Origin of the sequence: Actinomadura fulvescens, assembly GCF_039533225.1 — a bacterium.
Classification (GTDB): domain Bacteria; phylum Actinomycetota; class Actinomycetes; order Streptosporangiales; family Streptosporangiaceae; genus Spirillospora; species Spirillospora fulvescens.
In genome coordinates, this window is the sequence record NZ_BAAATD010000008.1 from 169,530 (window position 1) to 224,772 (window position 55,243).

The following is a 55,243-nucleotide window of genomic DNA, read 5'->3' on the forward strand; positions in this document are numbered from 1 at the left end:
CCCGTCCGGGCGTGGGCGAGCAGATCAGGACGGGACGGTGGACGTGCCGGGGTATCCGTACCGGCGGCGTGGCGGCCGCTCCATGGGCGGGCCCGTCGGCCGCCCTTCGATCCGAACTCGACATCCCACCCCTCCGTGCCCTGACTTGTGATGGTCAAACGTGTGACCATTCCTGCGACGAGACGGTCCTTCTCCACAGATTGTGCCGCATGGACCGCGTCTCCAGAGAGTCCCCCTAGATTGTCCCCGTGGCAGGAATCGGGGCGGCGTCGCGGAAGCCGTGGTTGGTCGGTTTTGTGGTCTTCGCGCTGTCGGTGGCCGCCTACGCGGTGCTCACGTCCCAATGGCCGGGCGTGTGGAAGCACACCGACGCGAGCGTCTACCGTGCGGCGGGCGACCTGGTGATGCACCGCCCCGGTGCCCTCTACACCGACAAGCTGGGTGCGCCGAGGCTGCCGTTCACCTATCCGCCGTTCGCGGCCCTGCTGTTCGCGCTCCCGAGCCCGCTGCCGTTCGCGGTCTGGGAGTACGCGGTGGTCGCGGTGAACGTGGTCCTGCTGCCGGTGATCGCCTACGCGTGCCTCAGCCTGGCGGGCCTTGCCCGCCGCCCGAAGCTGACCGGGACCTTCCTGGTCGCGGCCGTGGCCCTCTGGCTCGAACCCGTCTACATGACCACGTTCTTCGGCCAGATCAACCTCATCCTGCTGGCCCTCATCGCGGTGGACCTCGCACTTCCGGAGAGGTCGCGCTTCAAGGGGATCGGGATCGGCCTCGCCGCCGGCATCAAGCTCACTCCGTTGATCTTCATCGTCTATCTGTGGTTCGCCGGATTCCGCCGCGCCGCCGTGACCGCCGTCGTCACCGTCGTCACCACCGTCATCGTCGGCTTCGCCTTCCTGCCGGCGGCGTCGGCCGACTTCTGGGGCGGGCGGATGATGCGTCCCGGCGACGGGCCAGAACGCCTGGTCAACCAGTCGCTCAACGGCGTCGTGTCCCGCCTCGCAGGCGAGGACGCCACCGCGTGGTGGCTGGCCGCGGCGCTGCCGGTCGGCCTGCTCGGCCTCGCGGTCGCGGTCACCGCCGGTCGTCGTGGGCTCGGACTGGTGGCGTTCTTGGCCTGCGGCGTCACCAGCCTCCTGGTTTCGCCGATCTCGTGGAGCCACCACTGGGTCTACACCGTTCCGGCCCTGGCTCTGGCCCTGTCCTTCACAGGGTCACGGGCCTTGCGATGGACGGCCGCGACCGCGGTGGCCGCCCTGTTCGTGATGTGGCCGTCATGGATGGCGGAGTTCCGCGGCATCCCCTCGTCCCTCACCGTGGCGCTGTCACCTCGCGGCTGGCTGCGCCACGTGGACCACGACGGAGGCAAGGAGTACGACTGGCAAGGCCTCCAGCTCATCGGGGGCAACTATTACGTTCTGGCAGGCCTGGCCTTCCTCATCGGTACGGCCGTCTACCTGCACCGAACACGCACCCGAGAAGCCGCATCGCCCATCGCCAGCGCCCCCGAACCAGCTGACCAGGTGCAGCAACCCCTCGACGTCCCCGCCCGCTGAGAGCTCGCGAGCCCCAGCAAGTCCACTGTCGGTAGGGGCTTTTAATGGCCCGCACCTGCTCGGCAGGTGCGGGCCGCCCCCGCATCAGGTGGTGGGACTGCCTGGAGGAAGGGCCAAGGGCTGCTTGGGAACGTGTGGCAGGCCCTGGGTCAACTGCCGGGCGTGGGGAATCCGGACCCCAGCTTGGACGCCCAGTCCTGGCGCTGGGACGGGTCGTTCCTGACGTACGACGAGGCCGAGCAGTCGGCGAGCAGGACCGTGACGGACTTCGGTGGCCGCTCCCCGGTCGGCGGGGCGAACACCTGCGCGCATCGTTCCTTCGGCGGCGTCGACTTACTCGCCTCAGGAGCGTTCGAGCCCATCAGCGCGTCGGCGCTGCAACCACCGAGCAGCGTCGTCACGAGCGCCGCCGTGAGGGTCGCCGTGGGGCCCTGCGAAATCTTTCTCATCAGGAACCGCCCTGCTCATCCGGCTTCGAGAACAGGGACGCGGCGCCGCTGTCCGGCTGAGCGATGCCGAGGAGTTCGTAGGTCTTGCTGAGCGCGCTGTCGGTGGCCAGGGCGAACTCCAGCAGGTCCATCCGTTCGTGCCCGTCGGCGATCTGGGCCACCCTCTCGACGAGCTTGTCGGCCTCCTCCTTGCGGTCCGCGCGCATCTGGAAGAGCGTGGCCGCGACCTGGTTCGGGTGCTGGGCCATGAGGATGGCGTACGGGGTCTCTCGCCGGCATGGCGAGCGGCCTCAAGCCGGTCGCCGACTACGTCGTTGAGGTGCGAGCTCCCGGCTGGGGCCCCACCCGCCAAAGAACGACCTGGGCGACGTTCAGGGCGGTCCTGAAAAGGAAGTCATAAACCAGAGAACCCGGCTGCGCGTCGAGATCGTTGATGACAAGTGGCCGAAGACAGTTAGGAGAACGTCCGACGGTCAGCAACGAGCTGTTGTGCCAAATGACAGAAAGGAACTCGCGCGGCTGCCCATGGTTAAGTTCGATTACCTCGCGGGGTGTCAGAAGCCTTCCGTGGCACGTATGTTGGATCTCGACTCCCGATCCGGGTGGCGCGGCCGAGGCCGGATGGGCCGACCGCGTCGTGATGGCGGAGTCGGCGCCCGCCGCTTTCCGCCCGGGGTCTTCGGAGAGGCCGGGCAGCTCCCGCCCGAGCGCCCCGTCCCTTGGACGTCCAAGCCCGTATGTATCTGACCTGCGGGTTCTTTTGTCCAGCGAGAGCTGTACATCTCCTGGACGAAGTTTCTCTTGGCGAGGGAACACGCCGCGTGCCAATGTTTGCCGCGCAGCAGCCAGTCGGCCGCTCCACCCGCTCAGGGCCCCCCTCCGTTCCCGCTCGGGCCCCGTGCGTTAGCATCGCGCAGTTTCACCCAAGCCCGGAAGGAATCGCGGTCCAAATGTGCCTATCACCATCTTTGACGACCGCGGTAGACGTGGGTCGCCCTCTCCAAGGGTGACTCGACGGCTTGGCGTGAGCTCGTCCCCGCTCTGCGACTGTCTTTCCTCGCTCAACTGAGCGCCGTGATTTCTGCTGGTCTGCGTGAGGCCCGATCGCACGCCGAAGCACCCGAATCCAAGTTCCGAAGGGAACGGAGACACCAGTGAATACGGTCAGCCGGATGCCCATCGCGGCGACCGCCGCGATGGCGGTCGGCGGAGTGATGCTCGCCACCGCGTCACCCGTCTCGGCGGCGAGCCGCAAGGGCAAGTGCGTCAAGAACAACGCGGCCTCGGTCTGGAACCGCAGCAACCTCAAGCCCGGCCAGAAGAACCAGAACGCCTCGCACCAGTTCTCGCCGTCATCGCGCACGAACATGTCGTACGGCCTGCACACGCCTAGCAGCGGCCGGATCACCTGCGGCTACGACGGCTACACCAGCACCCCCGGCCGGCATGAGGGCATCGACCTCCCCCGCGGCGGGCTGTCCACGATCTCCATTTACAGCGCCTCGCTGAACAAGACGGTGAGCTACCTGCACGCCGCTCCGCGAGGCACCCTGCGCGTGGGCCAGACGGTCAGCCGCGGCCAGATCATCGCCGATGAGTCGTGGCGCGGAGTGTCGTCCAGGAGAGGCGCGCACGCTCACGTCGAAATGCGCCTTGGACGGCAGGCCCGTGCCGCCAAGAGCGTCAACGACTGGCGCCTGGAGAACCCGAACCCCACCCCGTTCTGGAACTCCCAGGGCTACAACGTCCGATAGCGGAAAAGAGAAGGACAACTGTGTCGACACGAACTGTACGGCTGATCTCTCGGCTTACCGCGGCGACCGCCGCGATGGCGATCGGAGGGGCGGTCATCCTCCCGGCGCCGCCCGCCTCGGCGGCGGGCCGCAACGGCAAGTGTGAGAGCGGCGAGTTCTGCCTCTACTTCAACAGCAACACCAAGGGCTCGCTCTCGGACTTCACCGGCTCGGTCGCCGACTACGGAGCCAAGCAGCCCAAGTGCTTCGAGTTCAAGAGCCGCGGCGCCGGCAAGGGCAAGTGCGTGAAGAACCACGCCGCCTCGGTCTGGAACCGCAGCAAGAAGACCGTCCGGGTCTACTACAACAGCAACTACCGCGGCACCTACCAGGACATCAAGGCAGGCGCCAAGGCCAACCTCAAGCCCGGCCTGAAGAACCAGAACGCCTCGCACAGGATCGGCTCCCCGCCGCCGAACAAGTGCAAGACCGACGGCACGAACACCAAGCTGCCCACGTCCATCCTCGTGTACCGGGTGGGCCTCAAGCGCGTGGAGCGGGTGTCGTTCAAGTACTACGTCAAGAACGTCCTCCCCAACGAGTGGATCACGAGCTGGCCGAGGGAGTCCCTGCGGGCCGGAGCAATGGCCGTCAAGAGCTACGGCTGGTACTGGGCGCTGCACTCGAACCGCAAGACCCGATGGGGCCAGTGCTTCGACGTCTACGACAACACCAACAGCCAGGTGTACAGGCCCGGCTCCGCGAAGGCCTCGACGAGCGCCGCGGTCGACGCGACGTGGGGCAAGCGGATGACCCGCGGCGGCAAGATCTTCCAGGCCCAGTACTGCGCGAACACCACGGCGTGCGGCGCCTGGGTCCCCGGTAACTGGATGTCCCAGACCGGTTCCCGCGATAAGGCCCGAGCAGGCTGGGGCTACGTCCGAATCCTGAAGTCCTACTACAGGAACATCGTCATCTCGTAACCCCAAAGCGCAGTTCCCCGCCGTGCACCCACGGCGGGGAACTCGCCATTTCTCCAGCCTGCGGAATGCCCTCAATGCAAGGGAGCGGGGCGGCTGGTCACGGCTGGGTGACGAGCAGGGGGTGTGCGGGGCCGGCGGTGGTGGGGAACGTGTCATGACCGCTGGGGTTGTCGGCTGCGGCGTGCAGGTGCTGGGCGAACCAAAGTGTCTTTCCGGTGGTGGTCTGGTACCAGCCGCAGTTGCTGGACAGTTCGGCCAATAGGGTCAGGCCGCGGCCGCCTTCGTCGTCCAGACCGGGGCTGCTGGGCACCGGCGGCTCGGGGCTGGTGTCGCTCACTCCGCAGACCAGTTGCCGATGGTCCAGTACCAGCTGCACAGTGATCAGGCCGGGGCCTGCGTGACGGACGGCGTTCGTGACCAGTTCGCTGATCAGAATCAGGCAGACGTCGCCGTGGCCGTCCAGGCCCCGGCCGTTCAGCGCCGCGCGGATCAGTGCACGCGCACGGGAGGGCACCTGCTGTGGTGGGTGGGCAGGCGGGTGTTGGGGCAGCTCCCATCGCCAGGACGCCGCCGCCTGGCCGGCGGCCAGTGCCGCCGGGACGGCGGTCGCCGCGTCGGCCAGTGCTGCTGGCACGGCGGACGCCGCATCGGCCAGTGCCGCTGGCACGGCGGACGCCACGTCGGCCAGCCCTCGTTCTGGCGAATCCCCCGCTGTGTCCTGCGGCGCCGTCTCCTGAAGCTTTCTCTGGTCAGATGCGGCCTGGAAGTCGCGATGAGAGCGTGCCTCGATCGTCCGCTGTATATAGGTTTGCACGCTCATCCCGCGCAACGCCGCGGCTTGGGCCAACAGCACAAGGTGCGACCTGGGCACCGTGATCGAGGCAGCGGCTGCCAGTTCGTCCTCGTCCTCGTCGGCGGACGGGTCGGGAGCGCTGGGAATCGTGGGGCGGTGTCGGCGTCGCATTACGAACTGCCCGGTGGAGGGGCGCGGGTAGCCACCGGGGTCTGGGGAGACACCCACCACAGTGTCACGTCCGCCGGCCGATCGGTGCCGCCGGCGGGAGGGCACGCGTGATACTGCCTTGCTCCCGACGTTACGCCGCCTGGCGCGCTCCGGCTATGTACCTGTTCACCGGGTCACGTGAAAAATCCGCCGAAAATAACGCGTTCGTCATCTCCCCCGCTGGCCGGGCGCCGGGGGCGGATGTCGGCGGCCGATCGCTGTCATGGGCGTTTCATGCCCACCAGCCGCCACGACGGGCGTTCTTATGGCGGCTGCAAGCGTAGGTTGGAGGTGAGGTTCCTCGATGCAGGCAGGCGGTCGGTGGCATGGTGATCGGTGGTGATGAGAAGCGGGTGTGGGCGCTGATCGCCGCGTCCGCCCGCCAGCGGTCCGCTGTGATCTCGGCTCAGGAGGCGTGCGTGGCGTGTGCGCGGGCGCTGGCGTCGGGCGGGGTGGGGGTCTCGCTGGTCTCCGGTGGCCGGTTGGAGCCGGTGCACGTGGCCGGGGCGCTGGGCCGGGAGCTGCTCGAAGCGGAGCTGACCAGTGGTGACGGGCCATGTGTGGAGGCGGTGGTCACCGGCCGGCCGGTACTGGTGGCCGACCTCGCCGATGCGCCGTCCGGGCGACGATGGCCGATCTTCACCGCGACCTCACAGACCGCCGCGGTACGAGCGGTGTTCGCGTTTCCCCTGGTCAGCGGGGTCGCCAGACTGGGAGTGCTGGTGCTGTGCCGGGACCGCCCCGGCGGGCTGGAGGCCGGTGAGCACACCGATGCGCTGATCTTCGCTGACGCGATCCTGGCGTTGCTGCTCAACGAACAGGCCGGGCTGCACGGGCAGCCGCTGCCGCCCGAGGAGCTGGCGCTGGGCCCGGAGATCCATCAAGCCGCCGGGATGGTGTCGGTGCAACTGGACTGCGGGATCGAGGCGGCCCTCGTCCGGCTGCGCGCCCACGCCTTCGCCCATGACGTCGCGTTGACCGAGGTGGCCCGGCGGGTGGTGGAACGCAGGCTGCGGTTCACCCCCGATGTCTCTCCACAGGAGTGATTTCCCCGTGGGACGCCGATGTCGATCTACCACCGATCTGACTGGGTGCGCTGTGTATCCGCCTGGGAGCGGCAGCGGGCGTAGGCTGCGATTGTGAAAACGAATCCGGTGCCTGCCGCGCCGCAGGAGGTGGCGCGGGCGTTCGTCGCGCTGGCCGACACTCTGGTGTCGGGGTTTGATGTCATCGATTTCCTGCAGCATTTGTCGGAACGGTGCGTGGAGCTGCTGGAGGTGGACGCGGCCGGGATCCTTGTCACCGATCAGCGCGGTCATCTGCGGTTCATGGCGGCCTCCAGCGAGCAGACCCGGCTGCTGGAGCTGTTTCAGCTGCAGGACGAGCAGGGGCCGTGCCTGGACTGTTTCCATGACGGCGCCGCGGTGCACTGCGCGGACCTGGGGCACCAGGATGCGGTGCGGCGGTGGCCGCGGTTCGCCCCCGAGGCCCGCCACAGCGGGTTCGCCGCGGTGTCGGCGTTGCCGATGCGGCTGCGCACCGAGGTGATCGGCGCGATGAACCTGTTCCGCGCCCGGCCCGGTGCCATGGCCTCCGAGCAGGTCGAGTTGGGGCAGGCGATGGCCGACATCGCCACGATCGGGCTTCTGCAGGAACGCGCGATCCGCCAGAACCAGATCCTGTCGGAACAGCTTCAGGGCGCGCTCAACAGCAGGGTGGTGATCGAGCAGGCCAAGGGGGTCCTGGCCGAACGACACGACTGCTCGATGCAACAAGCCTTCACCGCACTGCGCGGCCACGCCCGCGACCACAACCTGCGGCTGACCGACCTCGCCCGCGCCTTGGTGTCCCGCTCCCTGGACCCGGCCGAGCTGGATCTGCTGGCCACCCGCTTGACCGGCGACCCTCCAGGCTGAGCACGGTCACCGGCCAGAATCGGTCTCGTGGTCGTCATCCAGGATCAAACGGCGTTCCAGCACCCGCCGGGCCAGTCCGGTGAGCGGCTGCTCGTGCAAGAACGCGTAGGCGCGCAGACGCACGAGCGCCTCGTCCGCGCTCACGTCCAGCTGCGCGGCGAGCATCCCAGTGGCCTGGTGCACCACCGCCGGAAAACCGTGCGGCGGCTCATCAGCCACGACGGCCTCCAGCACCGCCGGCGCCGGATGCGAGCGAAACGCCAGCCCGGCGGCCACCGTCGCGAACGCCTGCGCATCGGCCGCCTGGTCAGCGGTCAGGTCACCGGCCTTACAGCGATACAGATCCACCGCGCCGATCCGGACCCCGGCCACCTGCAACGGGAAGGCGAACACCGCCCGCACCCCCCGGCGTACCACCGGCGGCACAAACCCGGGCCAACGGTCCGCCGCGGTGTCCAGGTCCGGCACCCGCACAGCGGCCAGCTCCGCGTAGGCCTCGGTACACGGACCTTGCCCGCAGGTCAGCTGTACCTCTTCCAGCATCACGCCCACCGGATCCGAGGCGCACGCCAGCATCCGCATCCCCGGCGCCGACACCAGCGTCACCCCGTACCCGTCTACACCCGTGGCCGCCGTGGCCGCCGCACACACCGTCTCCAGCGACACAGGCCCGCCATCCATCGCGGCGCGTTCGGTCGCACGCCGCCACGCCCACTCTTGCCGGTCCATACCCGCACCGTAACCTGTGTGCCGACTCAGATACCGGGATGCGGCAGGAAGTGGTGTCGCATGCCGGTGACGGCGAGTACCCGTTGCACGGCGGCAGAGGGAGCGGCCAGACGCAACGAGATGCGGTGGTGGCGGGCCCGGTTGCACAACGCCACCAGCGTTCCCAGGCCGTGGGCGTCGATGAACGACACACTGCTGGTGTCGATCACGAGCCGGTCAACGGCCCCGCGTCGCTGGCGGATCAGCTGCTCGAACACGCTGTCCAGACACGCGACCAGTTGCTGTGAGGTGGAGATGTCCAGACCTCCGGTCACGGCGATGGTAAGCGTGCCGTCGGCGTAGTGGGTCGCGATGGTCAGGGCGACGTCCATATCGAAGATCCCGTACGCTCGTCAACAGTCAGGTCACCGACCGCCCCTCGCAGCCCGGCCCGCACCAGGAGCGCAGGCTGACGCACGGGACCGCCGGCAGTGTCTCTGACGTGGCGCAGGGTCTGGACGGCACGAAAGATCGATGTGGTTTCTGCGGCGAACACCCACAGGTATTCACTTTTCGTGTCCACTCTCGTACAGACTGCAATGTACCGAAGAGCCCGGTGCATCCACAGCAAAACCCACCACCCGCAGCGCTCGACTTCATCAGCACGGAGGCCGCGGTTGGGAGGCGTTTCCGGGGCTCACCGTCGAATCGGTGGCGACCTCGTCCGCAAGTACGGCTTCACCGCATGGCCACTGACGATCGCGAAACGCTGACAGCGACCGCGTGGGCGATGACGGGAGACCGGCACCGCCCGTGCACCCGTGTGGTGTGCAAGGCAGGGAGCCGCTGCTGCGCGGGCGAGCCGGTCAGCTCAGGGCCAGGCGTCGATCTATCCGGGACGGTGACCACGTGAGCGGGCGGCGGACGCCGTGGAGGTCGCTACGGGGACTCGATGCGCAGGCGGCGGCCGACGACGTCTGATGCGATGTCGTCGAGGTCGCGTCCCGATGAGCGAGCGTAGCTCTCCAACCGGTGGTAGGCGTCCTGGATGGTGGTGTCGAGATGGACGGCGACCATTCCCGCGGCCTGGTGGATCTGTGCCGGCAGCAGGGCCTGCTCGAAACCGGACTCAGCGCCGGCTTCAGGGTCGGCCTCGAACTGGCTCTCGGGCTCGGTGTTCATCAGAGCGTCCTCCCCATGCACTCTGGACCACTGTCGGCTGTCCCTAAGTTTTCCTGTACCACCGCGGCGTATCCGTCGCACGCGCCAAGGGGAAAAAGGCAACCCGAACCGGTCACACACCCAGCCCGTGCCCCGCATCGAGGGAAGGGGTCAGGCTCGTGAATCGCCCTGGTCATGGCGGGAATCGTCGCCGTCGTCGAGGTCCAGCGCGGAGACGCGGTCCACGACCTGGCGGGCCAGCCGGGAGAGGGGTTGTCGTGCAGATAGGAGTAGGCGCGCAGCCGGGAGATGGCTTCGGCGATGTTCAGGTCGAGCTGGGCTGCCAGCATTCCGGCGGCCTGGTGCACCACGGGAGGGTATCCGTGCGGTGGTCGGTCGGCGGCCAGAGCGGCCAGGGTCTTCGGGTCGGGGTGCTGGCGGAAGGCGACCTGAGCGGCGATGTCGGCGAACGCCCGGGCATCGGCCAGCTGGGCGGGCGTCAACGGTCCTGGCCGTCGCCGATAGAGATCGGCGGCTCCCACCCGCACGCCGCCCAGCTGCATGGGGAAGGCGAACAGCGCCCGTACCCCCACTGGGGCGACCGCCGGCACAAAACCCGGCCACCGGTCCGCGGCGGCCTGCACATCGGGAACGATCACTGGCGCCAGCCCGGTGTAGGCGTCGGTGCAGGGGCCCTCGCCGCTGCTGAGCTGCACATCCTCGATCAACTCGGCGATCCGATCGGACGCGGCTACCAGCGTCCGCATCCCCGGGCCGCTCACCAGCGCCACCGCATAGCCGTCGGCGCCCACCGTTTGTGCCGCCGCCGCGTACACCACGTCCACCGACACCTGGCGGCCGGCGGCGTGCTCCTGCACCCGCTGCCACGCCCGCTCGTGCCTGTCCACAACCTCCACCTTAGAAGGCCAGCGTCGGTTCTGCCCCGCCCAAGCCAGACGCGTGCGGTGCCTGTCCTCCTCAGGCACCGCCCGGCCGCGTCGGTGTCGTCCGGGAGTAATCAGGGCTGCGCCGGAAGGGGGGCGAAGTGGTGGTGCGTGCCGGTGATGGCCAGCAGCCGGTCCACGGCGGGTGAGGGCGCGGTCAGGTGCAGCGGGATGTGGTGGCGGCGGGCCCGGCCGTGCAGGGCGATCAGCACGCCCAGTCCGTGGGCGTCGATGAACGACACGTTGCTGGTGTCGATCGCCAGCCGGTTCACCCCTTGGTCGCCGTTGTGTTCGCTGCGGTGGTGGCTGAGTTGGGCGAACACGCTGTCCAGGCAGGCCAGCAGTTGCTGCGTGGTGGCGATGTCCAGTTCACCGGTCACGGTGATGGTGAGGATGCCGTCGGTGTGATGGGTCGCCAGATTCAATGCGACGTCCATATTTCAGGTCCGGTCCCGTGCGCTAGTCGGTCAGGTCACCGGCCGCCGTTGGCGCTCCTGGATCCGCGCGATGGGGCGCGGGTCGGGGCGGCGGCTGCCAGAGATGGGTTCTGACGTGGCGCAGGGTCTGGACGACACGAAAGATCGCGGATGCGGTTCTGGAACGAACCACAGAGATTCACTTCTCGTGTTCACTTTCGTACATAGAGCAATGTACGGGAGCGGCGGCGGATTCACTGTAAAACGCCAGCCTTCAGCAATAGAGGCAACCGCGACCCCTTTCATGGTCAGCCGGTGCGCGTGGTTGCCCGCTGACCTACGCGGCTGGCAAGACCCAGCAGCCCACCATGATCAACCTCTGGATTCGCGCAGGCGGATCCGTGATCGTTTGCCCGGGGGTGTCAGCGAGCAGGCACGGGGCGAATCCCCCCAAAGACAGCGGTGGGCAAACGCGGCATTTTCGCGTTTGCCCTGGTCAAGCCGCGTGGGTCGCGTGGGACTCGAACCCACAACCTACGGATTAAAAGTCCGGAGCTCTGCCAATTGAGCTAGCGACCCTGGGTCTTCGGTTGTTCAAGCGTGCACGATCGTACATGGGTGGTGCGGCTTAGGATTCTGGCCCGGGTGGGCCTGGACCGAGTCTAAGGGGCCACGCTGGCTCCCTGCACCTCAGTAATCCCCGGGGCGGAGCCGCTGTGGCTTAGGCAGTTGGAAGTTGACACTTATAGTAAGTTCTTCACTACTTTGGGTGAAGTTAGCTGATGGGAGGGTATGCAGCGGGTCACGGCCGCGACATCGGGCCGCGGCCACCATGGAAGGACTCACCATGCGTACCTCCCTCCGGCTGCTCGCTACGAGTGCGCTGGCCGCAGCAGTGTTCTCCGCCGCCATGCCGGCTGATCCACCGGACTCCGGTGGGGGCTTCCTCGGCGGCTTCGATTTCAATGGGAACGGCGGTAGCGGCTTCCTTGGGGGCCTCTACTTCAATCACGACCACAACGGGCAACAGCAGCAGCAGAACGGCAGCGGTGGCCTCTTCGGCGCGCTCTTCGGCAGCGGCGGTGGCCAAGCTTGACGATCCCTGCAGCCCGTCCTCCCTGAGGGAGGGCGGGCTGATGTTTTGGCTGGTCAGTCGAACGTTTGTTCTATGCTCCTCGGATGGACACGATCATTGCCGCTCGGCTGCTCGCGGTCGCCAAGCGGCGTGCGGGGTGGAGGCGTCCCGAGGGGCGGGAACGGGAGGACGCCGTCGCCGAGCTGCAGGGTGTCGCCACGGTCACCGAGCGGTCGCGCCGGGGTTCTCCGCATCCGCCGAAGAGCGTCGTCCGTTTCGATCTCATGGCGGAGGTGGCCGGGATTCTGCGTGGCGGGGCGGTCGGGGCTGATCGTGAACAGCGTCTGATCGCTGCTGAGCTGCTCATTGACGCGGGCGCGGATCCCGAGGAGGTCGAGAAGTGGGTTCCTGAGGGGCTGCGGAGGGCGCTGGGCGGGGGCGCTCCGTTCAGCCGGCCCGCCGGAAGGGGAGCACCTCGACCAGGTAGTCGAGCGTGAGGCCGGACTGGCCGAGCAGGCGAGTCAGTTCGTCGACCGAATAGCAGTAGCCCTGCAGATAGCCGTGCCGGCGGGCGCGTAGGCAGGGGCGGCCTTGGAGCACGATGTGCTCCACGTCCCAGCCCTGCGGGCCTACCCATCGCGCTCCCACGCGGTGGAGGTTATGGCCTGTTGCGGGGTGGTCTGACCTGCGTCGATGCGGAGCGGGAGGTGTTTGAGGCCGTTCTGGAAATTGGACGCGAGACGGGTGGCGGGGCCGGTCCGGCGGATGTCCAGGGGGAGCAGGTTCTTGAAGATCGCGTGCATCTGGGTACGGGCCAGATGGGCGCCCAGGCAGAAGTGCGGGCCGAAACCGAAGCTCACGTGGTCGTTCGGCGTACGGGTGATGTCGAACGTGTCGGGCGACGCGAAGACCGTCTCGTCGCGGTTCGCGGAGGCGTGGTAGACGACCACCTTGTCACCGGCCTTGATCCGTTGGCCGGAGAGCTCCAGGTCCTGGGTGGCGGTACGGCGGAAGTCCATGACCGGGGGCCAGAAGCGCAGCATCTCTTCGATGGCCGAGGGGAGGAGGGCGGGGTCATCGCGGAGCGCGTCCAGTTGGGCGGGGTGTTCGAGGAGGGTGAGAAGGCCTCCGGGGATGCCGTTGCGCAGCGTCTCGTTCCCGGCCACGGCGAAGAGGAAGAACATGTTCTCGAACTCGTCGCGCGTCAGGCCGCCCGTGAGCATCTGCGACATGACGGTGTTCGACTGTTCGGTCTCGGCCAAGGCGTGCGCGTAGGCGAACATGTCGGCCAGGGCCGCGCGGGAACGGGGATTCATCGGGCGCCCGTCCGGCCGTGTCAGGTCGGGCCGGTGGGCGACGGCCTCGCGGGCCATGGGCGAGAGGGCCGAGGCGTCGGTCGAGAGGCCGGCGTACTCGGCGTCCTGGTAACCGATCACGCGGGACGCCCAGTCGTAGAGGAGACGGCGGTCGGTGTCCGGGACGCCCATGACGTGGGCGAGCGTCCAGACGGGGAGATCGGCCGCTACCTCGACGAAGTCGATGTCGGCGCCGAGGGCGGACTCGACGAGGGTGCGGGCTCGTTCGTTGATCGTGGCTTCCAGTGCTCGTACGGCGCGCGGTGTGAACGCCGCAGCGACGATGCGGCGCAGACGGGAATGGTCAGGCGGGTCCTGGTTGAGCATCATCGACCGCACGAACTCCAGGTCGGCGGGCGTGTCGGGATCGCGGATCTGGGTGGCGCCAAGGTGGGAGGAGAAGAGGCCCGGCGAACGCAGGACATGCTTCACGTCGGCGTGCCGGAACACCGCCCAGTAGCCGGGACCGGCGGGCCACGCGCCGACGGCGGGCTCGGGGATCCAGCACACTGGGGACTCCGCTCGCAGGCGGCGGAACGTGTCGTAGGGAACGTCCGTGGCGTAGGTGCCGGGCAGGAAGATCTCCTCAAGCATTCTCCCAGCGTGCATCATGATGGGGTGACGATGAAGCCTGCGGACGGCGACAAGATCCTGAAGGACAACTTCGCGCCCTGGGTGCTCGACCTTGGGCTGAGCGTCGAGGCGCTCGGGGAACGCCAGGCCACGCTACGGCTGCCCTGGTCGGAACGGCTGGCGCGGGAGGGCGGCGCGCTGAGCGGCCAGGCCATGATGGCGGCGGCCGACACCGCCACGGTGATCGCGGTCTCGGTGGCGCGGGACGGGTTCGTGCCGATGACCACGGTGCAGCAGTCGACGACGTTCCAGCGGCCGATCCTGGCCAAGGATCTCCTGGTGACGGCCCGGCTCACCAAGCTCGGCCGGACGCTGGCGTTCGCCGACATCACCATGACCGGGGACGGCGACGCGGAGCTTGCGGCCCACGCCACCACCGTCTACGCGATCATGGGCTGAGCCTTCCTACAGGCTGAGCCTTCCTACAGGCTGAGCCTCCTACAGGCTGAGCCTTCCTACAGGTGGAGTTTGTGCAGCTCCTTGCGGGAGGCCACGCCCAGCTTCGGATAGGCCTTGTAGAGGTGGTACTCGACTGTGCGCGGGCTCAGGAAGAGCTGCGCGGCGATCTCGCGGCTGCTGATGCCGTCGGCCGCGAGCCGTACGACCTGGAGCTCCTGCGGTGTGAGCCGGTCGAGGAGGTCGGCGTGCCCGTACGAGGTGGACGGCGCGCCGGGCTCCCCGGTGGCGCGCAGCTCGGAGCGGGCGCGCTCGCTCCACGGCGCGGCCTTCAGCCGTTCGAAGATCTCCAGGGCGGAACGGAGCGGGACACGGGCGTCGGCGCGGCGGCGGGCGCGGCGCAGCCACTCGCCGTAGAGGAGTTCGGTGCGGGCTCGCTCGAACGGGCGGCCGCCGTCCTCCTCGTGCAGCCGGAGGGCCGTCTCGTACGCCTCGCCCGAGTCGGAGACCAAAGCCTCGCACCGGAAGGCCACCGCGCGGGCCCAGGCGAGGCCGCCGGCGTCGGCCCATGACCGGACGCGTCCGAGGGGTTCGCGGGCACGGGCGGGCTGCCCGGTCCGTACGGCCGCCTCGACCTGGTCGGCGGCGGCCAGGAGGTTGGCCGAGGTGTGGCGGCGGGGATCGCCCGCGATCTCGTCCAGGCGGCGGAGGGCCGTCTCGTACCGGCCGAGGCCGAGATCGAGCAGGCTCACCGCGACGTCGGCGAGGCCGCAGCCGGGCACGGCCGCCGCGTTCGCGGTGAGGATCCGCAGGCGATTCTCGTCGCCCTCGATGGCGGCGATGCGGGCGAGGACGACGTTGATCCGGCTCTTGCGGACGGCCATGCCGGTGTCGCGGGCGATGGTGATCGCTTCGGCGGCCGTGGCCTCGGCGTCGCGGTGGCGCCCGGCGGTGGTCTGGACCTGGGCGAGCGCCTGGAGGGCGTCCGGAAGCGACCCGATCAGACCCTCGCGGCGCAGGCGGCGGGCCTCGGTGAGGGCCAGGTCGAGGGTGGCCGCGTCGTCGCCGAGGATCAGCCCGCAGGTGATGACGTGGAGACGTTCCTCCGCGGTCTCGAACGGGGCGGAGCGGGCGGTCGCGATCAGCTCCGCGAGCAGGGGGAGCCCGCGGGCGTAGTCGCCGTCGACCACGTGCGCGAGGCCCCGGACGGCCTTGTCGTCGTGGCCGCCGGCTCGGAGCAGCTCGGCGCTGCGTTTGATCGTCGCCACGTCGCCGCAGCTCCAGGCGTACGTGGCGCCGGTACGGAGCATGCCGGGAACGTCCTCGGCGGCGGCGTGCCGGACGTTGTCGATCAGTAGCCGGGCGGCCCCGCTCTGCTCGCCGCGTTCGAACTCGACGGCCGCGCGGATCCGCGCTAGCCGGGCATGCTCTTCGGGGGCCTCGGCGTACTTCCCGGCCGCCGCGGCCAGTTCGTCGGCGGCGGCGAGCCGTCCGGCGCGGAGGTAGGCGTTGGCCGCCAAGCCCAGGCGCCGTGCGCGCGCGTCGATGTCCGGCGTCAGTTCGGCCGCCTGCTGGTAGAGCTCTGCCGCCGTGCTGTAGCCCGTTCGTCCGAGAGCACGGTCGGCGGCCCTCTCCAACTCGGCCGCGACGTCCTCGTCCGGAGCCATCGCCGCGGCGGCGCGGTGGCGGGCCCGGCAATCGGGGTCGGTGGCGCTCTCACCGAGCGCGCGGTGGACCTCAAGGCGGCGGGCGGCGGACGCGCCCTGGTAGGTCGCGGAACTGATCAACGGATGGCGGAACGCCACCGAGCTACCGGTGATCTGCACCAGCCGGGCCCGCTCGGCCTCTTCCAGATCGGCGAGGCCGGCCCCCAACAGCGCGCCCGCGGCGATCGTGGCGGGCAGATAGCCGCGTCCCTCGGCGGCGGCGATCAGCAGCATGAGGCGGGTCTTCTCCGGCAGCGCCGCGATCCGCGCCCGGAACGCGGCGGTCACCCGTTCGGCGACGGGAAGCGGCGAGGGGAGGTTGGTGCCCGCGTGCGGAGCCGAGCCGAACTCGATCAAGGCCAGCGGATTGCCGTGGGCCTGGTTGAGGACGCGATCGCGGGCCGTCGGGGTGAGGCCGTCGAGGTGCCGTCCGTTCAGGAGCCGCTCGGCCTCCTCGCGGCTCAGCCGGGACAACTGGAGCTCGGGGAGGCCGACGCCGGTGAAGCCGTCCTCACGCGTCGCGAACAACATCACCACGCCCTCGGCCGCGAGCCGCCGTGCGGCGAAGAGCAACGTTTCGGCGGAGGTGGTGTCGAGCCACTGCGCGTCATCGATGAGACAGAGCACCGGCCCTTCGTCGGCCATGCAGGACAGCAGGGTCAGGACGGCCAGGCCTCCGAGGAAACGATCCTGGGCACTGTCGCTCGGCGACACCGTGGATTCTGCTGGCGCGGACGAGGACTCGGCTGGGGCGGACGTGGACTCGGCTGGCGCGGACGTGGACTCGGCGGGGCGCGGGGGGCCCTCGCTGTAGTCCTGGCCGTAGGGACTGAACGAGCCAGACATGCCTAGCGAACGGCGCAGCGCCATAGCCTGCGCTGCCGGAAGGTCGTTGATCCGCTGTCGGACGGGCCACAGCAATTGGTGGAGTCCGGCAGACGCCAGGCGGCTCTCGCTCTCGAAACCCGTCGCACGAAGCACGGTCACCTCATGGCCGGGGGTACGCGCGGCCTCCGCGGCTACCCATTCGAGGAGCGCGGACTTGCCGATGCCCGCCTCGCCGCGCAGAACCAGAGCGCCACTGCGGCGGCTGGCCCGTGCCTCGCTCATCATCTCGGCGAGCTGTCCTTGCTCGGCCTCACGTCCGTAGAGCACGCCATCAAAACTACGGGGCCAACTACCGAAGCTTTACGGATTCGGTCCATATCCCGTGATTCGTACCTTCATCACCAGCGAGAACACCCCTGTAGATGGCTGGAGACTGTGATGAAGGACTTGTTCGAACCCGTGAGCCTCGGCGCGCTGACCCTGCGAAACCGGCTGGTGATGGCCCCCATGACGCGGAGCCGCGCGTCCGACGGGGGCAAGGTGACCGAGCTGACCGCCGAGTACTACGCACAGCGCGCCGAGGCCGGATTGATCATTACCGAGGGCACCCAGCCGAGCGAGATCGGCCAGGGCTACATCGACACGCCGGGACTGCACCACGACGAGCAGGTGGCGGCTTGGCGGCGGGTGACCGACGCGGTGCACGCCAAGGGCGGCCACATCTTCGCGCAGATCATGCACAGCGGGCGGGTGGGGCACCCCTACCTCTACTCCGACGACGCGTTGCCGCACGGCCCGTCGGCGATCCCGTCCGGTGAACAGCTCTACACCCCCGACGAGGGCATGCTGGAGCACCCCACGCCCCGCGAGATGTCGATCGAGGACATCGCGCGGACGGTCGACGACTTCGTGGCCGCGGCGCGCAACGCGATCGAGGCCGGCTTCGACGGGGTCGAGCTGCACGGCGCGAACGGCTACCTGATCCACCAGTTCCTGGCCGACGGGAGCAACCGGCGCACCGACGTGTACGGCGGCTCCATCGAGAACCGCATCCGATTCGCGGTCGAGGTCGCACGCGCGGTCAGCGATGCCATCGGCCCGGAGCGGACGGGTATCCGGGTGTCTCCGGGCAACTCCGCCAACGGCATCTCCGAGAGCGACACCGCGGAGCTGTACGTGGCGCTTACCCGGGCACTGGCGCCGCTTGGGCTGGCCTACGTGCACGTGATGGAGCTGGTAACGCGGGACATCACGAAGCTGATCCGGGCGGAGTGGCCGGGCACCCTGATCCTGAACGCGCACCCGACGCCCGACTCGTTCCCCTCGCGGCCCGAGTACGGCGTGGAGGCGTTGCGTGAAGGCGTCGCCGACGCCGTCTCGTTCGCCCAGCTGTGGCTGGCCAATCCGGACCTGCCCGCGCGCATCAAGGCCGGCGGGCCGTACAACGAGGCGGACAAGGACAGCTTCTACGGCGGCGACCACCGCGGCTACACCGACTACCCGACCCTGCAACACCACGGTGAGGACGAGACGGACGGTCGCGTCCCCGAAGGCCAACTCGCCTAGGAAGCCCGAGACAGACGGTCTGTGCTCTGGATGCCAACTCGCCTAAAGAGGCCCGAGACAGCTCCCTTGGGCTGGACGAAGGGATTCGGGTGGACATGCGGACGCCCCGACGGTGCGGACACCGTCGGGGCGTACCCGTTCAACTCAGGTCTCCTAAAACCCTTGAAGGTGGAGGCCTAGCCGTCTACAAGGCTCAGTAGCCAGGGCGTACGGCGCCGCTGAAGTTGCGCTTGTAGTAGCTGTTGAGCTTGACCTTCTTGATCCGCTTGCCGGAGCTCGGGGCGTGGATCATGTAGCCCTTGCCGACGTAGATGCCCATGTGGGTCTTGCCGGAGTAGAAGAAGAGGAGGTCACCCTTGACGGCGCCCCTCCACGAGACCTTCCACTTCACCGCGCGGTAGATCTGCTGGGTGGTCCGCGGGAGCTTCACGCCCGCCTTGCGCCACGATCCTCCGGCGAGGCCGGAGCAGTCCCAGGAGCTGGGGCCGGTGCCGCCGTAGCGGTAGCGGTCACCGATCTGCTTGTACGCGTACTTGACCGCGTACGCGGCGCGCTTCTTCTGCCTCTTGAGGCGCGCCTTGGAAAGCTTGGCCGTCACACTCGCCTCGGCCGCCGTCGGCTGGGCTGCCTGTGGTGCGGACGCGTTCACCGGACCGGCCGTCAGGAGCGATGCTCCGAGTGCGACCGCAGTGCTCAACGTGATGCCACCGGCGAACAGCTTGAGGGGGATTCGGGGGGTATGCAGGACGACTCCTGACCTAGCTGGTGGTGCCTACCGGGCAGCCCGTACCGCAGGTGGCGTTTCGGCCACCGAAGGGTTCGGATCGCTGCGCGTGTTCGGTTCCGCCGGTGCCATGGGAGGGCACGCGGAACGTGGACGCTTCCGGCTCCACGCTTCAGGTCTGCGTGGACGCGGCTGTCGACGGCGGTCTCTTGGGCGGCGGGAGGCTGGGGGCGCCGCTGCCGCTCGTCGGCGTGAATGTTCTGTTATCTGCTTTGGCGTCATCGCCGTACGGAACGGCAAGAACGTAGCCAGGACCGCGATATCCGGCAAATCACGAGACCGTGATTCAGGACGGCAGGTCGTCCGGGCATACCGGGTATTCAGGTCGCGGCCTGCGGGTCTTCGAACAGTTTTGCGGCGTTGTGATGTGAGTCACAGTTTGATCAGCGAGGGCCTCAGGCGTGGTTTTCGTGAGCCAGGCCACTGAACGCCCGGCACGGTCCGTACCGGGCGCACAGCGTTACGTGGCAGTGGTCTTTTATCGCTCAGAAAAGGCGCCCGATCGGGCTCACGCTCAGTAGCCGGGCCGGACCGCCCCACTGAAGTGACGCTTGTAGTGGCCCGCCAGCCTGACCTTCTTCACCCGCTTGCCGGAGCTGGGCGCGTGGATCATGTAGCCCCTGCCCACGTAGATGCCCACATGGCTCTTGCCGGAGTAGAAGAACAGCAGGTCACCCTTGGCCGCTCCCTTCCACGAGACCTTGCGCTTCACGGTCCGGTAGATCGCGTACGTCGTCCGTGGCAGCCTGACTCCGGCCTTGCGCCATGCCCCGCCGGCCAGACCGGAGCAGTCCCAGGCGCGCGGGCCGCTGCCGCCATAGCGGTAACGATCACCGATCTGCTGGTAGGCGTAGGCCACCGCGGTGGCCGCCCGGCGCTTCTGCCTGGACTTTTGTGATTTCGCCGCGAAAGCCGAGTGCGCACTCGAGGTCATCGAGGGGGTCGAGTGCGCGGCGGCCGGAACGTGGACGTGCACGGCCGTCGCGGATGTCCACATCCTGTCCGCGGTGACCGCCGTGACCGGAGTGGCGACTGCGATAGCGGACGTGCCCATGGCGCAGCCGCGTCGAAGCAGTGTGGAGGCGCGGGTCATAAAGGGGATTCCGAAGGTATACAGGATTGCTCCTTACCTCGCGGTTCTTGCCTACCGGGCAGCCCGAAAAAGCGGGGGTGGAAAGATTTGGGCTCTGCTTTTCGACGGCTGCCCGGGATGGCTTCCGGGCGAGCCGTGGAGGCCCGGTTCCATGCCTCTGGTCTGCATGGATTCGGCTGGCCGACCGCTCGCAGGCCGCTTGGTGCGTGCGGAACGAAGGCCATGTGAACGTGTCACATGGTCGCGACCGGCCCATTGTTCGGTTGTTGGCGACCCCTTTGCCGCTCGCCGGTACGTTAACCACGGCGGCTCGGGCCAGCAATATCCTGGACGCCACCAAAGTCTTTCAGATCAAGAAAACGCCGATTACGGATGGTGATCAACGCTGCACAACGCATCAGCCCGTTTATGGCCCTGTGATGCGGGCCACAAACGTTCCCCGGCATGCCGACCCGTGCCCCTCCTCTGCAATAAGGGGCGTATGTCCGTATTCACGGTGCGTACCGCGGCGAATTCAGGGGTTGCCGCATGAGAAAGGCGCCCGCCGAGCGGCGGGCGCCGGTGCCTTTCCGTCTCCTGACGGCATGTCCAGTGGCCCCATATGGCCAGAACACCATTGTGTGGTTCGAGGCGGGCGGCCTCACCAAGACCGGATCCGGTCAGCTCCAGGCCGCCGACGAAGGATCGACGTACGGCGCGTTCGGCGGCAGCATCTGAGGCGGGCCGTCCGGCCGCCCGGCCATGGCCGAGCCCGCCTCCTGCCGATCCCGGATGACCTTGGCCAGAGTGAAGGTCGAAGTGATCAGGTAGAGCCCGCCCAGTGCCAGGAACGCGCGGATCCAGACCGGGGCGGGCAGGTAGACGACGCCGAGCGCCATCGCGGTGACCGCGACGGCGAACGAGATGATCGCCTGGATGAAGAACGCGGTCGTCCCCTTGAGCTGCAGTAGAGCGTTCATGAGGCAACTGTGCGCCACCCCGCTCCGCCGCGCCTGAGTACGAACACGGGAATCCCTACTCACCCCACCCACATCCCCTTAAGTACCGCACCCCCACCCACCCGCGCCGCGCCCAGCCCGCGCCGTTCGCGTTGGTTTGCCGGATCTGGTCACTTTGCTGGCATTGACATGGGCTCCGTGCCGACCTGTCATCCGAAGCAGATCCATCTCCTCTTCTGGAGGGAGAGATCCAGTGCTGGGCCGGTCGCGCATCGCACACGTACTCTCCGCCATGGTCCTTTGCGCCGGAGTCGTCCTGGTCGATGTCGCCCAGGCGGACGGGGTGCGGCCGGTCGTGAGGTTCCCCAAGAGCTTCCTCTTCGGGGTGTCGACGTCCGGGTTCCAGTCGGAGGGCTCGTTCCCCGACAGCAACTGGACGCGGTACGTGGAGAGGAAGGCGTACGGCGTCAAGGATCCGTATGTCAGGGCGGCCGACTTCCGCCGCCGCTATGCCGAGGACATCGAGCGTGCTCGGCGACTGGGCGTGAAGGTCTTCCGGACCTCGGTCGACTGGGCGCGCGTCGAACCGCGTCGGGGTGTTCGGGACGCCCGCGAGCTGGCGTACTACGACGATCTGATCCGCCGGATACGTGCCGCCGGGATGCGCCCGATGATCACGCTCGACCACTGGGTGTATCCCGGCTGGGTGGCCGACCAGGGCGCCTGGGACAACCCCCGGACGAGCCGGGACTGGCTGCGGAACGCGGCGTTCGTCGCCCAGCGCTACCGGGGCATGGGCGTCATCTGGATCACTTTCAACGAGGCCAGCCAGTACCTCTACCACGAGCTGCTGTCCCGCCCGATGAACCTCGCCCAGCTGTCGACGATGCGGGACGCTCTCACCAGGACCCACCGCGCCGCGTACGACATGATCCACAAGGTCGATCCCGGCGCGCCCGTGTCGACCAACGTCGCCTACGGGACCATCCTCAACCCGCTCTTCGACGCGGCGCTCTTCAACCAGGTCACTGACAAGCTCGACTTCATCGGCGTCGACTACTACTACGGCGCGAACCTGCGGAACACCACGGCCGTCCACGCGCTGACCGGGGAGTTCTGGCGGATCGATCCCGAGCCGGAGGGCCTCTACTACGTCCTCAAGGACTACCAGCGGCGCCTACCGAAGCTCCCCGTCTACGTCGTCGAGAACGGCATGCCCACCGACAACGGCCGTCCACGTAGTGACGGCTATACGCGTACCGACCATCTGCGTGACCACCTCTACTGGGTGCAGCGTGCGCTGGCCGACGGCGTCAAGGTAATGGGCTACAACTACTGGAGCCTCACCGACAACTACGAATGGGGCAGTTACCGTCCGCGGTTCGGCCTCTACACCGTGGACGCCCTGACCGATCCGACGCTTGCCCGCCGGGCCACGGACGCCGTTCCCGCGTACCGTTCGATCATCGCCGGCCTGGGCGTGCCGTCCGGATACGTGCCCAAGCGCAAGCCGGGCTGGTGCTCGATCGAGGATCCCATCGCCACCTGCTTCGGCAAGATCCCGACGCCGCCCGCCCCGTACCGCGACCCGCCCTAGAGCCGTTCCGTTCATGGCGGAATCTCCCGACTCCGAGCTCTGGAATGATAATCGTTTCCATGTAAGTCTGAGGGCTTGGCACCAGAGAAGGGAGAACGGTCATGTCCCTGACCGTCGATGACCGGCTGCTCGAACAGGCTCGTAGGGGAGAGGTCGACGAGGCGGCGTTCCTCGCGTGCGTACGGACGTCCTTGCCGTACGCCTGGGAGGTGATCAGCGACGTCGTCGCCCGGATGCGGGACGGCTTCGCCGACAACCAGACGCCGCCGCCGGACGAGGAGGCGCGCGGCCAGTTGCTGCGCGCCCTGGCCAGCGACGCGATGCGCGGAGCCTTGGAACGCCACTTCGGCGTCCGCCTGGCCTTCCAGAACTGTCACAGGGTGGCCGCGTTCGCGCCCGCCGCCGCCGACCGCTACGCCGCGTTCACCTCACCCCGCGCGCAACTCCTGAACCAGTCACCGGACCTCGTCGACTGCTGATCCGGCCCGGCGGGGCCTGCGCCGCCCATAAACCGCGCAGGCCCCGCCAGCGTGCGGAAACCGGAAACCGGAGGGTGGCGGTGGACGTTGGCCGGGGTGTGGCGGAGATGGTTTTGGGTTTGGTGTTCCTGCTCACCATTCCCGGGGTGGTGATCGGCTTGGTGGCGGTCGCCGCGGTCGATCGGATGGGGTTGTGGGCTCACCGGCGGTGGCGGGTGCCGTGGCGGCGGGACGAGCAGGGACGGGGAGAACGACGGGGCGCCGCCGCGCAGTGAAGTGGACCTCGAACGGGGCAGCGCGGTGATTCGGAGGCGCACCTGAGATCTATCCGCCGGTCCTATAAAGGCACCTGTGAATGTGGGGTACCGGTCAAGGCAGGGGTCGGGCATTCCCCGTATTGTGACTTGTGGGTAACATCACCCGAACCACATTCGGTCCCTCACGTAAGGTGCTGCTTATGGACCTGAACGGAGTTTCCGCCGTTGTTTCCGGTGGTGCGAGCGGTCTCGGTGAGGCCACCGTCCGCGAGCTCGCCGCCAACGGCGCCAAGGTAGTCGTCGCCGACCTCAACGAGGAGAAGGGCAAGGCCCTCGCCGACGAGATCGGCGGCGTGTTCGTCAAGACGGACGTGTCGGACGAGGCCTCGGTGCAGGCCGCCGTCCAGGCCGCCGTCGACACCGGCGCCCCGCTGCGGGTGATCGTCAACAGCGCCGGCATCGGCTGGGCCTCCCGGACGGTCGGCCGCGACGGCAGCCCGCACGACCTGGCGACCTTCGAGAAGGTCATCCAGGTCAACCTGATCGGCACCTTCAACCTGATGCGCATCGGCGCCGCGGCGATCTCCAAGACCGAGCCCGCCGACGCCGACGGCCTGCGCGGCGTGGTCATCAACACCGCGTCGATCGCGGCCCTGGAGGGCCAGACCGGCCAGGTCGCCTACTCCGCCTCCAAGGGCGGCATCGTCGGCATGACCCTGCCGGCCGCGCGCGACCTCGCCGCGATCGGCGTCCGGGTCAACACCGTCTGCCCGGGCATCATCGACACCCCGATCTACGGCGAGGGCGAGGCCGCGGACGCGTTCAAGGCCAAGCTCGCCGCGCCGGTGCCCTTCCCCAAGCGCATGGGCAAGGCCTCGGAGTTCGCCCACCTGGTGAAGTCCCTCATCGAGAACGACTACATGAACGGCGAGACCATCCGTTTCGACGGCGGCATCCGTTTCCAGCCGAAGTGAGGCACTGAATGTCAGAAGCTGTTCTCACCGAGGAAGACGGCGCCGTCCTCATCATCACGATCAACCGTCCCGAGGCCAGGAACGCCGTCAACGGCGCCGTGGCCCAGGGCATCGCGGCCGCGCTCGACGAGCTCGACAGCCGCAAGGACCTGTCGATCGGCGTCCTCACGGGCGCGGGCGGCACGTTCTGCGCGGGCATGGACCTCAAGGGCTTCCTGACGGGTGACAACCCGATCGTGGAGGGCCGCGGGTTCGCGGGCATCGTCGAGAACCCGCCGGCCAAGCCGCTCATCGCCGCCGTCGAGGGCTACGCGCTGGCCGGCGGCTGCGAGATCGCGCTGTCCTGCGACATGATCGTGGCGTCCAGGGAGGCCCAGTTCGGGCTGCCCGAGCCCAAGCGCGGCCTGGTCGCGGCGGGCGGCGGCCTGCTGCGGCTGCCGCAGCGCATCCCGTACCACATCGCCATGGAGGTCGCTCTCACCGGCGACAAGTACCCGGCGGAGCGGATGGCCGAGCTCGGCTTCGTCAACCGGCTCGCCGAGCCGGGGCAGGCGCTGGCCGCGGCCAAGGAACTGGCGCTGAAGGTCGCCGAGAACGCCCCGCTGGCGCTCGCCGCCACCAAGAAGGTCATCGTCGAGTCGGCCGACTGGTCGGCCGACGAGGCCTTCAAGAAGCAGGGCGAGATCACCATCCCGGTGTTCGTCTCCAAGGACGCCCAGGAGGGCCCGGCCGCCTTCGCCGAGAAGCGCAAGCCTGTCTGGAAGGGCGAGTAGCCCGCCAGGCAGCACCTGAACGACGAGCGACGCCCGGAGCCGCGAGGCCCGGGCGTCTTCGTCGTGCAAGGGGACTTACCCGTAGGTAAGCGTTCCCGTACTCTTTTGTACCGCCTCGACCCGATCTTGGAGTGGACACATGCGTAGGAAAGCGATGCTCGCCACGGCCACGGCGGTCGTCTGCGGTACGGGGACGATCGCGGTCGCGACGCCGGCGGAGGCCGCCGCCTGGCGGAACGTCGGCACCAAGGCGCTGGCCTACAACGGCAGCCTCGACCGGGTCGACTTCGCGGACAAGGGCGCCGGCTGGGCGGTCGGCGCGCAGGGCTCGATGTTCAACCCCACGACCATGATCGTTCGATGGAACGGCAGGGCCTGGGTCAGGCAGGCCAGCCCGGTCGGCTTCGTGCCCACCGACGTGGCGGCCGCCGGCGCCAAGCGTGCCTGGATCGTCGGCTTCAGCCTGCGCGATCGCACGGTCGGGCTCTACTGGAACGGCACCAGGTGGAGCAAGGTCTCCTACCCGCTGGTCGGGATGCCGTTCCAGGTCTCCGCCTCCCGCGACGGCACGGCGTACTCCCTCGCCGGGATCGACTCCTCGGCCGGTGGCCTGAGCTCGGTGCTGCGCTGGAACGGCAAGGCATGGATCAAGGCGAACGTGCCGCTCCCGCCGAGCAGCAGCGTCACGGCGGTGGAGGTGCGCGGCAGGAACGACGTCTGGCTCGCGGGGACCACCACCGACGGCATCAAGGTGACCGCCTTCGTCCAGCGGTGGAACGGCAGGTCCTGGAAGCGGACCAACGTCCCCGGCCCGATGGGCACCCCCGCCTACCGCGGCGTCATCCACCGGATGGTCGTGCTGTCTCCCACCAACGTCTATCTCGACCGGGTCAGCCAGAACGCGCAGATGCCCAACGCGCTGCTGCGCTGGAACGGCAAGACCTGGAAGACCGTCAACACCCCCTGGAACGCCGCCGGGCTCGCCATGTCGTCGGACGGCCGGTCCGGAGTGGTCCTCATCCCGGTGACCAACGGCGACAGGAGCCGGTACCTGCACTACAACGGCTCGGCGTGGCGCACCCTGTACGGCCCGGTCCGCAAGAACGGCAAGGTCCAGGGCGGCGATCTCGACCACCGGCCCGGCACCCGCGGGATCGTCGGCGTCGGTGTCTCGTCCGCGCAGGGCAAGAACAGCCCGTTCATCGAGTACTTCGGCTGACCATCGAGCACTTCGGCTGACCAGAGACGCCTTCCGGCATCCGACGGACGGCGGGATCGTCCCAGGAAACTCCCGGCGAACGTTCAGGCTTCTTTCAGGTTCCTTTGAAAGCCTCTGAGATGATGGCGGAGGGGGAACGTGGCATTGGCTGAGCGGTCGCTGAACGCGGGGCTGAACGGCGAGAGGGGCGGCAAGGCGCCGGAGGCGCTGCTGCTCGTCGTCGAGGACGAGCCCAACATCCTGGAGCTTCTGGCCGGGAGCCTGCGTTTCACCGGCTTCGCGGTGGTCACGGCCACCAACGGCGCGGACGCGGTCCGGGCCGCCCAGCGCCACCGTCCCGACCTGATCGTGCTGGACGTGATGCTGCCCGACATCGACGGCTTCGACGTCGTCCGGCGGCTCCGTTCGGGCGGCACGCACACGCCGGTGCTCTTCCTCACCGCCCGCGACGCCGTCCAGGACCGGATCAAGGGCCTCACGATCGGCGGCGACGACTACGTCACCAAGCCGTTCAGCCTGGAAGAGGTCGTCGCCCGCATCCGCGCCGTGCTGCGCCGCGTCGGGGGCGGCGCGGCCGAGCCGTCGCCACGCATGGTCTTCGCCGACATCGAGCTCGACGAGGACAGCCACGAGGTCTGGCGGAACGGACGGCCGATCCAGCTCTCGCCCACCGAGTTCAAGCTGCTGCGCTACTTCATGGGGAACGCGGGCCGGGTGTTGTCCAAGGCCCAGATTCTCGACCACGTCTGGAACTACGACTTCCGCGGCGACGCCGGGATCGTCGAGTCCTACGTGTCGGCGCTGCGCCGTAAGGTCGACAACGTGGAGCCTCGGCTCATCCACACCTTGCGTGGGGTCGGCTACGTCCTCCGCCTGCCGCCGAATCCAACCTGATGGCGCGCACGGGGGAAACGAACGCGCCAGATCCGGAGCCCAGGAAACCGAGCGAGCCGAGCCAGGAACCCAGGAAAACGAACGCGCCGAGCCCGGAGCCCAGATGGGCGGACGCGCCAAGGCCGGAGCCGGGCACGCCTGAAGCACCGCAGCCGCCAACACAGGAGAACGACGCGCCCTCGCCGCGGCCTGGACCAATGGCCGGACTGCGGTCGATTCCAAGCCGCACGCCGATGAGCGTCAAGCTCATCGCCGGGACACTCGTGCTGGTCATCGTCGGGCTGACGGTGATGGGCGTGGCGGGCGTCTGGGTGCTGCGCGGCTACCTGCTCGACCGGGCGGACGAGCAGTTGCGGACGACGGCGAGCCGCGTGTCGGAGAACGCCGTCGAGCAGCTGAGCGCTCCGACGCCAGGGTTCGCCTTCCGGGTACCGAGCGAGATGTACGCGCAGGTCTACACCCCGAGCGGGCAGGCCCTCAAGCCGTATCCCGCGTTCGACCGGCCCGGCGTACCGAAGCTGCCCGCCGATGTGACGGCTCGTACCGACGCCCCGTTCACCGTAGGCGGCACCTCGAAGTCACGTGCCCAGTGGCGCGTTCTGGTCCTGCCGTTGCCGGGCGGCGCCAGCCTCGTCCTCGGGCTCAGCCTGGACGAGATGGAGCGGACGGTCGGCAGGCTGATCACCATCGACGTGATCGTGGGCTTGGCCGTGGTGGCCGGGCTGACCGTGCTGGGCGTCTGGGTCGTACGCGTCAGCCTGCGCCCCCTGAAGACGATCGAGGAGACGGCCGGGGCCATCGCCGCCGGAGACCTGTCCCGGCGGGTGCCCGAGGCGGATCCCGTCACCGAGGTGGGCCGGCTCGGCCGTTCGCTCAACAGCATGCTCGCCCAGATCGAGGCCGCGTTCGGGGCACGCGCGGAGTCCGAGGCGGCGGCGCGCTGGTCGGAGGAGAGCGCGCGGCGTTCCGAGGAACGGATGCGCCGGTTCGTCGCGGACGCGAGCCACGAGCTGCGAACGCCGCTGACCGCGATCCGCGGGTTCGCCGAGTTCTACCGGCAGGGTGCGGCACGTTCGCCCGAGGAACTCGACCGGCTGATCGGCCGCATCGAGGACGCCGCAGCCCGGATGGGCCTGCTGGTGGAGGATCTGCTGCTGCTCGCCAGGCTGGACCAGCAGCGTCCGATCGAGCGGCGCCCGGTGGACATGCTCGCCGTCGCGGCGGACGCGGTCCAGGAGGCCAAGGTGGTCGCCCCGGACCGCCCGATCGAGCTGTCCGTCCGGGACGGCATCGCCTACCAGGTGCTCGGGGACGAGCCGCGGCTGCGCCAGGTGCTCGGCAACCTGCTGGCCAACGCGCTCACCCACACCCCGGACGACGTCCCGGTCGAGGTGCGGCTGCTTTCGGGCAGCCTGCACGGGCGGCCCGCGGTGGTGTGCGAGGTCGCCGACGAGGGGCCCGGCCTGTCGCCGGAGCACGCCGAACGGGTCTTCGAGCGCTTCTACCGCGCCGACCCGGCCCGCGCCGCGATCGGCCGTACCGGCAAGGACGGCGGCACCGGGCTCGGCCTGGCCATCGTCGCCGCGCTCGTGGCCGCGCACGACGGGAAGGTGGACGTCGAGTCGGCTCCCGGTGAGGGCGCCGTCTTCCGGGTCCTGCTGCCCTTGGCCCCTGACTGAGACTTCCTTGGACAACCTTGGGGTTTCCTTAAGGGTGCGTTCAGGTAGGTGCGGTTATCTGTGAGGCACAGGGCGCCCCCGGAAGACCGCGACGGGGACCGGGGCGCGCGCCCTGGCCAACGTCCGAAAGGCCGTGACCGGAAGATCGGTCACGGCCTTTCGCTTGCCCGCACGGCGTTCAGCGGACTTTCAGGTTCGGTCCAGGGTGGCTGCAGGCCCGTTGGCCATTGTCGTTGTGACGGAACGACAGGGGGTCCGATGAGCACCGAAACGCCGAAGGGCGAGCACGACGGGCGGCACGAGCCACAAGACACCGGCTCCGGCCACGCCCCTGAAACCCAAAGCGCAGCATTCGTCCAACCAGCGACATACGACCAGCCAGGCATGCGCGCGGGTCAGTTTGGGCCGGCCGCGGCTTACACGGCGGCGGGGCCGGAGTCGCACGCGGCCTACGGGCAGATTGGGGCGCCCGGGCAGGAAGTGGGTCCGGGGGAGGTTCCTTACCTTTCTCCGGGGCAGCGGTTTGGAGCGGCGAGTTGGTGGACGTTGCGCCGCAAGATGATGGTGGCCGGGGCGGTGGTCGCGCTGGCGTTCGGTGCCGGTGGAATGGGCGCGGTCGGGGCGATGGCGGTCACGGGTAAGGAGACCGTCTACAGCAGCCCTACGGCGGTGTCGGGGGCGTCCACAAAGCTCGGTTCGACGGCCCAGGTGGCGGCCGCGGTGCAGCCGAGCGTCGTGTCCATCACCGCGCAGTCGGGCATGGGCAGCGGCACCGGGTCGGGGGTCGTGCTGCGTTCGGACGGCGTCATCATGACGAACGCGCACGTGGTGCAGGGCGCCGAGCAGGTGACGGTGAAGTTCAGCGACGGGAGGACCGCGCCGGCGCGGGTGCTCGGCCGCGACGCGTCCAGCGACATCGCGGTGGTCAAGGCTCAGGGCGTGTCCGGGCTGAAGCCCGCCACGCTCGGCGACAGCGGCGCGCTCGCGGTCGGCGATCCGGTGCTGGCGATCGGCAGCCCGCTCGGCCTCGACGGGTCGGTGACGTCCGGCATCGTCAGCGCGCTGGGCCGGGAGATCAAGGAAAGCTCGGACGAGGAGCGGCTGCCGCCGGGCCTGCGCGGTCAGCTGAGCCGGCAGGAGAGCGCGGTGATCAAGAACGCGATCCAGACCGACGCGGCGATCAACCCGGGCAACTCGGGCGGCGCGCTGGTCAACGGCGACGGGCAGCTGGTCGGCGTCAACACCGCGATCGCGACGTCCGGCAACGGTTCGGGCAACATCGGCGTCGGCTTCGCGATCCCGGTCGCCGACGCGAAGAAGGTCGCCGACAAGATCATCAAGAGTTCGTCGCTCTGACAGGGCTCATCGGAGGCCGCCGCGCGGACACGGCTCTGGGGGGAGCGGGCGGCCGGCGGCGGCCTCTGATGGACGGACGCGGCTGCGTGACCACGCCGAGGGGGGTTCGGTCACGCAGCCGTTTCCGTGTTTCCGGACTTGACGGTCAGGACGGGGTTCCGCTGCTTGGCGAGCTTGGCCAGCGTCCGGCGGGTGGTCATGAGGTAGTACTCGCGGGGCAGGGTGCGGACGCGCGACGGCAGCCGCGGATAGACGGTGGCGAGCGCGCCCATGAGCAGCCGGAAGCGCAGCTCGCGGCGCGCGTTCCACGTCCACCCGTACTGCTCGCGGATCGGCGCGGGCATCATGCCCGCCGTGATCAGCCGGATCATCGCCAGGCCGGGCGCGCCGAGCGGTCCGGCCGGCAGCCGCGGGTTGAGCACCTGTTCGGCGATCCGCCGCGAGGCGTCGGTGATCCGCAGGTTCTGGACCATGTCCGCGTAGTAGACGCGGAAGTCGGCGTACGTGGCGGGCATCCGTTCCTCGGGGCAGCCCAGGATCGTCGCGTACACCTTGGTCTGCTCGTAGAGTTCGGCCAGTTCCCGGTCGCCGAACCGCCGCCGGAAGATCGCCTGGTAGAACTGCGCGCCCACCGCGAACAGCGTCGCTGCGACCCAGACCTGCAGTTCGGGGTCGTTGGCCTCGTAGTCCGGACCGGTGACCTCCTCGTGTCCCTTGCGCACCAGCGCGCTGAACCGCTCGGCCTCGTCGCGCGTGCCGAACTGCACGACGTAGAGCCAGCCCATGGTGTTCTGGAGGCGCCGCAGCGGGTTGTCGGCGGTGTAGCTGTGGTCGTACACGCCCTGCGCGACCTTGGGGTGCGCGGTCTGGAGGAGCGAGGCGACCCCGCCCGCCGCGATGAGCACGCCCTCGCGCGTCACGACCCGGATGAGATCGTCGTCCCGGAACAGTCCGTCGGTCATGGCGGACCATTGTAAGTAAGTACTTGCTACCGCGCCAGCTGGCCCCCCGCCGGCACGCCCCCGGTCGGCTCGCGCCTCGCCGGCTCGCCCCCGGCCGGCTCGGGGCGGGGCTCGTGCAGCAGCGCCTCCACCAGGTCACGGATCACGCTGCGATGGTCGTCGGGACGCCACGCGAGGGCCAGTTCGCTCGGCGACAGGCCCGAGACCGGGATGGCCCGGACGCCCGGGCGCCGGTAGAGGGCCGCGTTGCCCGAGGCGAGCAGGACGATGCCCGTGCCCCCTTCGATGGCGGCGAACGTCTCCTCCGCGTTGGTGACGACGGCGCCGATCCGCGCCTCCTTGCCGCCGCGTTCGTCAAGGGCGAGCCAGTAGTCGCGCAGCGGTCCGGCACTCTCGGGCAGCGCCAGGAACGGCTCGTCCAGAAGCTCGGTGAAATCGACCTCCTCGCGGCCGGCGAGCCAGTGGTCCTCCGGGAACGCGACCCAGCGCGGCTCGCACGCGACCACGCACACCTTGAACGTCTCCTGGTTGGGGATCGGGAGCCAGATGAACGCGACGTCCACGTCTCCCTCCGCGAGCCCCGCGGACGCGTCGTCCCAGTTCACCTGCCGCATCTGGAGCTGCCAGGTGGGCCGCCGTTCGGTGAACCGAGCCCGCATCGTCGACAACAGGCCGCGGCCGACACCGGTCGACATGCCGACCGTGAGACGGGCGGCCTCGGTCGCCGCGGCGTCGCTCACCGCGCGCTGCGCCTCGTCCCACTTCAGCAGGATCTCGCGGGCCGCGGGCAGCAGCACCCGGCCCGGCGCGGTCAGTGTCACCGCCCGCTTGTCCCGGTCGAACAACTTCACCCGGAGCAGGTCTTCGAGCTGCCTGATCTGCTTGCTGAGCGCCGGCTGCGAGACGAACAGCCGCTCGGCCGCGCGGGTGAAGTTGAGCTCCTCGGCGACGGCCACGAAATAGCGCATATCACGCAGATGGGCATCCATAGCCGATAGCTATCACAGCATGTATTGGACCTGCCAAGCGCGACACTCCCACGATGTCGGCATGAGCACCCTTGAAGATCGTTTTGCTGTCATCGAGACCTGCACCCGGATGGCGTGGCACGCCGACCAGCGTGAATGGGACCTGCTGGCGGGCGTCTTCGCCGACTCGGTCACCCTGGACTACACGAGCCTGAACGGGGGCGAGCCCGCCGAGCTCACCCCCGAGCAGATCGTGGCGGCCTGGTCGGCGACGCTCGGCTCGTTCGACGCCACCCAGCACCTGGTCACCAACCACCTGGTCGACATCGACGGCGACACCGCCGTGTGCACCGCCTCGTTCCAGGCGACGCACCGGCTGGCCAACCCGCACGGCGCGCCGCTGTGGACGCTGGGCGGCACCTACCGCTTCGACCTCGTCCGCGGCGGCTCCGGTTGGAAGATCAGCGGCGTCGTCATGACCGCGACGTGGGCGGACGGCAACAAGGACCTGCTCTCACTCGCGGCGGAGGGCCCACGGTGATAGCGCTCGTCACCGGGGCCAACCGGGGCATCGGCCGGGAGGTGAGCCGCCGGCTCGCCGCCGACGGTCATACGGTTATCGTGACCGCCCGTTCGGCCGCGGCGGCGGACGAGACGGCGCGCGAGCTGGGGGAGGCGGCCGTTCCGCTGCGGCTCGATGTCACCGCCGCCGACCTGACCGGGGTGGCCGCCGAGATCGACCGGCGCTACGGACGGCTGGACGTCCTGGTCAACAACGCCGCCATCACCTACGACACCTGGCAGCGGGCCGTCGACGCCGACCTGGACGCCGTCCGCGAGGCGGCCGAGACCAACCTCTACGGCCCGTGGCGGCTGACCCAGACGCTGCTGCCGTTGCTGCGCCGCAGCGAGCACCCGCGGATCGTCAACGTCTCCAGCGAGGCCGCCTCGCTCACCAACATGGGCGGCGGCACCCCCGCCTACAACGCCTCCAAGGTGGGCCTGAACGCCCTGACCCGGATGCTGGCGGCCGAGCTGCGCGGCAACGGCATCCTCGTGAACGCGATCTGTCCCGGCTGGGTGGCGACCGACATGGGCGGCCCCGGCGGCCGTCCGGTCACCGACGGCGCGGCCGGGATCGTCTGGGCCGCGACGCTGCGCGACGGCGGCCCGACCGGCGGTTTCTTCCGCGACGGCCGTCCCCTCCCCTGGTAGAGAACCGACAAGAACGGACCAGTTCAATGATTTTGGTAACCGGAGCCACCGGCAATGTCGGCTCGGAGGTCGTCAAGGCCCTGGCCGCCGACGGCGAGCCGACCCGCGCGCTGGTGCGCAGGCCGGAGGCCGTCGCCCTGCCCGAGGGCGTGGAGGCGGTCGGCGGTGACCTCAACAAGCCGGGCAGCCTGGTGCAGGCGCTGACCGGGGTGCGCGCGGTCTTCCTGCTTCCGGGATACGAGGACATGCCCGGACTGCTGGGCGAGGTGAGGAAGGCGGGCGCCGAGAAGGTCGTGTTGCTGTCCGGGGGTTCGGCCGGACTCGGTGACCTGAGCAACGCGGTGACCCGCTACATGGCCGCCTCCGAGGCGGCGGTGCGGGCGTCCGGGTTGTCGTGGACGTTCCTGAGGCCGAGCGCGTTCATGTCGAACGCGCTGCGCTGGCTGCCGCAGCTCCAGGCGGGGGACGAGGTCCGTGTCTCGTTCCCGACCGTCCGGACGGCGAGCCTGGACCCGTTCGACCTCGGTGCCGTCGCCGCACGCGCGCTCCTCGGCGACGAGTACGACGGCGAGATCCTCTGGCCGACCGGTCCCGAAGCGATGTTGCCCGCCGAGCAGGTCGCCGTGCTGGCCGGGGCGCTCGGACGCGACCTGCGCGCCGTGGAACTGACCAACGAGGAGGCCCGCGCCGAGATGACCGCCGCCATGCCGGTCGAGTACGTGGACGCCTTCTTCGACTTCTACGTGACCGGATCGCTGGACGAGTCGACCGTCCGCCCGACCGTGCGGGAGGTCACCGGACGCGACCCCCGCACGTTCGCCGAGTGGGCGAACGAGCACGCCGGCGACTTCCGCTGACCCCTCTGCCCGCTGATCCTCCGCCCGCTGATCCTCCGCCCTCCCGACAAGGCACCCCATGACTCAGAGATTGCGACTTCTCGCCGCGTCCTCCGCCGCCGCATGCGCTCTCGCACTGGCGGCGGGCTGCTCCGACGACGCCGACAAGCCCGCCGCAAGCGCCACAACGGCTACACCGGCGACATCGGCCGCGCAGGCGACGCCCACCGCGCCGAGCACGTCGGCCGCGAAGCTGCTGCCGCCCATCGACGCCTACGTCAACGCCGTCAAGAACAAGGACCTGGACGCGCTGGCCGGCGCGTTCGCCGACGACGCCGAGCTCATCGATGTCGGCCGCCGCTTCAACGGCCGGGCCGCCATCCGCGACTGGGCGCGGGCCGAGGTCATCGGCGGGACGCTGACCGTCGTCAGGGTCGTGGAGGACCGGCCCGGCCACCAGCGTCTCCTGGTGCGCTTCGCCCCCGGCGGCACGGGCGGGTTCGAGGCCCACTACGCCTTCACGGTCACCGGATCGGCCATCACCAAGGCCGAGCTCACCTACGCCAACTGACGATTCATTTCCTTGAGGAGCACGATGACAACGAGGCACAAGGTCACGTTCGCGAGCGACGACGCCACCTTGACCGGCAACCTTTTCCTCCCGGACGGTGACGGGCCCGCGCCCGGCATCGTCGTCGCGGGAACGTGGACGAGCGTGAAGGAGCAGATGGCCGACCGGTACGCCGAGCGGCTGGCCGACCGGGGGTTCGCGGCGCTCTCGTTCGACTTCACCGGCTACGGCGAGTCGGGCGGTGAGCCGCGTGACTTCGAGGTGCCCGAGCAGAAGATCCGCGACATCCACAACGCCGTGACGTTCCTGGGGGCGCACGAGGCGGTGGACGGTGAACGGCTGGGTGCGCTGGGGGTGTGCGCGGCGGCGATGTACATGAGCGCGAACGCCGTCGACGATCCGCGCGTCAGATCGGTGGCGCTGGTCGCGCCGTGGCTGCACGACCCGGAGATCTGCCGGGGCGCGTACGGCGGCGCTGAGGGCGTGGCCGAACGCGTCGCGGCGGCCGAGGCGGCGCGGAGGAAGTACGAGGAGACGGGCGAGGTCGACTACGTGCCCGTGGTCAGCGGCACCGACCCCCGGGCCGCCATGCCGATGGACGTCGACTTCTACCTCAACCCCGACCGCGGCGGCATCCCGCAGTGGCCCAACCGGTTCGCCGTGATGGCCTGGCCGGGATGGCTCACCTTCGACTCGATCTCGCTGGCGCCCCGGCTCACCCAGCCGGTCCTCCTGGTGCACAGCGAGGACGCGGCCATCCCGGACGGAGCACGCCGCTTCCACGACGGGCTGGCCGGGCCGAAGGACTTCGTCTGGACGACGGGCAGCCAGTTCGACTTCTATGACCAGGAGCCCAACGTGACCACGGCCGCCGACGCCGCGGCCGCGCACTTCACCGGCATGCTGGGCTGAAAAACCGGGCGACATGATCCGCGGCCGGTGGGGATAATCAGGACATGCCCGCCGAGCTCCACGTCCGCGGCTCGGTCTCCATCCCGGAGACCGAGCTCGGCTGGCGTTTCTCCAGATCGTCCGGGCCGGGCGGGCAGAACGTGAACAAGACCTCGACGGCCGTGGAGCTGTCGTTCGACGTCGCCGAGTCGCCGTCCCTGCCCGATCCGCTCAAACGGCGGGCGCTGGAGCGGCTGTCGGGACGGCTCGTCCGCGGTGTCCTGACGATCCGCGCCGAGGAGTACCGTTCGCAGGCCCGCAACCGGGACGCGGCACGCGAGAGGCTGGCGGCGGTCCTGGCCGAGGCCATCGCCCCGCCGCCCAAGAAGCGCATCCCGAAGAAGGTCCCGCGCGGCGTCAACGAACGCCGTCTGGAGAACAAGAAGCGCCGTTCGAACGTGAAGCGCGCCCGCACCCGCCGCTGGGACTAGAAAAGGATGTCAGGGCTGGGCGGCCCGGATGGCGCGCATGGCCTCACGGCGCGCCTCACCCGACAGCACGTCGATGTAGACGCCGCCGCGCAGGTGGCCGCACTCGTGCTGGAGACAGCGCGCGAAGTAACCCGTGCCCTCGATACGCACCGGCTTGCCCTCCACGTCCACACCCTCGACGATCGCGCGGGCGTGGCGGGGAGTGGGGAAGTTCAGGCCGGGAACCGACAGGCACCCCTCCTGCTCGACGAGCAGCTCCCCGTCCGCGGCCACGAGCACGGGATTGACCACGTGGCCGATGTGACGGCGGCCCTCGTCGTCGGCGCAGTCGTAGACGAAGATCTGCTGGGAGACGCCGATCTGGTTGGCGGCCAGCCCCGCGCCGTCCGCCTCGTACATCGTCGCGAACATGTCGTCCACGAGCCGTTCGAGTGCCGTGTCGAACGTCCGCACCGGGTCGCATTCGGTGCGCAGCACAGGGTCGCCCAGCCGCCGGATCTGTCGCACCGTGCCCGGTCCGCCAGGCCCGCCCGGTCCGCCCGCCTGCCGGTCGCCGCGCCTGCCGTCCCGTCCCTGAGGTGCCCTCGCCATGCGAAGATCCTATTCAAACGACGACGGTGCCCCCACCATGGATCGCTCCCATGGCGGGGGCACCGTCATGCCGTGACCTGATTCCCCGACCCCCGTGATGCGCGGCGCCTCAGCCGGCGTCGGGCTTGTGCCCGGGCTGCGGCGGGAGCCCGCCGGACGCGGGCGGCCCGTCCTGGTCGATCGCCGGAGCGGACGCCTTGGCCTGCTGCGGGACGTGCGGCGCGGGCGGGTCCGTCACGGTCGCCTCGGCCTCCGGCTTCTTGATCGGAGTCGGGGTCGCGACGGGACCCGGCGATCCGGGCGATCCGGGCGACCCAGGCGATCCGGGCGACCCTGGTGCTCCAGCCGACACCGGCGAAACCGGAGCGGCGTGCGCCGGCTTGGCGGCGGACGGCTGCGCGGCCGGGGTCGCCGGCGCGGCGACCGGCTGCTTGCGCTGCGGCGCGGGCGACGTCGGCTGCTTGACCGCGTCGGCGACCATCTTCTCCAGCGGGCCGGCGTCGTTCTCGGACTTGAGCAGGCGGTTGAGAGTCTCGCTGATCTCGGTGAGCCGCTGCAGCGCCTGGGTGTGGTTCTTGGTGAGCTGGGTCAGGCGCGTGGTCGCGCCCTCGTTGATGACACTCGCCCGGCGTTCGGACGCGGTCAGCGTGCGCTCGGCCTCCAGCCGGGCGCTGGTCACGGTCTGCTCCGCCTCCTGCTTGGCGGCCGTCAGGACGCTGTCGGCCTCCTTCTTGGCCGAGGCGAGCACGTGGTCGGCCTTCTGCCTGGCCTGCGCGAGGTCGTCCTCGGCGTGCCCCCGGGCGTCCTCGACGATCCGCTTGGACTCGTGCTCGGCCTCCTTGCGGATCTGCGCGCCCTTGGCCTCGGCCTCGGCGAGCTTGTCCTTGGCCTCGTCCTCGGCCAGGTTGATGATCTGCCGGAGCCGGTCGCTCAGGTCGTCACCGGTGGGCTTGCGCGCCTCGCGGACCTCGGCCATCTCGCGGCGGGTCCGTTCGACGTCGTCGAGCGCGCGGGCGAGCCGGGCCTCCAGCTCGCGGATCTGGTTCTGGCTGCGGGCGATGAACTCGTCGACCTGGCGGCGGTTGTAGCCGCGCATGACGATCTCGAAGGATTCCTCGCGAAGGAGGTTCGGCAAAATTTCTGCTTCGTTGTTCATGATGCCTTGGGGGTCGTTGGCGGGGGTGATCACCCCGTCAGGGTTGGCGACGGCACGGGCGGACAACGCGGGAAACGTCAGGATTGACTCTTGTCCGGTCCACCCCATTCGCGCAACCGGAACGGCTGTTGTCGCAGCCATTTCTTAACCCGGGGTGGCCGGGCAAGTTGTCCAATCTTAGGAAATTTCGCGTCAATGTCCGCACGGGGTGCGACCTGCCCGGGCCCTCCCCGCCGTCCCTTATAACATCGCGGCATGAGCAGCTATATCGGGTCCCTCGGCGCGGACGAGCCGCGCATCCATCCGGAGGCGTGGGTCGCGCCCGGCGCCGTCGTGGTCGGGAAGGTGACCCTCGGCCGCGAGTCCAGCGTCTGGTACGGCTCGGTGCTGCGCGGCGAGGACGAGGAGATCGTCGTCGGCGACGCCTGCAACATCCAGGACCTGAGCTGCCTGCACGCCGACCCGGGCCTGCCGGCCGTTCTGGAGGACCGGGTCAGCCTGGGGCACAAGGCCATGGTCCACGGCGCGCACGTGGAGACCGGCTCGCTCATCGGCATCGGCGCGATCGTGCTGAACGGCGCACGCATCGGCGCGGGAACGCTGGTCGCGGCGGGCGCGCTCGTACCGCCCGGCAAACAGATCCCCTCCGGCGTGCTGGTGGCCGGCATGCCGGGCAAGGTCGTGCGTGAGCTCAACGACGATGACCGGCTCGTCCTGGAGTACACCCCCGAGGTGTACGTGAAGAAGGCACAGCTCCACCGCAACGCCGACTGGAGGTAGTCGCTCGCGATTCGCCGGCGAGTTCGCCCGCGAGAGGCCGCGTGCTTCCCGTCCAATAGTGCCTCCGTCCGGATGCTGACTACGATGACCATGTGGTGTGGGGACCGGGCTATGGCAGTGCTCCGCCGCCCAGCCCCCCGACGGGGCAAGATCCGTTCTCGGCGGCAGAGCGCGACACGAAGGCGATGGTGGCCGCCGGATGGTGGGCGTCGGCGCCTCCGCAACAGCGCCAGCACGCCATCGGGGGACGCATGCTCATGCTCCCCGACGGGACGTGGTGGCTGTTCGGGGCGTGGGCGCGCTGGTATCGGCTGCACCCCTCCGACGGCCAGTGGTACCTGTGCCCCCCGCCGCGTTCGCCCGGCGTCCGGATGGCCGCTCGGCCCGCCCAGCACGGTGGGGGACAGGTCCCGGCGCTGCCGCCGCACGTCGTACCGGCCGGCCCGGACTTCTCCTTCGCGCCGCCCGACGCCCTGCCGTTCGTCGACCAGGGGTTCGCGCTCGAACTGACCGCGCGCGTCCGGTCGACCGTCGACTCCGCCTCCAACCTGCCCGCCGCGGAATACCCGCACTGGTGGTCGCTCTTCACCGCCGAGACGCCGTCCACGGTGGTCGCGTCCTGGGGCGTGATGTTGTGGTGCGGCGCCGCGCCGGTCTTCGACTCCCGGCTGGACGGGCAGATGCTCGACCTCTGGAAGCCGTACCGCGCCAAGCAATTGCCAGATGTGGACGGCCCGCGCTGGCTTACGCCGCCGCCGCTGGAGGCACTGGTCGGGCTCTACGCCGAACGGCTGCGCGCCAGCCGGGTGGACGCGGCCGTGGTCGTCCTTCGCACGATGTGGGCCGTGGCGAGCGTCCTGCGTGAGGACTCACGGTTCCAGGTACGCGCCGACGCGCTGCTGGAGATCCTCGGCTCCACCCTCAGTAACCCGACCGTGGACTACGACGCGCTGCCGTACGGAGACCAGGCGATCGTCCAGCAGTGGCTGACGCGCTGCCCACCGCACCTGGTGCCCGCCCTGCGGAACGAGACGTCGCCGGGGGACAACTTCCGGCACGCCTACTACAGCCTTGCCGACGTGGTCGCGTCGCTGGTCGGAGACCCGGCCGACCCCGTCTACGTCGAGCCCCGGCTGGTGGCGGCCGCACTGGTCGCCGCCGACCTGGACGTGGTCCGCAAGGACGTCGCGGACGGCATCGTCCCGTGGCTCGACCCGGAGATCCGCTACACCGTGCAGGCCGTGCGCAGCCAGCCCGGCCACCCGCTGCGCCGGCTGTGGCCGGCCGACATGCGCCTGCCGGAGCCGTTGCGCGGTTCGGTGGCGCGGGGCGACGCCGCCTCCCGCCTGCTCGCGTCGATGTACGAGGTGGATCTGGCCTGGTGCCGGCTGGCCGGGATGCCCGCCAGGCCGCGCGGCTTTCCCGTGCCGACCGCGATCGTCGCCGAGATCGTCGGGCCGGACCGGGCACGGGCCGTCGCGACCGGTACGACGAGCACGCCGCAGCCGGTGCCGCCGTTCGCCCAGCCTCCTTCGCCGCTGAGCTCGCAGAGCCAACCCGGTCTCAAGCCCGGCACCCCGCAGCAGGCCATGGGCATGCCCGGCGGCCCTGACGAGCCCTTCGTCCAGCCGCCGGCCAACGTTCATCCTCCTGCTCACGTGCCGCCGCCTCACGTGCCGCCTCACGTGCCGCCGCCCGTACAGCAGCCGGGTCAGCAGGCGGCGTTCGCGTCGCCCGATCCGCAGATGGGCGGGGTTTCCCCGGCGGAGGGGCAGGAGGCCGGCAACTTCGTGCCTCCGTACACCGAGCTCGGCTACCGGAGCCCCCAGCAGGCCCCTCAGCAGGCGCCACCCGGCCCGCAAGGCCAGCCCGGCCCGCCTGCGCCGCCTAACTCACCTGGCCCGCCCATACCGCCGTCTAGCCCGGCCGAAGAGAAGAGCTCTGCGGAAAACATCGCACCTCCGTACACCGAGCTCGGATTCCAACGCCCTGGTACGCCTCCGGCCCCGCAGCAGCCCGTTCAACAGCAGCAACAGCAACAACACCACCACCAGCAGCAGTTGCAGCAGCCGCCGGTCACGCAGGTCGAGCAACCGGCGACTCCGCCTCCGCCTGTCGATCCCCACGCGACGCGGTTCGACGAGGGCGGTCCTGCAAAGGCCGCCGGCCCCCCGGTGCCGAGCGCGCCGCCCCGCACGCGGTTCCTGGAGCAGGGCGACATCGCGGCCGACGCCCCGGCGCCAGCCGCGCCACAGGCCGGACACCGGCCTGTCGGCCCGAGCCCGAGCGCGGGAGCGGGAGCGGGCACGCGGATCATGTCCGAGACCATGGTCGGCAACTTCGACTTCCTGGACGACACGCCGTCTCCCGAACGGCCCGTTCACGAGATTCCGCCACCGGCCGACCGCGGTGACCGCCGGACGCTCGAACGATTCGGGCTCAGCTTCGTGTCCGGAGCGCAGGACGCCGGTGAGCTGCTGGACACCGTGCGCCAGCGCGTCCAGGAGTGGAGCGCGCCCGCCGGGGAGGGCATCGAGGCCACCCGTGTCGACGGGCAGCCGAGCGAGATCGTCGCCGTGCCGAGCGTGATGCTGGTGGGCAATCCGCACACCGGACAGCGCAAGCTGGCGCGGATGATCGCGCTGACGGCCGCGGACGCCGGCCTCGGCGACGGGGCGATCCGCGCCGCCGACGCCGAGGACGTGCGGGACGCGCCGGTCGAGGGCATGACGCGCATCCTGGAGCAGGAGGGCGCGGCGGCCGTGCTCTTCGAGCGGCTCGATCTGGCGATCACCTCGGCGTCCGATCCGGTGGCGGTCGCGGCGGCCGTACGGCGGGCCCGGCGGCATCCGGCCACCGGGACGGTGCTGATCGCCACCTGTGAGCCGCAGGCGTACAAGCGGCTGCTCAAGGAGCACCCGCGGCTGATCGAGGTGTTCCGGGTCTACCGGATGCCCGATCTCACCCGGCTCGACAACCGGCTGACGCTGCTGCACCTGCTGGCCGACGAACGCCGCGTCACGCTGGGCAACCCGGCGCTGGAGGTCGCGGGCGAGGACCTCGGCCGGCTCCGCGGACCGGGCGACCTGGTCAACGCGCGCCTGGTGGAGGCCTACCTCGACCAGGCCTGCCAGCGGCATCTCGAACGGGCCGGGGCCTCGCGCGACCGGCTCGTGCTCACGCCGGACGATCTCGCCGGCGTCGCGGAGGGCATCGAGCCCGCGCTCCGGCCGCCCGGCGACATCGACGGCTACCTGCGGCGGCTGGACGAGCTGATCGGGCTGACGGACGTCAAGGCGGCCGTCCGGGAGCTCGTCGAGGAGGCGGGGCTGGCCGCCGACCGGGCGCGGTACGGGGTGACGTCCGACACGTCCCGGCACCTGATCTTCACGGGACCGCCCGGGACCGGCAAGACCACGGTCGCGGGGCTGCTCGGCGGGATCTACGCGGCGCTGGGCCTGCTCGGCTCGGGCCATGTGGTGGCGTGCCGGCCGGTGCACCTGGCGGGCCGCGACCCGATCGACACCGAGGGCCGGGTGGCGAGCATGATCGACCAGGCGCTCGGCGGCGTGCTGCTGATCCAGGAGGCCTACCGGCTGGACCGCAACCCGGCGGTGGTGAACGAGCTGCTGCGCCATCTGCGGGGCCGGGGCGACGCGTTCATGGTCGTCTGTTCGAGCCCGGCGGCCGAGATGGAGGGTTTCCTGGCGGGCAATCCGGCGTTCCGCGGCGAGTTCGACCGGATCATGGAGTTCGAGGGCATCGGCGACCGCGACCTGGTCAACCTCTTCCAGAGTTACGCCGAGCGCGATCTCTACATGCTCGACGAGGAACTGCGGGTCGAGCTGCTGTCGCGCTTCGCCCGCATGCGCGAGGACCCGGCGTTCGGCTACGCCCGTACCGTCCGGGCGCTGTTCGACCAGACCGTCGCCCGCCAGGCGGCCCGGCTCGCCGGAGCGGACGTCAACGCGGCCACGGTCGCCCGGCTCACGGCGCGCGACCTGCCCGAGAGCGCCCTCGAACAGATGCTGGGCGACTTCCACCAGGGCCGTTAGACCGGCTTCTACCAGCGCCGCTAGACCGGCGTCTCGGCCGCGCCGCATGAAGTGCGCGTATGCGGGAACGGTCGATACAGGTACGCGTCGGACACGGTCGGACGGACCCTTGGGAGTGGCCCTCGAATGGCCCTCTTGGGTCATGTGCCGCCGGGCGGCCGGCGCGTAGCCTCGACAGTGGGTGTGGGGAACGAACGGAGGTGGACGCGGTGCGCCAGCAGTATGTCGATCTGCGCGTCCACGACCGTGTTGCGCTGGACGAGATCGAACTCTATGCCGAGATCCTCAGCGCGGTGGCGGCGGCCGAGCGGCCGCTGACGCTGGCTGAGATCGACATGGTGCTCGGGGTACGTCCCGACGAAGCCGGTCGTCGCGAACTGACGTCACAGGAGCAGTAGTCCCGCCGAGCGCCGGGGATGTCCGAGAGGCCGCCCCGGCGCGATCCGTGACCTGGCCCGGCGCGATCCGTGCCTTGACCCGGCGCGATCCCTGACCTGGCTCGCCGCGATCTGGCCCCGTCCGGCCGCGGCTCCCGCTCCCGCCCGGCCCGCGCTCACCCCGCGATCTCGTAGCCGGCCTCGTCGATCGCCGCGCGCAGGGCCGCCTCGTCCAGCCGCTCACCACGAATCGTGACGACCTTGGCGTCGAGGTCCACGGACACGTTCTCGACGCCGGCGACCTGGCCGACCTCCCCGCTGATGGCGTTCACGCAGTGGCCACAGCTCATTCCGGGCACGCTGTAATGAATCTCACTCATGTTCGTCGCCACTCTCGGTAACCGTTCCGCCGGGGACGAGCATACGGTGCATCCGCCCAGTTAGGGATGTGTGTCGGGGGTGTGCACCTCTTGATCTAGGGCAACCTTGTAGGTGAGAGGATGGCGGACACCAACCGAAGGTGGGGCAAAGGTTCTTTTTACGGCTGGTTGCGCCTACGATCCTCTGCGGACTGTTCCGGCACTTCAGGAGTACGACGTGCGCTTGCGTCTCACGCCGCGTGAGGACAGCTTTTACGACATGTTCGCCGACTCGGCGAACAACCTGGTCACTGGTGCCAGGCTGCTCGTGGAGCTCATCAGTGACGGCGCTGACCGGGAAGCGATCGCGGAGAAGCTGCGCGCCTGCGAACACGCGGGCGACGAGTGCACTCACGCGATCATGCGCCGGCTGAACGAAACGTTCATCACGCCCTTCGACCGTGAGGACATCTATCGACTGGCCTCCACGATCGACGACGTCATGGACGAGATGGAGGAGGCCGCGGATCTCGTCGTTCTCTACAAGATCGAAGAGTTCCCCAAGGGCATCGTCCACATGGTGGAGGTGCTGGAGCGCGCGGCCGAACTGACCGCCGAGGCCATGCCGCGGCTGCGTTCCATGAAGGAGCTCAACGAGTACTGGATCGAGATCAACCGGCTGGAGAACCAGGGCGACCAGATCTACCGCAAGCTGCTGGCCGCGCTGTTCAGCGGTGAGTACGACACGCTGACCGTGCTCAAGCTCAAGGAGGTCATCGACCGCCTGGAGGACGCGGCCGACGCCTTCGAGCACGTGGCCAACACGGTCGAGACGATCGCGGTCAAGGAATCATGAGCGAGCCCTCCGACACGGGCGCGACCCTCACCAAGGAGTCGGTGCCCGGGGCGGATCCGTCGCTCGCCGAACAGGCGCGGCGCGGACCGGCCAAGTTCTGGTGGGTCCTGCTCGGCGGCGTGGTGCTCGTCATGCTGATGGGCGCGGTCGGGCTGCGGTCCGACGCGCAGGCCGCGGTGCTGGTCCTGGTCGTGGTCGTCGCGCTGATCTTCGACTACACCAACGGCTTCCACGACGCCGCCAACGCGATCGCCACGTCGGTCTCCACCCGGGCGCTGACGCCTCGCGCGGCGCTGCTGATGGCCGCCGTGATGAACCTCGTCGGCGCCCTGCTCGGCGTCGAGGTCGCCAAGACCGTCAGCGAGGTCATCACCCCGCCGAGCGGACTGCACGGCCTCACCGTGGTCGCGGCGGGCGTGCTCGGGGCGATCACCTGGAACCTCATCACCTGGTACTTCGGCCTCCCGTCGTCCTCCTCGCACGCTCTGATCGGCGGCATCGTCGGCGCCGGGCTGGCGTCGGCCTCGTCGGTCAGCTGGAGCAAGGTGGTCGACAAGGTCGCCATCCCGATGGTGATCTCACCGGTGGTCGGCTTCTTCCTGGCCTACTTCCTGATGGTGGCCCTGCTGTGGATCTTCCGCCGGGCGCATCCCGGCCGGGTCGGCCGCCGGTTCCGCATCGCGCAGTCGCTCTCGGCCGCCGCCATGGCGCTCGGACACGGCCTCCAGGACGCCCAGAAGACGATGGGCATCATCGTCCTCGCCCTCGTCACCACAGGTCACGAGACCGGCGACTCGGTCCCGCTGTGGGTCATCATCGCCTGCGCGGGCGCACTGTCGCTGGGCACGTACGCGGGCGGCTGGCGCATCATGCGCACGCTCGGCCGCCGAGTGATCGAACTCGACCCGCCCCGGGGCTTCGCCGCCGAGGCCACGGCGTCGATGGTGCTCTACGCGGCGGCCTACATCTGGCACGCTCCAATCTCGACCACCCACACGATCACCTCGGCGATCATGGGCGTGGGCGCGACCAAGCGGCTGTCCGCGGTCCGCTGGGGAGTCGCCGGCAACATCATCGTCGCCTGGATCCTCACCATGCCGATGGCCGCCCTCGTGGCCGCCGTCGTCTACTGGTTGGTGCACCTCTTTGGTGCTTAGCTTTCCCGGCGTTATCTATGGCTTTCACGGCCTCGAGTCCTCGCCTGGCGGCTCGGACTCGAACCGCAAAAGCGGCGACCGCGACATCGCTTCGCGATCTTCGCGCGAAGCTTCGCCTGCGGCTCGCTCCGCTCAGGTAGCGCGTTCGCGTGACGGCTGAGCATGTCGGACGGAAAGGATAGGGCCGCTCTCTCGGCCGGGAGCGGCCCTGTTCCACCGGCGCGTACCGCTTAGGCTGTGATCATGTCTGAGCTGCGGGTCCGCACGACGTTGTCGGAAGACGAGATCGAGAAGGTCGTCGGTCTCGTCGCGTCCGCCGCCGAGCACGACGGCGTCGGGCCGCTGTCCGAACGTTCGCTGCTCTGGCTGCGCGGCGGCGGGAACGGCGAGGGCGGCGACGCGCGCGGCCTCCTACGGTTGAACGACGCCGGCGAACTGGTCGGCTACGCGCACCTGGACGCGGCCACCGACGAGGAGACCGCGGCCGGAGAGCTGGTCGTCGCCCCTGAAGCACGGCGTCGCGGCCATGGGCTGGCGCTGTTGCGGGGACTGCGGAGGGAAGCGGACGGGCCGCTGCGCGTGTGGGCGCACGGAGATCTCCCGGCCGCCCGCGCTCTGGCCGCGTCGGAGGGCCTTGAGCGGGTGCGCGTCCTCTTGCAGATGCGGCGTTCCGCTGACGACCCGCTCCCCGAGTTCGGCGTCGCCGACGGCGTCCGGCTCCGCACGTTCGAGGTCGGCGCGGACGAGGATGCCTGGCTCCGGGTCAACGGCCGGGCCTTCGCCCACCACCCCGAGCAGGGCGCCTGGACGCTCGACGACGTCCGGCTGCGTGAACGGGAGCCGTGGTTCGACGCCGAGGGCCTGTTCCTCGCCGAACGCGACGGAGAGCTGCTCGGCTTCCACTGGACCAAGATCCACCCCGACGGGCTCGGTGAGGTCTACGTCGTCGGCGTCGACCCCGACGCGCAGGGCCTCGGCCTGGGCCGCACCCTCACCCTCAAGGGCCTCCACCACCTGCGCGAACGCGGTGTCCCGGTGATCCTTCTGTATGTGGACGAGTCGAACGGGGCGGCCGTCCGGCTGTACGAGTCGCTGGGCTTCGCCCGGTGTGCCGTGGACGTGATGTTCCAGAGCGCCTGAGCCGCCGCCTCCCGCTGGGCGACCGAAATGCCCAGTATGTCGGACGTTTCGTGGCACCTGACCTGGACTGTTAACCGCGTGGCCACGTCGAGTCGAGGCACTCTTCCCGGCTCTGCCCGTCCCAGTTCACTCTCCGTTCACCTGGTTCAGGGTGACTGGTCATCTCCCCTGCTTAACGTCGTTTTCGACGGTGCCCCCCTTACCTGGACAAATGAATCCAGAGACACGGTCGGGGGACGACGGGACATCTGGTCTGGGCACCGCCCAACGACTATCGAGGAGACCCTCCGGTGAAGAACGGATCTCGGCTGGCCGCCCTGGGCGGAGTGGTCGTCGCGGGCGCTCTCGCCCTCTCCGCGTGCGGGAGCGACGACAACGCGGGCGGGAGCGGGAGCTCCGCCGCCCCGGCCGGCAATATCGACTGTGCCAAGGCGACCGTGAACGCGGCCGGTTCCAGCGCGCAGAAGAACGCGATCGAGGAGTGGACCAAGCTCTACGCCTCCAAGTGCGCGGGTGCGAACCTGAACTACACCGCGAGCGGCTCGGGCGCGGGCATCCAGGCCTTCAGCTCGGGCCAGGCGTCCTTCGCCGGCTCCGACTCGGCGCTCAAGCCCGACGAGGTCGGCCCGGCCAAGCAGCGGTGCCAGGGCAACACCCCGCTCAACCTGCCGATGGTCGTCGGCCCGGTCGCGGTGATCTACAACCTGCAGGGCGTGGACGGCCTCAAGATCTCCGCGGAGACGCTGGCCGGCATCTTCTCCGGCAAGATCAAGACCTGGAACGCTCCTGAGATCGCCAGGGAGAACGCGGGCGCCAAGCTGCCCAGCACCCCGATCAAGCCGGTCTACCGTTCCGACGAGTCGGGCACGACCGACAACTTCACCAAGTACCTGAGCAAGACCGCGCCCAAGCTGTGGACCTGGGAGCCGGCCAAGAAGTGGCCGAACGGCACCGGCCAGGGCGCGCCCAAGTCCGACGGCGTCACCGGCCAGGTGAAGAACACCGCGGGCACGATCTCCTACGTCGAGTACTCGTACGCCAAGAACAACAGCCTGCAGACCGCGCACGTCAAGAACGGCGCCGGCGAGTACACCCAGCTGACCCCCGAGAGCGCCTCCAAGGGCGTCGCGGGCGCGAAGGTCGAGGGCACCGGCAACGACGTCGCGCTCAAGATCGACTATGGCACCAAGGAGCCGGGTGCCTACCCGATCGTCCTGGTGACCTACGAGATCGTCTGTGAGAAGGGCCTGCCCGCCGAGCAGGGCACGTTCATCAAGTCCTTCCTCACCTACACCTCCAGCGCCGACGGTCAGAAGATCCTGACCGACCTCGGCTACGCGCCGCTCCCCGAGTCGGTGCTGACCAAGGTCCAGGCGTCGGTGAAGGCCCTGTCCTGACCAGAGAAGAACACGACGGCAGCCCCGCCACCGATGACCTCGGTGGCGGGGCACGCCTGGGTTCCACGCAAGCCACTCCAGGAGGACCCCCCGTGACGAGTGACACCGGCGTCGAGGCGACCGCCGGCGCGAAACACCGGGCCACCGGCCGGCCGATGAGCACCGGCCGGGCCGGCGACAAGATCTTCAGCGCCGCCGCCCGGGGCTCGGGCATCTTCGTGCTCGCCCTCATGGCGGCGATCGCGGTCTTCCTGATCTGGAAGGCCATCCCGGCCCTGCAGAAGAACGAGGCGAGCTTCCTCACCGACGAGGTCTGGAACCCCAACGCGACACGGCCGGAGTTCGGCATCGCGCAGCTGGCGTTCGGCACCGTCGTCTCGTCGTTCCTCGCCCTGCTGATCGCGGCGCCGGTGGCGATCGGGATCGCGCTGTTCATCTCCTTCTACGCACCCCGCAGGCTGAGCGGCCTCCTCGGGTACGTCGTCGACCTGCTCGCCGCCGTGCCGAGCATCGTCTACGGCCTCTGGGGGGCGTACTTCCTGGTGAAGCACATGGAGGGCATCAGCAAGTTCCTCAACGCGGTGCTCGGCTGGATCCCCTTGTTCGGCGGCAGCCCGGGCAAGGCCTCGATCTTCACGGCCTCGGTCGTGCTGGCCATCATGATCCTGCCGATCATCTCCTCGATCTCCCGCGAGGTCTTCCTCCAGGTACCGCGGGCCAACGTGGAGGCCGCGCAGGCGCTCGGCGCGACCCGCTGGGAGACGATCCGGATGGCGGTGCTCCCGTACGGCCGCTCCGGCATGATCGGCGCCTCGATGCTGGGCCTCGGCCGGGCGATGGGCGAGACCATCGCCGTCGCCATGGTGCTGACGTTCGTGCCGGGGATCAACATCCATCTGCTGGAGGACGGCGGCGCCACGTTCGCCTCCAACATCGCCAACAGCTTCGCCGAGGCCACCGTGACGGGCCGCGGCGCGCTGATCGCCTCAGGCCTCGTGCTCTTCGTGATCACCCTTGTCGTCAACATGGCGGCCCGGGCGGTCGTCGCGCGCCGTAAGGAGTTCGTGTGAGTGCCGTGTCCAGCCCCGCCAAGCGAACCTCCGCGCTCGGCTCGGTCTCCAGTGGCCGCAAGGTCAAGGACCGGCTGGCGCAGGCCCTGGTCTACCTCGCCTTCCTGCTGGCCCTGATCCCGCTGGTGTCGGTCCTGTGGACGGTCGTCACCAACGGGATCAAGCGGCTGGACGCCACGTTCTTCCAGTTCTCGATGAACGGGGTGACCAGCGCGGACGCCGGCGGCGGCGCCTATCACGCCATCATCGGCACGCTGGAACAGGTGCTGATCACGAGCTTGATCGCCGTACCGATCGCCGTCCTCACGGCCGTTTACCTGGTCGAGTACGGGGCGAACGGGCGGCTGGCCCGAGTGATCAGCTTCTTCGTGGACGTCATGACGGGCATCCCGTCCATCGTCGCGGGCCTGTTCATCCTGGCCATGTGGCTCCTCACCCTCGGCATCATGAAGGAGGGCGCGGGCTTCGCCGGCTCCCTCGCGCTCGCGATCCTCATGATCCCGACGGTGGTGCGGGCGACCGAGGAGATGCTCAAGCTCGTGCCGAACGACCTGCGTGAGGCCTCGTACGCGCTGGGCGTGCCGCGCTGGCGGACCATCTGCTTCGTGGTGCTGCCGACCGCCCTCACCGGCATCCTCACCGGCGTCATGCTGGCCGTCGCCCGTGTCATGGGCGAGACCGCGCCGCTGCTGCTGGTGATCGGCTTCACCAAGGCGATCAACACCAGCCCGTTCGAAGGACCGCAGGGCTCGCTGCCGACCTTCATCTGGGACCAGGCCGGCGACTCCAACCAGACCGCGATCGACCGCGCCTGGACCGCCGCGCTCACGCTGATCCTGATCATCATGCTGCTCAACATCGCGGCCCGCCTCGTCGCCCGCAGGCACCGGCCCGGATCTCGCTGACCACCGCCCCGTCCACCGGGAAGACCCAAGAGGAGCACCACCCACATGGCCAAGCGCATCGAAGTCTCCGGACTCCATGCCTACTACGGCGGGGTCCACGCCATCGAGGACATCTCGATGACGGTCGAGCCGCGCTCGGTGACCGCGTTCATCGGGCCCTCGGGCTGCGGCAAGTCCACCTTCCTGCGGACCCTCAACCGCATGCACGAGGTGATCCCGAACGCCCGCGTGCAGGGGAAGGTGCTCCTCGACGACGAGGACCTGTACGCCAAGGACGTGGACCCGGTCGCGGTGCGCCGCGTCGTCGGCATGGTGTTCCAGCGGCCGAACCCGTTCCCCACGATGTCGATCTACGACAACGTGGCGGCCGGGCTCAAGCTGAACGGCGTGCGGCGCAAGGGCCAGCTCGACGAGATCGTCGAGGAGTCGCTCCAGAGCGCCAACCTGTGGAATGAGGTCAAGGACCGGCTGGGCAAGCCCGGCGCGGGCCTGTCGGGCGGTCAGCAGCAGCGTTTGTGCATCGCCCGCGCGATCGCGGTCAAGCCGCAGGTGCTCCTGATGGACGAGCCCTGCTCGGCGCTGGACCCGATCTCCACGCTCGCGATCGAGGACCTCATCGCCAAGCTCAAGAGCCTCTACACGATCGTCATCGTGACCCACAACATGCAGCAGGCCGCCCGCGTCAGCGACCGCACGGCGTTCTTCAACATCGCCGGCACGGGCAAGCCCGGCAAGCTGATCGAGATCGACGAGACCAGCAAGATCTTCACCAACCCCGAGCAGAAGGCCACCGAGGACTACATCACCGGCCGCTTCGGCTGATCGGGAGAGCGCAGGCCCCGCCGTCCACCGCGGATGGCGGGGCTTTGTCGTTCCCCGCGATTTCACCGGCAATTAACTTCCGGCCGTTGAACTGCGGTGAAGAAGGTTAAGAGCTCGGCACCCGGCTAGTGGAAACGCGCCCGGGGGTGCCACGGAGACGCGGTGGAGACGCCACGGAGACGCGTTCAATTTTGACTGATCGTGAAAGTGAAAGCCGAGCATGATTGGAGAAGGAAATGTCTTCTTCGCGACTGGTCAAAATCGCCTTCGTGGCCGGCTCCGCCGCGGTCGGCCTCTCGGTGATGGCGCCCGCGCACGCTCAGGCCGCGAGCGTTGCGGCTCCGCAGACGTCGGCGCCGGCCGTGACCACGGTGGATGGACCGGCAAAGGCCGCCGGCTGGCAGAAGGTCAAGAACGGTCAGCTGGTGTACCTGAAGGACGGCAAATGCAAGAGCCGGGCCAGGATCCACAATGTGTTCCCCGCTGCGGCAACCGCCTATTCGCAGCTCGACAAGGGTAAGTGCTGGCACTGGGTTAAGACCTGGTGGGTCCAGCCTAAGACGGGCGTATGGAAGGTGGGAGTCGCGCACGGCACGCGCAGGACCAATTTCGTGAGCAGGGGCCCGGCGTGGAACCCGGCGCGGCACAACAAGGGGTGGTACGCCTACCGGGCCGAGTTCGGTCTGTGCGGCAGCAAGAACCACTGCGTCAAGAAGTGGGTCCAGGTGCCCAAGTGGGGCTGGTAGCTGGGCCCGTGGTGCTTTGCGCTCCAGAGGTGGTCAGAATGAGACGCGTCACGGTGCCGGATGGAACGCCGCGCGGGTCGTTCTTGAGCGGGCCAGGCGGACCGGAATGACCTCGCGGGGCGCTTCAAAGCGCCTTTCGCGGGGTGGGGGCGCGGGCGTCTCCTGGACCTCCGACCTCACGGGAGGAGGGTCCGATGACCCCCACGACGCCGCGTCCGCCGGAGCCGGGCGCCGGACGGCGACACGAGCCGTCCTCCGAGGAAGCGCTGGCACTCCTCGCCGAGTTCGTGGTGATGCTCCGCCGTTCCGGGCAGGAGATCCTGCTGGCGGGAGGTGCGCTGGCCCTGGTCGTGGCCGGGCTGCTGGCGCAGTCCGGGGCCGTCCACGACCTGCACCGTCCACTGGCCGGGGCGCGGCTGCTCGTCCTGGCCGCGCTGGCCGCCGGAGCGCTCCGCTGCGCCGCGCTGCTGGCGCTCACCCACGGGTCCGTCCTGCACCCGCTCAGCGTGATCCGGCGGGCGACCGACGCGCCCGCCCGGTCCGGGTGGCGGCCGTACCTGCGGGTTCCGCCGCGGGCTCCGAGCGGCCGCGCCATGTACGAGCACGTCCAGCTGCTCATCGCCGAAGCGCATGACCGTCACTACCACGCGCACGCCGCGCTGCGCTGGGCCTTCGCCTGCGCCGGGACGCTGGTGCTCTGGACGGTGCTCAACACGATGGCCGGAGCCGGCTGATGAAATCGCGCCGTGTTTCGCGTCACACGCCATTGACCGGACGCGGGACCGCGTCTCCACTGGATGGAGCGGGCGGGACGGAAGGCGGCGGCGTGGCGGTCACGAGCACGTTCTGGCAGATGCTGGACGCCACGGCGCAGAACGCGCTCAGCGAGCTCGGGCGTTACCGGATCGTCCCCGACACGCACTCGCTCATGCTGCAGGGCGACGCGCCGGAACGGGTGTACGTGGTCATGGAGGGCCGGGTCAAGGTCTGCATGGTCACCGATCGCGGCAAGGAGACCGTGCTCGACGTGCTGGGACCGGGCGACATCGTCGGCGAGCTGGAGACGGTCGACCACCGGCCGAGACTGGCCAGCGCCGTGGCCAAGGGCATGATCAAGGTCTTGGAGCTGCCGGGCGAGCAGTTCCGCGGGCTCGCGCTGGCGTCGCCGGAGATCTCCGCGGCGCTGCTGCGGGTGATGAGCGGGCGGCTGCGCGCGGCCAACGAGATCCGCGGTGCGCGCAGCGCGCGCGACCGGGTCATCGAGCTGCTGCACCAGATCGCGCACCGGGAGAACCACGGCCACGCGGCCGAGGTGGCCGTCAACCCGGGCGTCACGAGCGAGGAGTTCGCCAACTGGGCGGGTACGTCGCGCGGCGCGGCGGGCCGGGCGCTCAGCTGGCTCCAGGGCCGGGGCGTCATCCAGCGGGTGGGTCACGAGATCAAGGTCAACCTCGAAGAGCTCCACAAGTCGATGGACAACACCCACGCCCACGACCGGGGCGACTAGCCGATCCTCAGGTGGCGACGGGCGTGGTCTCCTCGGTTTCGCCTGGGCGGTGGTCCGGGACGAAGCGGTAGCCGACGTTCCTGACCGTTCCGATCAGCGACTCGTACTCGGCGCCGAGCTTGGCCCGGAGGCGGCGCACGTGCACGTCCACGGTGCGGGTGCCGCCGAAGTAGTCGTAGCCCCAGACCTCCTGGAGGAGCTGGGCGCGGGTGAAGACCCGGCCCGGGTGCTGGGCGAGGTACTTGAGCAGCTCGAACTCCTTGAACGTGAGGTCGAGCACGCGCCCGCGCAGGCGCGCGGTGTAGGTGGCCTCGTCGATGGTCAGCTCGCCGCTGCGGATCTCGCCGGGCACCTCGTCGGCCTCGGCGACCGACACCCGGCCCACCGACAGGCGGAGGCGTGCCTCGACCTCGGCCGGGCCCGCCGACTGGAGCAGCACGTCGTCGAGGCCCCATTCGGGGCTGAGGGCGGCCAGGCCGCCCTCGGTGACGACGGCCAGCAGCGGACAGTCGAGCCCGGTGGTCCGCAGCAGCCGGCACAGGCTCTTGGCCTGGACCAGGTCACGGCGGGCGTCGACCAGGACCACGTCCGCGGGGGGCGCGTCGATCAGCGCGGCCGCCTCGGCGGGCGCGACGCGTACCGAGTGCAGGAGAAGCCCCAGCGCGGGCAGGACCTCGTCGGAAGGTTCCAACGCGTTGGTCAGCAGGAGCAAGCTGCTCAAGTGCCGCCTCCTCGCCCTAAAAACGTCGAGGACCCAGGCGGTTCGTCCGTCGGCCGGCAACAGGTCGCCGGCTCGAGGAGAGGTGACCATGAAGGGGCTGTCGGATGAACTCCATGGCCTCGTCGCCCGGATCCCTCTTCCACGAGCATATCCGAGCGGTCCGTCCGGGCAATGGGACGTGGACGACAGGTTGCCGGGGTCGCGGGGATGAGATCCTGGGGCCATGGCCAAGGGAACGATCAGATACTGGGCCGCAGCGAAGGCCGCGGCCGGGGTCGCCGAGGAGCCCTACGAGGCGGACACGCTCGCCGAGGCGATCGCCGGTGCCGCCGCGCGGGACGGGCGCGCCGGCGATTTCCGGCGCGTGGTCGAGCGCAGCTCGTTCCTGGTCGACGGTGATCCGGTCGGCACCCGCGCACACGACTCGATCACGCTTCCCGAGGGCGGTGTCGTCGAGGTCCTGCCGCCTTTCGCGGGTGGTTGACATCACAGTTCCCGGGTAGTCCCGCGAACCGACGGGCCCGTCACGAAATCTCAGTCCCTGAGGCGACTCGGCGGCGGTTTCGTGCCCACTATCGTGTGGCGATCGCCGTTGCCGCCTAGAGGAGAGACATGCGGAAAGTACTGCTGGCACTGCTCATCCTGCTGATCGGAGGCGTGATCGCCGCCGACCGCATCGGCGTGCGGGTCGCACAGAACGAGATCGGCAAGCAGGTGGCGGCGCAGTACAACCTCCAGGAGCAGCCGGAGGTGAAGATCCACGGCTTCCCGTTCCTCACCCAGGCGGTCGGCGGCGAGTACGACCAGATCGATGTGAAGCTCGGCCGGTGGACCGACCGCGGCGTCACGGTCGGCGACGTCACGATCGAGATGCGCGGAGTGAACGCGCCGCTGGCGGACGTCGCGGGAGGGAACGCCAACAACGTCACCGCCCGGACGGCGACCGCCTCCGCGGTCATCCCGTACAGCGTGATCAAGGAGCGGGCGCCGAAGGAGGTCAAGGGCATCGCCGCCAAGGGCGACAACCTCCAGCTGGACCTGAGCGGCACCATCGCGGGCTTCCCGGTCGACGGCAGCGCCGTGGTCTCGGTGAAGCCGAGCGTCCGGGGCATCGTGATCACGCCGGTCTCCGGAGGACTCGCCGGGCTGCCGCAGGTGCCCGCCGTGGGCCAGCTCGTGAGCTGGACCGTCCCGGTCGC

At 69.5% G+C, this 55,243-nt stretch carries 59 protein-coding genes and 1 tRNA gene (2 of these 60 only partly in view); 38 read left to right on the forward strand and 22 right to left on the reverse strand.

The genetic code is table 11. From position 1 onward, the window contains the following. Positions 1 to 124, reverse strand: partial view of an STAS domain-containing protein gene (locus tag ABD333_RS28430; protein ID WP_344545576.1) — the beginning only. Its footprint begins 269 nt before the window's first position; 124 of the gene's 393 nt are visible here — the first part of the coding sequence; its start codon is at positions 122 to 124; the stop codon falls past the left edge of the window. 124 nt (positions 125 to 248) lie between these two features. On the opposite strand from ABD333_RS28430, the gene ABD333_RS28435 reads away from it, so the two are divergent. Beyond that, positions 249 to 1,556, forward strand: a complete 1,308-nt coding sequence (locus ABD333_RS28435; protein WP_344545577.1) for a glycosyltransferase 87 family protein — start codon at positions 249 to 251, stop codon at positions 1,554 to 1,556. A 149-nt stretch (positions 1,557 to 1,705) separates the two neighbouring features. Here ABD333_RS28435 and ABD333_RS28440 read toward each other — a convergent pair whose 3' ends face one another. Next, positions 1,706 to 2,005 (reverse strand): hypothetical protein, encoded by a 300-nt coding sequence (locus tag ABD333_RS28440; RefSeq protein ID WP_344545578.1) that lies wholly within the window; start codon positions 2,003 to 2,005, stop codon positions 1,706 to 1,708. After that, positions 2,005 to 2,253, reverse strand: a complete 249-nt coding sequence (locus ABD333_RS28445; RefSeq protein WP_344545579.1) for a hypothetical protein — start codon at positions 2,251 to 2,253, stop codon at positions 2,005 to 2,007. Before ABD333_RS28445 ends, ABD333_RS28440 begins: the two co-directional genes overlap by 1 nt. A 924-nt stretch (positions 2,254 to 3,177) precedes the next feature. Here ABD333_RS28445 and ABD333_RS28450 point away from each other — a divergent pair. Both ABD333_RS28450 and ABD333_RS28455 read left to right on the forward strand, forming a co-directional pair. Further along, the gene (locus ABD333_RS28450; RefSeq protein ID WP_344545580.1) at positions 3,178 to 3,759 is read left to right on the forward strand and encodes a M23 family metallopeptidase; all 582 of its coding nucleotides are present in this window, start codon (positions 3,178 to 3,180) and stop codon (positions 3,757 to 3,759) included. Between the two features lie 20 nt (positions 3,760 to 3,779). Next, positions 3,780 to 4,721 (forward strand): peptidase inhibitor family I36 protein, encoded by a 942-nt coding sequence (locus ABD333_RS28455; protein WP_344545581.1) that lies wholly within the window; start codon positions 3,780 to 3,782, stop codon positions 4,719 to 4,721. Between the two features lie 97 nt (positions 4,722 to 4,818). Here the strand turns inward: ABD333_RS28455 and ABD333_RS28460 are convergent, their stop codons facing one another. Next, positions 4,819 to 5,568 (reverse strand): ATP-binding protein, encoded by a 750-nt coding sequence (locus ABD333_RS28460; protein ID WP_344545582.1) that lies wholly within the window; start codon positions 5,566 to 5,568, stop codon positions 4,819 to 4,821. 482 nt (positions 5,569 to 6,050) lie between these two features. Between ABD333_RS28460 and ABD333_RS28465 the strand changes: the two genes are divergently transcribed. Next, a complete protein-coding gene (locus ABD333_RS28465; protein ID WP_344545583.1) occupies positions 6,051 to 6,770 on the forward strand; it encodes a GAF and ANTAR domain-containing protein in 720 nt (239 codons plus the stop codon). Positions 6,771 to 6,863: 93 nt separating this feature from the next. After that, positions 6,864 to 7,640 carry a GAF and ANTAR domain-containing protein gene (locus ABD333_RS28470; protein ID WP_344545584.1) on the forward strand — a complete coding sequence of 259 codons (777 nt, stop codon included), beginning with the start codon at positions 6,864 to 6,866 and terminating at the stop codon, positions 7,638 to 7,640. A 6-nt stretch (positions 7,641 to 7,646) separates the two neighbouring features. Here ABD333_RS28470 and ABD333_RS28475 read toward each other — a convergent pair whose 3' ends face one another. The 6 genes from ABD333_RS28475 to ABD333_RS28500 all read right to left on the reverse strand — a co-directional run bounded on the left by ABD333_RS28475 (position 7,647) and on the right by ABD333_RS28500 (position 11,448). Next, the gene (locus ABD333_RS28475; RefSeq protein ID WP_344545585.1) at positions 7,647 to 8,369 is read right to left on the reverse strand and encodes an ANTAR domain-containing protein; all 723 of its coding nucleotides are present in this window, start codon (positions 8,367 to 8,369) and stop codon (positions 7,647 to 7,649) included. Between the two features lie 26 nt (positions 8,370 to 8,395). After that, the gene (locus tag ABD333_RS28480; RefSeq protein ID WP_344545586.1) at positions 8,396 to 8,740 is read right to left on the reverse strand and encodes an STAS domain-containing protein; all 345 of its coding nucleotides are present in this window, start codon (positions 8,738 to 8,740) and stop codon (positions 8,396 to 8,398) included. 547 nt (positions 8,741 to 9,287) lie between these two features. Beyond that, entirely contained in the window at positions 9,288 to 9,530 is a 243-nt protein-coding gene (locus ABD333_RS28485; protein WP_344545587.1) for an ANTAR domain-containing protein, read from the reverse strand. Then, a complete protein-coding gene (locus ABD333_RS28490; RefSeq protein ID WP_344545588.1) occupies positions 9,530 to 10,417 on the reverse strand; it encodes a GAF domain-containing protein in 888 nt (295 codons plus the stop codon). Before ABD333_RS28490 ends, ABD333_RS28485 begins: the two co-directional genes overlap by 1 nt. 110 nt (positions 10,418 to 10,527) lie before the next feature. Further along, positions 10,528 to 10,890 carry an STAS domain-containing protein gene (locus ABD333_RS28495; RefSeq protein WP_344545589.1) on the reverse strand — a complete coding sequence of 121 codons (363 nt, stop codon included), beginning with the start codon at positions 10,888 to 10,890 and terminating at the stop codon, positions 10,528 to 10,530. A gap of 485 nt (positions 10,891 to 11,375) precedes the next feature. Then, positions 11,376 to 11,448 (reverse strand) — tRNA-Lys (locus ABD333_RS28500). A 268-nt stretch (positions 11,449 to 11,716) separates the two neighbouring features. Here ABD333_RS28500 and ABD333_RS28505 point away from each other — a divergent pair. Next, positions 11,717 to 11,965, forward strand: coding sequence for a hypothetical protein (locus ABD333_RS28505; RefSeq protein WP_344545590.1), 249 nt, complete (start codon positions 11,717 to 11,719; stop codon positions 11,963 to 11,965). A 426-nt stretch (positions 11,966 to 12,391) separates the two neighbouring features. Here ABD333_RS28505 and ABD333_RS28510 read toward each other — a convergent pair whose 3' ends face one another. Next, positions 12,392 to 12,592 (reverse strand): transposase, encoded by a 201-nt coding sequence (locus ABD333_RS28510; protein WP_344545591.1) that lies wholly within the window; start codon positions 12,590 to 12,592, stop codon positions 12,392 to 12,394. After that, complete coding sequence (locus ABD333_RS28515; protein WP_344545592.1) at positions 12,574 to 13,893, reverse strand: cytochrome P450; 1,320 nt, start codon at positions 13,891 to 13,893, stop codon at positions 12,574 to 12,576. The genes ABD333_RS28510 and ABD333_RS28515 overlap by 19 nt, the downstream gene beginning before the upstream one ends. A gap of 30 nt (positions 13,894 to 13,923) precedes the next feature. Between ABD333_RS28515 and ABD333_RS28520 the strand changes: the two genes are divergently transcribed. After that, positions 13,924 to 14,331, forward strand: coding sequence for a PaaI family thioesterase (locus ABD333_RS28520; protein ID WP_344545838.1), 408 nt, complete (start codon positions 13,924 to 13,926; stop codon positions 14,329 to 14,331). A 56-nt stretch (positions 14,332 to 14,387) separates the two neighbouring features. On the opposite strand, the gene ABD333_RS28525 is transcribed toward ABD333_RS28520, so the two are convergent. Continuing rightward, complete coding sequence (locus tag ABD333_RS28525; protein ID WP_344545593.1) at positions 14,388 to 17,189, reverse strand: ATP-binding protein; 2,802 nt, start codon at positions 17,187 to 17,189, stop codon at positions 14,388 to 14,390. 111 nt (positions 17,190 to 17,300) lie between these two features. Here ABD333_RS28525 and ABD333_RS28530 point away from each other — a divergent pair, with 111 nt between their 5' ends. After that, complete coding sequence (locus tag ABD333_RS28530; RefSeq protein ID WP_344545594.1) at positions 17,301 to 18,428, forward strand: alkene reductase; 1,128 nt, start codon at positions 17,301 to 17,303, stop codon at positions 18,426 to 18,428. A gap of 193 nt (positions 18,429 to 18,621) precedes the next feature. Here the strand turns inward: ABD333_RS28530 and ABD333_RS28535 are convergent, their stop codons facing one another. From ABD333_RS28535 to ABD333_RS28545, 3 genes are all read right to left on the reverse strand, one after another. Continuing rightward, on the reverse strand, positions 18,622 to 19,125 hold the full coding sequence (locus ABD333_RS28535; protein WP_344545595.1) for a C40 family peptidase: 504 nt from the start codon (positions 19,123 to 19,125) through the stop codon (positions 18,622 to 18,624). A gap of 601 nt (positions 19,126 to 19,726) precedes the next feature. Further along, on the reverse strand, positions 19,727 to 20,209 hold the full coding sequence (locus tag ABD333_RS28540) for a C40 family peptidase (protein WP_344545596.1): 483 nt from the start codon (positions 20,207 to 20,209) through the stop codon (positions 19,727 to 19,729). A gap of 755 nt (positions 20,210 to 20,964) precedes the next feature. Further along, a complete protein-coding gene (locus tag ABD333_RS28545; protein ID WP_344545597.1) occupies positions 20,965 to 21,264 on the reverse strand; it encodes a YiaA/YiaB family inner membrane protein in 300 nt (99 codons plus the stop codon). A 232-nt stretch (positions 21,265 to 21,496) separates the two neighbouring features. On the opposite strand from ABD333_RS28545, the gene ABD333_RS28550 reads away from it, so the two are divergent. The 9 genes from ABD333_RS28550 to ABD333_RS28590 all read left to right on the forward strand — a co-directional run bounded on the left by ABD333_RS28550 (position 21,497) and on the right by ABD333_RS28590 (position 30,471). After that, a complete protein-coding gene (locus ABD333_RS28550) occupies positions 21,497 to 22,840 on the forward strand; it encodes a family 1 glycosylhydrolase (RefSeq protein ID WP_344545598.1) in 1,344 nt (447 codons plus the stop codon). 101 nt (positions 22,841 to 22,941) lie between these two features. Then, positions 22,942 to 23,319: an SCO5389 family protein gene (locus tag ABD333_RS28555; protein ID WP_344545599.1), complete on the forward strand. Its 378-nt coding sequence runs from the start codon at positions 22,942 to 22,944 to the stop codon at positions 23,317 to 23,319. Positions 23,320 to 23,499: 180 nt separating this feature from the next. After that, on the forward strand, positions 23,500 to 23,640 hold the full coding sequence (locus tag ABD333_RS47610; protein WP_410557600.1) for a DUF6191 domain-containing protein: 141 nt from the start codon (positions 23,500 to 23,502) through the stop codon (positions 23,638 to 23,640). 136 nt (positions 23,641 to 23,776) lie between these two features. Continuing rightward, positions 23,777 to 24,550 (forward strand): SDR family NAD(P)-dependent oxidoreductase, encoded by a 774-nt coding sequence (locus tag ABD333_RS28565; protein ID WP_344545601.1) that lies wholly within the window; start codon positions 23,777 to 23,779, stop codon positions 24,548 to 24,550. Positions 24,551 to 24,558: 8 nt separating this feature from the next. Continuing rightward, complete coding sequence (locus ABD333_RS28570) at positions 24,559 to 25,323, forward strand: crotonase/enoyl-CoA hydratase family protein (protein WP_344545602.1); 765 nt, start codon at positions 24,559 to 24,561, stop codon at positions 25,321 to 25,323. Positions 25,324 to 25,462: 139 nt separating this feature from the next. Next, complete coding sequence (locus ABD333_RS28575) at positions 25,463 to 26,542, forward strand: hypothetical protein (protein WP_344545603.1); 1,080 nt, start codon at positions 25,463 to 25,465, stop codon at positions 26,540 to 26,542. 144 nt (positions 26,543 to 26,686) lie between these two features. Continuing rightward, positions 26,687 to 27,436: a response regulator transcription factor gene (locus tag ABD333_RS28580; protein ID WP_344545839.1), complete on the forward strand. Its 750-nt coding sequence runs from the start codon at positions 26,687 to 26,689 to the stop codon at positions 27,434 to 27,436. Between the two features lie 233 nt (positions 27,437 to 27,669). Beyond that, positions 27,670 to 29,115, forward strand: a complete 1,446-nt coding sequence (locus ABD333_RS28585; protein ID WP_344545604.1) for a sensor histidine kinase — start codon at positions 27,670 to 27,672, stop codon at positions 29,113 to 29,115. A 546-nt stretch (positions 29,116 to 29,661) separates the two neighbouring features. After that, the gene (locus ABD333_RS28590; RefSeq protein WP_344545605.1) at positions 29,662 to 30,471 is read left to right on the forward strand and encodes a S1C family serine protease; all 810 of its coding nucleotides are present in this window, start codon (positions 29,662 to 29,664) and stop codon (positions 30,469 to 30,471) included. A gap of 110 nt (positions 30,472 to 30,581) precedes the next feature. Here ABD333_RS28590 and ABD333_RS28595 read toward each other — a convergent pair whose 3' ends face one another. Together ABD333_RS28595 and ABD333_RS28600 are read right to left on the reverse strand one after the other, a co-directional pair. Further along, positions 30,582 to 31,433: an oxygenase MpaB family protein gene (locus ABD333_RS28595; RefSeq protein ID WP_344545606.1), complete on the reverse strand. Its 852-nt coding sequence runs from the start codon at positions 31,431 to 31,433 to the stop codon at positions 30,582 to 30,584. 26 nt (positions 31,434 to 31,459) lie between these two features. Beyond that, positions 31,460 to 32,422: a LysR family transcriptional regulator gene (locus tag ABD333_RS28600; RefSeq protein WP_344545607.1), complete on the reverse strand. Its 963-nt coding sequence runs from the start codon at positions 32,420 to 32,422 to the stop codon at positions 31,460 to 31,462. 61 nt (positions 32,423 to 32,483) lie between these two features. On the opposite strand from ABD333_RS28600, the gene ABD333_RS28605 reads away from it, so the two are divergent. Genes ABD333_RS28605 through arfB form a run of 6 tightly spaced genes read left to right on the forward strand, consistent with a single transcriptional unit; the run spans position 32,484 to position 36,405 of the window. Continuing rightward, positions 32,484 to 32,942, forward strand: coding sequence for a nuclear transport factor 2 family protein (locus ABD333_RS28605; RefSeq protein WP_344545608.1), 459 nt, complete (start codon positions 32,484 to 32,486; stop codon positions 32,940 to 32,942). After that, positions 32,939 to 33,616: an SDR family NAD(P)-dependent oxidoreductase gene (locus ABD333_RS28610; protein WP_344545609.1), complete on the forward strand. Its 678-nt coding sequence runs from the start codon at positions 32,939 to 32,941 to the stop codon at positions 33,614 to 33,616. The genes ABD333_RS28605 and ABD333_RS28610 overlap by 4 nt, the downstream gene beginning before the upstream one ends. A gap of 26 nt (positions 33,617 to 33,642) precedes the next feature. Continuing rightward, entirely contained in the window at positions 33,643 to 34,473 is an 831-nt protein-coding gene (locus tag ABD333_RS28615; RefSeq protein ID WP_344545610.1) for an NAD(P)H-binding protein, read from the forward strand. Between the two features lie 58 nt (positions 34,474 to 34,531). Continuing rightward, positions 34,532 to 35,023 carry a nuclear transport factor 2 family protein gene (locus ABD333_RS28620; protein WP_344545611.1) on the forward strand — a complete coding sequence of 164 codons (492 nt, stop codon included), beginning with the start codon at positions 34,532 to 34,534 and terminating at the stop codon, positions 35,021 to 35,023. Positions 35,024 to 35,047: 24 nt separating this feature from the next. Beyond that, complete coding sequence (locus ABD333_RS28625; RefSeq protein ID WP_344545612.1) at positions 35,048 to 35,935, forward strand: alpha/beta hydrolase; 888 nt, start codon at positions 35,048 to 35,050, stop codon at positions 35,933 to 35,935. 44 nt (positions 35,936 to 35,979) lie between these two features. Further along, positions 35,980 to 36,405: an alternative ribosome rescue aminoacyl-tRNA hydrolase ArfB gene (gene arfB / locus ABD333_RS28630; RefSeq protein WP_344545613.1), complete on the forward strand. Its 426-nt coding sequence runs from the start codon at positions 35,980 to 35,982 to the stop codon at positions 36,403 to 36,405. 9 nt (positions 36,406 to 36,414) lie between these two features. Here the strand turns inward: arfB and def are convergent, their stop codons facing one another. Continuing rightward, entirely contained in the window at positions 36,415 to 36,996 is a 582-nt protein-coding gene (gene def / locus ABD333_RS28635) for a peptide deformylase (protein WP_344545614.1), read from the reverse strand. 109 nt (positions 36,997 to 37,105) lie between these two features. Continuing rightward, the gene (locus ABD333_RS28640) at positions 37,106 to 38,218 is read right to left on the reverse strand and encodes a DivIVA domain-containing protein (protein WP_344545615.1); all 1,113 of its coding nucleotides are present in this window, start codon (positions 38,216 to 38,218) and stop codon (positions 37,106 to 37,108) included. 189 nt (positions 38,219 to 38,407) lie between these two features. Between ABD333_RS28640 and ABD333_RS28645 the strand changes: the two genes are divergently transcribed. From ABD333_RS28645 to ABD333_RS28655, 3 genes are all read left to right on the forward strand, one after another. Further along, positions 38,408 to 38,932, forward strand: coding sequence for a gamma carbonic anhydrase family protein (locus tag ABD333_RS28645; protein ID WP_344545616.1), 525 nt, complete (start codon positions 38,408 to 38,410; stop codon positions 38,930 to 38,932). 251 nt (positions 38,933 to 39,183) lie between these two features. Next, positions 39,184 to 42,987 carry an AAA family ATPase gene (locus tag ABD333_RS28650; RefSeq protein ID WP_344545617.1) on the forward strand — a complete coding sequence of 1,268 codons (3,804 nt, stop codon included), beginning with the start codon at positions 39,184 to 39,186 and terminating at the stop codon, positions 42,985 to 42,987. 200 nt (positions 42,988 to 43,187) lie between these two features. Further along, complete coding sequence (locus ABD333_RS28655; RefSeq protein ID WP_344545618.1) at positions 43,188 to 43,385, forward strand: hypothetical protein; 198 nt, start codon at positions 43,188 to 43,190, stop codon at positions 43,383 to 43,385. 155 nt (positions 43,386 to 43,540) lie between these two features. Here the strand turns inward: ABD333_RS28655 and ABD333_RS28660 are convergent, their stop codons facing one another. After that, the gene (locus ABD333_RS28660; protein WP_344545619.1) at positions 43,541 to 43,744 is read right to left on the reverse strand and encodes a heavy-metal-associated domain-containing protein; all 204 of its coding nucleotides are present in this window, start codon (positions 43,742 to 43,744) and stop codon (positions 43,541 to 43,543) included. Between the two features lie 217 nt (positions 43,745 to 43,961). On the opposite strand from ABD333_RS28660, the gene ABD333_RS28665 reads away from it, so the two are divergent. The 10 genes from ABD333_RS28665 to ABD333_RS28710 all read left to right on the forward strand — a co-directional run bounded on the left by ABD333_RS28665 (position 43,962) and on the right by ABD333_RS28710 (position 53,323). Beyond that, positions 43,962 to 44,579, forward strand: coding sequence for a DUF47 domain-containing protein (locus tag ABD333_RS28665; RefSeq protein ID WP_344545620.1), 618 nt, complete (start codon positions 43,962 to 43,964; stop codon positions 44,577 to 44,579). After that, on the forward strand, positions 44,576 to 45,736 hold the full coding sequence (locus ABD333_RS28670; RefSeq protein ID WP_425546943.1) for an inorganic phosphate transporter: 1,161 nt from the start codon (positions 44,576 to 44,578) through the stop codon (positions 45,734 to 45,736). The genes ABD333_RS28665 and ABD333_RS28670 overlap by 4 nt, the downstream gene beginning before the upstream one ends. Positions 45,737 to 45,979: 243 nt before the next feature. Beyond that, positions 45,980 to 46,876, forward strand: coding sequence for a mycothiol synthase (gene mshD / locus ABD333_RS28675; protein ID WP_344545621.1), 897 nt, complete (start codon positions 45,980 to 45,982; stop codon positions 46,874 to 46,876). A gap of 290 nt (positions 46,877 to 47,166) precedes the next feature. Continuing rightward, positions 47,167 to 48,273, forward strand: coding sequence for a phosphate ABC transporter substrate-binding protein PstS (gene pstS, locus ABD333_RS28680; RefSeq protein ID WP_344545622.1), 1,107 nt, complete (start codon positions 47,167 to 47,169; stop codon positions 48,271 to 48,273). A 155-nt stretch (positions 48,274 to 48,428) separates the two neighbouring features. Further along, positions 48,429 to 49,343 carry a phosphate ABC transporter permease subunit PstC gene (pstC, locus tag ABD333_RS28685; RefSeq protein WP_410557598.1) on the forward strand — a complete coding sequence of 305 codons (915 nt, stop codon included), beginning with the start codon at positions 48,429 to 48,431 and terminating at the stop codon, positions 49,341 to 49,343. Further along, positions 49,340 to 50,248: a phosphate ABC transporter permease PstA gene (gene pstA / locus ABD333_RS28690; protein ID WP_344545624.1), complete on the forward strand. Its 909-nt coding sequence runs from the start codon at positions 49,340 to 49,342 to the stop codon at positions 50,246 to 50,248. The genes pstC and pstA overlap by 4 nt, the downstream gene beginning before the upstream one ends. Positions 50,249 to 50,293: 45 nt before the next feature. Beyond that, complete coding sequence (gene pstB / locus ABD333_RS28695; RefSeq protein WP_344545625.1) at positions 50,294 to 51,070, forward strand: phosphate ABC transporter ATP-binding protein PstB; 777 nt, start codon at positions 50,294 to 50,296, stop codon at positions 51,068 to 51,070. Between the two features lie 236 nt (positions 51,071 to 51,306). After that, entirely contained in the window at positions 51,307 to 51,816 is a 510-nt protein-coding gene (locus ABD333_RS28700; RefSeq protein ID WP_344545626.1) for a hypothetical protein, read from the forward strand. Between the two features lie 194 nt (positions 51,817 to 52,010). Further along, entirely contained in the window at positions 52,011 to 52,550 is a 540-nt protein-coding gene (locus tag ABD333_RS28705) for a hypothetical protein (protein WP_344545627.1), read from the forward strand. Between the two features lie 92 nt (positions 52,551 to 52,642). Continuing rightward, a complete protein-coding gene (locus tag ABD333_RS28710) occupies positions 52,643 to 53,323 on the forward strand; it encodes a Crp/Fnr family transcriptional regulator (protein ID WP_344545628.1) in 681 nt (226 codons plus the stop codon). A 7-nt stretch (positions 53,324 to 53,330) separates the two neighbouring features. On the opposite strand, the gene ABD333_RS28715 is transcribed toward ABD333_RS28710, so the two are convergent. Further along, positions 53,331 to 54,044: a winged helix-turn-helix transcriptional regulator gene (locus tag ABD333_RS28715; RefSeq protein WP_344545629.1), complete on the reverse strand. Its 714-nt coding sequence runs from the start codon at positions 54,042 to 54,044 to the stop codon at positions 53,331 to 53,333. 223 nt (positions 54,045 to 54,267) lie between these two features. On the opposite strand from ABD333_RS28715, the gene ABD333_RS28720 reads away from it, so the two are divergent. Beyond that, entirely contained in the window at positions 54,268 to 54,528 is a 261-nt protein-coding gene (locus ABD333_RS28720) for a MoaD/ThiS family protein (RefSeq protein WP_344545630.1), read from the forward strand. Between the two features lie 128 nt (positions 54,529 to 54,656). Further along, positions 54,657 to 55,243 carry the 5' portion of an LmeA family phospholipid-binding protein gene (locus ABD333_RS28725; RefSeq protein WP_344545631.1) on the forward strand. Its footprint extends 109 nt past the window's final position, so the window shows 587 of its 696 coding nt (coding positions 1-587); its start codon is at positions 54,657 to 54,659; its stop codon lies off the right edge, out of view.

Bases quoted from the DNA above. Each gene is read 5' to 3' on its own strand.
- ABD333_RS28440 (WP_344545578.1), bottom strand. From the start codon at position 2,005: ATGAGAAAGATTTCGCAGGGCCCCACGGCGACCCTCACGGCGGCGCTC.
- ABD333_RS28445 (WP_344545579.1), bottom strand. From the start codon at position 2,253: ATGGCCCAGCACCCGAACCAGGTCGCGGCCACGCTCTTCCAGATGCGC.
- ABD333_RS28450 (WP_344545580.1), top strand. From the start codon at position 3,178: ATGCCCATCGCGGCGACCGCCGCGATGGCGGTCGGCGGAGTGATGCTC.
- ABD333_RS28465 (WP_344545583.1), top strand. From the start codon at position 6,051: ATGGTGATCGGTGGTGATGAGAAGCGGGTGTGGGCGCTGATCGCCGCG.
- ABD333_RS28475 (WP_344545585.1), bottom strand. From the start codon at position 8,369: ATGGACCGGCAAGAGTGGGCGTGGCGGCGTGCGACCGAACGCGCCGCG.
- ABD333_RS28480 (WP_344545586.1), bottom strand. From the start codon at position 8,740: ATGGACGTCGCCCTGACCATCGCGACCCACTACGCCGACGGCACGCTT.
- ABD333_RS28485 (WP_344545587.1), bottom strand. From the start codon at position 9,530: ATGAACACCGAGCCCGAGAGCCAGTTCGAGGCCGACCCTGAAGCCGGC.
- ABD333_RS28495 (WP_344545589.1), bottom strand. From the start codon at position 10,890: ATGGACGTCGCATTGAATCTGGCGACCCATCACACCGACGGCATCCTC.
- ABD333_RS28505 (WP_344545590.1), top strand. From the start codon at position 11,717: ATGCGTACCTCCCTCCGGCTGCTCGCTACGAGTGCGCTGGCCGCAGCA.
- ABD333_RS28515 (WP_344545592.1), bottom strand. From the start codon at position 13,893: ATGCTTGAGGAGATCTTCCTGCCCGGCACCTACGCCACGGACGTTCCC.
- ABD333_RS28520 (WP_344545838.1), top strand. From the start codon at position 13,924: ATGAAGCCTGCGGACGGCGACAAGATCCTGAAGGACAACTTCGCGCCC.
- ABD333_RS28530 (WP_344545594.1), top strand. From the start codon at position 17,301: ATGAAGGACTTGTTCGAACCCGTGAGCCTCGGCGCGCTGACCCTGCGA.
- ABD333_RS28540 (WP_344545596.1), bottom strand. From the start codon at position 20,209: ATGTGGACATCCGCGACGGCCGTGCACGTCCACGTTCCGGCCGCCGCG.
- ABD333_RS28545 (WP_344545597.1), bottom strand. From the start codon at position 21,264: ATGAACGCTCTACTGCAGCTCAAGGGGACGACCGCGTTCTTCATCCAG.
- ABD333_RS28555 (WP_344545599.1), top strand. From the start codon at position 22,942: ATGTCCCTGACCGTCGATGACCGGCTGCTCGAACAGGCTCGTAGGGGA.
- ABD333_RS28565 (WP_344545601.1), top strand. From the start codon at position 23,777: ATGGACCTGAACGGAGTTTCCGCCGTTGTTTCCGGTGGTGCGAGCGGT.
- ABD333_RS28570 (WP_344545602.1), top strand. From the start codon at position 24,559: ATGTCAGAAGCTGTTCTCACCGAGGAAGACGGCGCCGTCCTCATCATC.
- ABD333_RS28575 (WP_344545603.1), top strand. From the start codon at position 25,463: ATGCGTAGGAAAGCGATGCTCGCCACGGCCACGGCGGTCGTCTGCGGT.
- ABD333_RS28585 (WP_344545604.1), top strand. From the start codon at position 27,670: ATGAGCGTCAAGCTCATCGCCGGGACACTCGTGCTGGTCATCGTCGGG.
- ABD333_RS28595 (WP_344545606.1), bottom strand. From the start codon at position 31,433: ATGACCGACGGACTGTTCCGGGACGACGATCTCATCCGGGTCGTGACG.
- ABD333_RS28600 (WP_344545607.1), bottom strand. From the start codon at position 32,422: ATGGATGCCCATCTGCGTGATATGCGCTATTTCGTGGCCGTCGCCGAG.
- ABD333_RS28605 (WP_344545608.1), top strand. From the start codon at position 32,484: ATGAGCACCCTTGAAGATCGTTTTGCTGTCATCGAGACCTGCACCCGG.
- ABD333_RS28615 (WP_344545610.1), top strand. From the start codon at position 33,643: ATGATTTTGGTAACCGGAGCCACCGGCAATGTCGGCTCGGAGGTCGTC.
- ABD333_RS28620 (WP_344545611.1), top strand. From the start codon at position 34,532: ATGACTCAGAGATTGCGACTTCTCGCCGCGTCCTCCGCCGCCGCATGC.
- ABD333_RS28625 (WP_344545612.1), top strand. From the start codon at position 35,048: ATGACAACGAGGCACAAGGTCACGTTCGCGAGCGACGACGCCACCTTG.
- arfB (WP_344545613.1), top strand. From the start codon at position 35,980: ATGCCCGCCGAGCTCCACGTCCGCGGCTCGGTCTCCATCCCGGAGACC.
- def (WP_344545614.1), bottom strand. From the start codon at position 36,996: ATGGCGAGGGCACCTCAGGGACGGGACGGCAGGCGCGGCGACCGGCAG.
- ABD333_RS28645 (WP_344545616.1), top strand. From the start codon at position 38,408: ATGAGCAGCTATATCGGGTCCCTCGGCGCGGACGAGCCGCGCATCCAT.
- ABD333_RS28650 (WP_344545617.1), top strand. From the start codon at position 39,184: ATGCTCATGCTCCCCGACGGGACGTGGTGGCTGTTCGGGGCGTGGGCG.
- ABD333_RS28660 (WP_344545619.1), bottom strand. From the start codon at position 43,744: ATGAGTGAGATTCATTACAGCGTGCCCGGAATGAGCTGTGGCCACTGC.
- ABD333_RS28670 (WP_425546943.1), top strand. From the start codon at position 44,576: ATGAGCGAGCCCTCCGACACGGGCGCGACCCTCACCAAGGAGTCGGTG.
- mshD (WP_344545621.1), top strand. From the start codon at position 45,980: ATGTCTGAGCTGCGGGTCCGCACGACGTTGTCGGAAGACGAGATCGAG.
- pstC (WP_410557598.1), top strand. From the start codon at position 48,429: ATGAGCACCGGCCGGGCCGGCGACAAGATCTTCAGCGCCGCCGCCCGG.
- pstB (WP_344545625.1), top strand. From the start codon at position 50,294: ATGGCCAAGCGCATCGAAGTCTCCGGACTCCATGCCTACTACGGCGGG.
- ABD333_RS28700 (WP_344545626.1), top strand. From the start codon at position 51,307: ATGTCTTCTTCGCGACTGGTCAAAATCGCCTTCGTGGCCGGCTCCGCC.
- ABD333_RS28705 (WP_344545627.1), top strand. From the start codon at position 52,011: ATGACCCCCACGACGCCGCGTCCGCCGGAGCCGGGCGCCGGACGGCGA.
- ABD333_RS28720 (WP_344545630.1), top strand. From the start codon at position 54,268: ATGGCCAAGGGAACGATCAGATACTGGGCCGCAGCGAAGGCCGCGGCC.